Source organism: Thermococcus fumicolans (genome assembly GCF_055386755.1).
Genome location: NZ_AP042424.1, coordinates 984,405 through 1,038,028, shown reverse-complemented (window position 1 = coordinate 1,038,028; position 53,624 = coordinate 984,405). Strand labels below are relative to the sequence as shown.

The 53,624-nt window shown below is 56.6% G+C and carries 63 protein-coding genes and 1 tRNA gene (2 of these 64 cut by a window edge); 38 read left to right on the top strand and 26 right to left on the bottom strand.

Going from position 1 to position 53,624, the window contains the following annotated elements; all coding sequences use genetic code 11:
• From ACZ5AM_RS05740 to ACZ5AM_RS05730, 3 genes are all read right to left on the bottom strand, one after another.
• Positions 1-742: the 5' portion of a CGP-CTERM sorting domain-containing protein gene (locus tag ACZ5AM_RS05740; RefSeq protein WP_464914108.1), read on the bottom strand. It extends 701 nt beyond the left edge of the window; only the first 742 of its 1,443 coding nucleotides appear in the window; its start codon is at positions 740-742; its stop codon lies beyond the left edge, outside the window.
• 71 nt (positions 743-813) lie between these two features.
• A complete protein-coding gene (locus tag ACZ5AM_RS05735; RefSeq protein WP_464915999.1) occupies positions 814-1,512 on the bottom strand; it encodes a biotin--[acetyl-CoA-carboxylase] ligase in 699 nt (232 codons plus the stop codon).
• A gap of 69 nt (positions 1,513-1,581) precedes the next feature.
• Entirely contained in the window at positions 1,582-2,868 is a 1,287-nt protein-coding gene (locus ACZ5AM_RS05730; protein WP_464914107.1) for a dicarboxylate/amino acid:cation symporter, read from the bottom strand.
• Between the two features lie 157 nt (positions 2,869-3,025).
• Between ACZ5AM_RS05730 and fba the strand changes: the two genes are divergently transcribed.
• Positions 3,026-3,871 carry a class I fructose-bisphosphate aldolase gene (gene fba / locus ACZ5AM_RS05725; RefSeq protein WP_464915998.1) on the top strand — a complete coding sequence of 282 codons (846 nt, stop codon included), beginning with the start codon at positions 3,026-3,028 and terminating at the stop codon, positions 3,869-3,871.
• A gap of 11 nt (positions 3,872-3,882) precedes the next feature.
• Here fba and ACZ5AM_RS05720 read toward each other — a convergent pair whose 3' ends face one another.
• Complete coding sequence (locus ACZ5AM_RS05720; RefSeq protein WP_464914106.1) at positions 3,883-4,536, bottom strand: metallophosphoesterase; 654 nt, start codon at positions 4,534-4,536, stop codon at positions 3,883-3,885.
• A gap of 108 nt (positions 4,537-4,644) precedes the next feature.
• On the opposite strand from ACZ5AM_RS05720, the gene ACZ5AM_RS05715 reads away from it, so the two are divergent.
• The 3 genes from ACZ5AM_RS05715 to ACZ5AM_RS05705 all read left to right on the top strand — a co-directional run bounded on the left by ACZ5AM_RS05715 (position 4,645) and on the right by ACZ5AM_RS05705 (position 8,146).
• Entirely contained in the window at positions 4,645-6,213 is a 1,569-nt protein-coding gene (locus ACZ5AM_RS05715) for a sodium-dependent transporter (protein ID WP_464914105.1), read from the top strand.
• A 69-nt stretch (positions 6,214-6,282) separates the two neighbouring features.
• On the top strand, positions 6,283-6,693 hold the full coding sequence (locus ACZ5AM_RS05710) for a translation initiation factor IF-5A (protein WP_464914104.1): 411 nt from the start codon (positions 6,283-6,285) through the stop codon (positions 6,691-6,693).
• Between the two features lie 91 nt (positions 6,694-6,784).
• Positions 6,785-8,146 carry an MATE family efflux transporter gene (locus ACZ5AM_RS05705; protein ID WP_464914103.1) on the top strand — a complete coding sequence of 454 codons (1,362 nt, stop codon included), beginning with the start codon at positions 6,785-6,787 and terminating at the stop codon, positions 8,144-8,146.
• On the opposite strand, the gene ACZ5AM_RS05700 is transcribed toward ACZ5AM_RS05705, so the two are convergent.
• Together ACZ5AM_RS05700 and ACZ5AM_RS05695 are read right to left on the bottom strand one after the other, a co-directional pair.
• The gene (locus tag ACZ5AM_RS05700; RefSeq protein ID WP_464914102.1) at positions 8,143-9,402 is read right to left on the bottom strand and encodes a methyl-accepting chemotaxis protein; all 1,260 of its coding nucleotides are present in this window, start codon (positions 9,400-9,402) and stop codon (positions 8,143-8,145) included. The two genes, ACZ5AM_RS05705 and ACZ5AM_RS05700, sit on opposite strands and share 4 nt — an antisense overlap.
• A 117-nt stretch (positions 9,403-9,519) precedes the next feature.
• Entirely contained in the window at positions 9,520-11,247 is a 1,728-nt protein-coding gene (locus ACZ5AM_RS05695) for an endonuclease MutS2 (RefSeq protein ID WP_464914101.1), read from the bottom strand.
• 136 nt (positions 11,248-11,383) lie between these two features.
• On the opposite strand from ACZ5AM_RS05695, the gene ACZ5AM_RS05690 reads away from it, so the two are divergent.
• Positions 11,384-11,854, top strand: coding sequence for a hypothetical protein (locus tag ACZ5AM_RS05690; protein WP_464914100.1), 471 nt, complete (start codon positions 11,384-11,386; stop codon positions 11,852-11,854).
• On the opposite strand, the gene moaC is transcribed toward ACZ5AM_RS05690, so the two are convergent.
• Complete coding sequence (moaC, locus tag ACZ5AM_RS05685) at positions 11,838-12,305, bottom strand: cyclic pyranopterin monophosphate synthase MoaC (RefSeq protein ID WP_464914099.1); 468 nt, start codon at positions 12,303-12,305, stop codon at positions 11,838-11,840. The genes ACZ5AM_RS05690 and moaC overlap by 17 nt on opposite strands.
• A gap of 83 nt (positions 12,306-12,388) precedes the next feature.
• On the opposite strand from moaC, the gene ACZ5AM_RS05680 reads away from it, so the two are divergent.
• The 5 genes from ACZ5AM_RS05680 (at position 12,389) to ACZ5AM_RS05660 (ending at position 16,287) form a co-directional block, all read left to right on the top strand.
• On the top strand, positions 12,389-13,717 hold the full coding sequence (locus ACZ5AM_RS05680; protein ID WP_464914098.1) for an alpha/beta hydrolase-fold protein: 1,329 nt from the start codon (positions 12,389-12,391) through the stop codon (positions 13,715-13,717).
• A gap of 31 nt (positions 13,718-13,748) precedes the next feature.
• The gene (tiaS, locus tag ACZ5AM_RS05675; protein WP_464914097.1) at positions 13,749-15,023 is read left to right on the top strand and encodes a tRNA(Ile2) 2-agmatinylcytidine synthetase TiaS; all 1,275 of its coding nucleotides are present in this window, start codon (positions 13,749-13,751) and stop codon (positions 15,021-15,023) included.
• Between the two features lie 64 nt (positions 15,024-15,087).
• Positions 15,088-15,501, top strand: coding sequence for a nucleotidyltransferase domain-containing protein (locus ACZ5AM_RS05670; RefSeq protein ID WP_464914096.1), 414 nt, complete (start codon positions 15,088-15,090; stop codon positions 15,499-15,501).
• On the top strand, positions 15,470-15,868 hold the full coding sequence (locus ACZ5AM_RS05665) for a DUF86 domain-containing protein (protein ID WP_464914095.1): 399 nt from the start codon (positions 15,470-15,472) through the stop codon (positions 15,866-15,868). Before ACZ5AM_RS05670 ends, ACZ5AM_RS05665 begins: the two co-directional genes overlap by 32 nt.
• Positions 15,869-15,981: 113 nt before the next feature.
• Positions 15,982-16,287 (top strand): hypothetical protein, encoded by a 306-nt coding sequence (locus tag ACZ5AM_RS05660; protein ID WP_464914094.1) that lies wholly within the window; start codon positions 15,982-15,984, stop codon positions 16,285-16,287.
• 191 nt (positions 16,288-16,478) lie between these two features.
• Here ACZ5AM_RS05660 and ACZ5AM_RS05655 read toward each other — a convergent pair whose 3' ends face one another.
• From ACZ5AM_RS05655 to ACZ5AM_RS05645, 3 genes are read right to left on the bottom strand one after another with little or no spacing between them, the layout of a single operon-like run.
• On the bottom strand, positions 16,479-16,970 hold the full coding sequence (locus ACZ5AM_RS05655; RefSeq protein ID WP_464914093.1) for a PIN domain-containing protein: 492 nt from the start codon (positions 16,968-16,970) through the stop codon (positions 16,479-16,481).
• Entirely contained in the window at positions 16,915-17,148 is a 234-nt protein-coding gene (locus tag ACZ5AM_RS05650; RefSeq protein ID WP_464914092.1) for a hypothetical protein, read from the bottom strand. Before ACZ5AM_RS05650 ends, ACZ5AM_RS05655 begins: the two co-directional genes overlap by 56 nt.
• Before the next feature lie 41 nt (positions 17,149-17,189).
• Positions 17,190-18,200 carry a deoxyhypusine synthase gene (locus ACZ5AM_RS05645; protein WP_464914091.1) on the bottom strand — a complete coding sequence of 337 codons (1,011 nt, stop codon included), beginning with the start codon at positions 18,198-18,200 and terminating at the stop codon, positions 17,190-17,192.
• 74 nt (positions 18,201-18,274) lie between these two features.
• Here ACZ5AM_RS05645 and ACZ5AM_RS05640 point away from each other — a divergent pair, with 74 nt between their 5' ends.
• A complete protein-coding gene (locus ACZ5AM_RS05640) occupies positions 18,275-19,081 on the top strand; it encodes an SDR family oxidoreductase (protein ID WP_464914090.1) in 807 nt (268 codons plus the stop codon).
• Positions 19,082-19,098: 17 nt separating this feature from the next.
• On the opposite strand, the gene ACZ5AM_RS05635 is transcribed toward ACZ5AM_RS05640, so the two are convergent.
• The 4 genes from ACZ5AM_RS05635 to thsB form a co-directional block, all read right to left on the bottom strand.
• A complete protein-coding gene (locus ACZ5AM_RS05635; protein ID WP_464914089.1) occupies positions 19,099-19,995 on the bottom strand; it encodes a M48 family metalloprotease in 897 nt (298 codons plus the stop codon).
• A gap of 94 nt (positions 19,996-20,089) precedes the next feature.
• The gene (gene htpX, locus ACZ5AM_RS05630) at positions 20,090-20,959 is read right to left on the bottom strand and encodes a zinc metalloprotease HtpX (RefSeq protein WP_464914088.1); all 870 of its coding nucleotides are present in this window, start codon (positions 20,957-20,959) and stop codon (positions 20,090-20,092) included.
• A 56-nt stretch (positions 20,960-21,015) separates the two neighbouring features.
• Entirely contained in the window at positions 21,016-21,558 is a 543-nt protein-coding gene (locus ACZ5AM_RS05625) for a hypothetical protein (protein WP_464914087.1), read from the bottom strand.
• Between the two features lie 54 nt (positions 21,559-21,612).
• A complete protein-coding gene (gene thsB, locus ACZ5AM_RS05620) occupies positions 21,613-23,268 on the bottom strand; it encodes a thermosome subunit beta (RefSeq protein ID WP_464914086.1) in 1,656 nt (551 codons plus the stop codon).
• A gap of 177 nt (positions 23,269-23,445) precedes the next feature.
• On the opposite strand from thsB, the gene ACZ5AM_RS05615 reads away from it, so the two are divergent.
• The 4 genes from ACZ5AM_RS05615 to ACZ5AM_RS05600 all read left to right on the top strand — a co-directional run bounded on the left by ACZ5AM_RS05615 (position 23,446) and on the right by ACZ5AM_RS05600 (position 26,059).
• Positions 23,446-23,754: a hypothetical protein gene (locus ACZ5AM_RS05615; protein WP_464914085.1), complete on the top strand. Its 309-nt coding sequence runs from the start codon at positions 23,446-23,448 to the stop codon at positions 23,752-23,754.
• A gap of 4 nt (positions 23,755-23,758) precedes the next feature.
• Complete coding sequence (locus tag ACZ5AM_RS05610; RefSeq protein ID WP_464914084.1) at positions 23,759-24,430, top strand: Kae1-associated kinase Bud32; 672 nt, start codon at positions 23,759-23,761, stop codon at positions 24,428-24,430.
• 160 nt (positions 24,431-24,590) lie between these two features.
• Positions 24,591-25,202, top strand: coding sequence for a hypothetical protein (locus ACZ5AM_RS05605; RefSeq protein WP_464915997.1), 612 nt, complete (start codon positions 24,591-24,593; stop codon positions 25,200-25,202).
• 89 nt (positions 25,203-25,291) lie between these two features.
• Positions 25,292-26,059 carry a hypothetical protein gene (locus ACZ5AM_RS05600; RefSeq protein WP_464914083.1) on the top strand — a complete coding sequence of 256 codons (768 nt, stop codon included), beginning with the start codon at positions 25,292-25,294 and terminating at the stop codon, positions 26,057-26,059.
• Here ACZ5AM_RS05600 and ACZ5AM_RS05595 read toward each other — a convergent pair.
• The 3 genes from ACZ5AM_RS05595 to ACZ5AM_RS05585 form a co-directional block, all read right to left on the bottom strand.
• Positions 26,049-27,929, bottom strand: a complete 1,881-nt coding sequence (locus ACZ5AM_RS05595) for a threonine--tRNA ligase (protein ID WP_464914082.1) — start codon at positions 27,927-27,929, stop codon at positions 26,049-26,051. The two genes, ACZ5AM_RS05600 and ACZ5AM_RS05595, sit on opposite strands and share 11 nt — an antisense overlap.
• Positions 27,930-28,018: 89 nt before the next feature.
• Positions 28,019-29,110: a mechanosensitive ion channel family protein gene (locus ACZ5AM_RS05590; RefSeq protein ID WP_464915996.1), complete on the bottom strand. Its 1,092-nt coding sequence runs from the start codon at positions 29,108-29,110 to the stop codon at positions 28,019-28,021.
• A gap of 2 nt (positions 29,111-29,112) precedes the next feature.
• On the bottom strand, positions 29,113-29,757 hold the full coding sequence (locus ACZ5AM_RS05585) for a DUF432 domain-containing protein (RefSeq protein ID WP_464914081.1): 645 nt from the start codon (positions 29,755-29,757) through the stop codon (positions 29,113-29,115).
• A 90-nt stretch (positions 29,758-29,847) separates the two neighbouring features.
• Between ACZ5AM_RS05585 and ACZ5AM_RS05580 the strand changes: the two genes are divergently transcribed.
• From ACZ5AM_RS05580 to ACZ5AM_RS05560, 5 genes are all read left to right on the top strand, one after another.
• On the top strand, positions 29,848-30,435 hold the full coding sequence (locus tag ACZ5AM_RS05580) for an exosome complex RNA-binding protein Csl4 (RefSeq protein WP_464914080.1): 588 nt from the start codon (positions 29,848-29,850) through the stop codon (positions 30,433-30,435).
• Complete coding sequence (locus ACZ5AM_RS05575) at positions 30,436-31,074, top strand: DUF2067 family protein (protein ID WP_464914079.1); 639 nt, start codon at positions 30,436-30,438, stop codon at positions 31,072-31,074.
• Entirely contained in the window at positions 31,064-31,351 is a 288-nt protein-coding gene (locus ACZ5AM_RS05570; protein WP_464914078.1) for a DNA-directed RNA polymerase subunit L, read from the top strand. The genes ACZ5AM_RS05575 and ACZ5AM_RS05570 overlap by 11 nt, the downstream gene beginning before the upstream one ends.
• 109 nt (positions 31,352-31,460) lie before the next feature.
• Positions 31,461-32,813, top strand: a complete 1,353-nt coding sequence (locus ACZ5AM_RS05565; protein WP_464914077.1) for a glycosyltransferase 87 family protein — start codon at positions 31,461-31,463, stop codon at positions 32,811-32,813.
• Positions 32,791-33,195 (top strand): ribonuclease III family protein, encoded by a 405-nt coding sequence (locus ACZ5AM_RS05560; protein WP_464914076.1) that lies wholly within the window; start codon positions 32,791-32,793, stop codon positions 33,193-33,195. The genes ACZ5AM_RS05565 and ACZ5AM_RS05560 overlap by 23 nt, the downstream gene beginning before the upstream one ends.
• Here ACZ5AM_RS05560 and ACZ5AM_RS05555 read toward each other — a convergent pair whose 3' ends face one another.
• Both ACZ5AM_RS05555 and ACZ5AM_RS05550 read right to left on the bottom strand, forming a co-directional pair.
• Entirely contained in the window at positions 33,196-33,765 is a 570-nt protein-coding gene (locus ACZ5AM_RS05555) for an ASCH domain-containing protein (RefSeq protein ID WP_464914075.1), read from the bottom strand.
• Positions 33,762-34,100, bottom strand: coding sequence for an ASCH domain-containing protein (locus tag ACZ5AM_RS05550; protein ID WP_464915995.1), 339 nt, complete (start codon positions 34,098-34,100; stop codon positions 33,762-33,764). The genes ACZ5AM_RS05555 and ACZ5AM_RS05550 overlap by 4 nt, the downstream gene beginning before the upstream one ends.
• 59 nt (positions 34,101-34,159) lie before the next feature.
• On the opposite strand from ACZ5AM_RS05550, the gene ACZ5AM_RS05545 reads away from it, so the two are divergent.
• A complete protein-coding gene (locus tag ACZ5AM_RS05545; protein ID WP_464914074.1) occupies positions 34,160-34,357 on the top strand; it encodes a class III signal peptide-containing protein in 198 nt (65 codons plus the stop codon).
• Between the two features lie 23 nt (positions 34,358-34,380).
• The gene (locus ACZ5AM_RS05540; protein ID WP_464914073.1) at positions 34,381-35,613 is read left to right on the top strand and encodes an A24 family peptidase C-terminal domain-containing protein; all 1,233 of its coding nucleotides are present in this window, start codon (positions 34,381-34,383) and stop codon (positions 35,611-35,613) included.
• A 43-nt stretch (positions 35,614-35,656) separates the two neighbouring features.
• Here the strand turns inward: ACZ5AM_RS05540 and ACZ5AM_RS05535 are convergent, their stop codons facing one another.
• Complete coding sequence (locus tag ACZ5AM_RS05535; RefSeq protein ID WP_464914072.1) at positions 35,657-36,355, bottom strand: acetate--CoA ligase family protein; 699 nt, start codon at positions 36,353-36,355, stop codon at positions 35,657-35,659.
• Between the two features lie 145 nt (positions 36,356-36,500).
• Between ACZ5AM_RS05535 and ACZ5AM_RS05530 the strand changes: the two genes are divergently transcribed.
• The 3 genes from ACZ5AM_RS05530 (at position 36,501) to ACZ5AM_RS05520 (ending at position 39,589) form a co-directional block, all read left to right on the top strand.
• Positions 36,501-37,823, top strand: a complete 1,323-nt coding sequence (locus tag ACZ5AM_RS05530) for a DUF4139 domain-containing protein (protein ID WP_464914071.1) — start codon at positions 36,501-36,503, stop codon at positions 37,821-37,823.
• Between the two features lie 85 nt (positions 37,824-37,908).
• Entirely contained in the window at positions 37,909-39,141 is a 1,233-nt protein-coding gene (gene eif2g, locus ACZ5AM_RS05525; protein WP_464914070.1) for a translation initiation factor IF-2 subunit gamma, read from the top strand.
• A gap of 34 nt (positions 39,142-39,175) precedes the next feature.
• Positions 39,176-39,589 carry a PIN domain-containing protein gene (locus ACZ5AM_RS05520; protein WP_464914069.1) on the top strand — a complete coding sequence of 138 codons (414 nt, stop codon included), beginning with the start codon at positions 39,176-39,178 and terminating at the stop codon, positions 39,587-39,589.
• Here ACZ5AM_RS05520 and ACZ5AM_RS05515 read toward each other — a convergent pair whose 3' ends face one another.
• Together ACZ5AM_RS05515 and ACZ5AM_RS05510 are read right to left on the bottom strand one after the other, a co-directional pair.
• Positions 39,590-40,009: a type II toxin-antitoxin system VapC family toxin gene (locus tag ACZ5AM_RS05515; RefSeq protein WP_464914068.1), complete on the bottom strand. Its 420-nt coding sequence runs from the start codon at positions 40,007-40,009 to the stop codon at positions 39,590-39,592. It abuts the gene before it with no gap.
• Positions 39,993-40,181 carry an antitoxin family protein gene (locus ACZ5AM_RS05510; RefSeq protein ID WP_464915994.1) on the bottom strand — a complete coding sequence of 63 codons (189 nt, stop codon included), beginning with the start codon at positions 40,179-40,181 and terminating at the stop codon, positions 39,993-39,995. The genes ACZ5AM_RS05515 and ACZ5AM_RS05510 overlap by 17 nt, the downstream gene beginning before the upstream one ends.
• Before the next feature lie 142 nt (positions 40,182-40,323).
• Between ACZ5AM_RS05510 and ACZ5AM_RS05505 the strand changes: the two genes are divergently transcribed.
• From ACZ5AM_RS05505 to ACZ5AM_RS05490, 4 genes are all read left to right on the top strand, one after another.
• A complete protein-coding gene (locus ACZ5AM_RS05505; protein WP_464914067.1) occupies positions 40,324-41,100 on the top strand; it encodes an HD domain-containing protein in 777 nt (258 codons plus the stop codon).
• Between the two features lie 21 nt (positions 41,101-41,121).
• A complete protein-coding gene (locus ACZ5AM_RS05500; protein ID WP_464914066.1) occupies positions 41,122-41,763 on the top strand; it encodes a DUF434 domain-containing protein in 642 nt (213 codons plus the stop codon).
• Between the two features lie 129 nt (positions 41,764-41,892).
• Positions 41,893-43,131, top strand: coding sequence for a hypothetical protein (locus tag ACZ5AM_RS05495; protein WP_464914065.1), 1,239 nt, complete (start codon positions 41,893-41,895; stop codon positions 43,129-43,131).
• 57 nt (positions 43,132-43,188) lie between these two features.
• Positions 43,189-45,012: a hypothetical protein gene (locus ACZ5AM_RS05490; RefSeq protein WP_464914064.1), complete on the top strand. Its 1,824-nt coding sequence runs from the start codon at positions 43,189-43,191 to the stop codon at positions 45,010-45,012.
• Between the two features lie 9 nt (positions 45,013-45,021).
• On the opposite strand, the gene ACZ5AM_RS05485 is transcribed toward ACZ5AM_RS05490, so the two are convergent.
• Positions 45,022-45,735 (bottom strand): endonuclease III domain-containing protein, encoded by a 714-nt coding sequence (locus ACZ5AM_RS05485; protein ID WP_464914063.1) that lies wholly within the window; start codon positions 45,733-45,735, stop codon positions 45,022-45,024.
• A complete protein-coding gene (locus ACZ5AM_RS05480; RefSeq protein WP_464914062.1) occupies positions 45,704-46,132 on the bottom strand; it encodes a DUF6849 domain-containing protein in 429 nt (142 codons plus the stop codon). Before ACZ5AM_RS05480 ends, ACZ5AM_RS05485 begins: the two co-directional genes overlap by 32 nt.
• 205 nt (positions 46,133-46,337) lie before the next feature.
• Here ACZ5AM_RS05480 and ACZ5AM_RS05475 point away from each other — a divergent pair, with 205 nt between their 5' ends.
• Together ACZ5AM_RS05475 and ACZ5AM_RS05470 are read left to right on the top strand one after the other, a co-directional pair.
• Complete coding sequence (locus ACZ5AM_RS05475; protein ID WP_464914061.1) at positions 46,338-46,751, top strand: 4Fe-4S dicluster domain-containing protein; 414 nt, start codon at positions 46,338-46,340, stop codon at positions 46,749-46,751.
• Between the two features lie 43 nt (positions 46,752-46,794).
• Entirely contained in the window at positions 46,795-47,259 is a 465-nt protein-coding gene (locus tag ACZ5AM_RS05470; RefSeq protein WP_464914060.1) for a PadR family transcriptional regulator, read from the top strand.
• 16 nt (positions 47,260-47,275) lie between these two features.
• Here the strand turns inward: ACZ5AM_RS05470 and ACZ5AM_RS05465 are convergent.
• Positions 47,276-47,353 (bottom strand) — tRNA-Arg (locus ACZ5AM_RS05465).
• A gap of 92 nt (positions 47,354-47,445) precedes the next feature.
• On the opposite strand from ACZ5AM_RS05465, the gene ACZ5AM_RS05460 reads away from it, so the two are divergent.
• Positions 47,446-48,348 carry a toprim domain-containing protein gene (locus ACZ5AM_RS05460; RefSeq protein ID WP_464914059.1) on the top strand — a complete coding sequence of 301 codons (903 nt, stop codon included), beginning with the start codon at positions 47,446-47,448 and terminating at the stop codon, positions 48,346-48,348.
• 8 nt (positions 48,349-48,356) lie between these two features.
• Positions 48,357-49,211 carry a site-specific tyrosine recombinase/integron integrase gene (gene xerA, locus ACZ5AM_RS05455; protein ID WP_464914058.1) on the top strand — a complete coding sequence of 285 codons (855 nt, stop codon included), beginning with the start codon at positions 48,357-48,359 and terminating at the stop codon, positions 49,209-49,211.
• 17 nt (positions 49,212-49,228) lie between these two features.
• Here the strand turns inward: xerA and ACZ5AM_RS05450 are convergent, their stop codons facing one another.
• A complete protein-coding gene (locus ACZ5AM_RS05450) occupies positions 49,229-50,197 on the bottom strand; it encodes a ribose 1,5-bisphosphate isomerase (protein ID WP_464914057.1) in 969 nt (322 codons plus the stop codon).
• 157 nt (positions 50,198-50,354) lie between these two features.
• Here ACZ5AM_RS05450 and ACZ5AM_RS05445 point away from each other — a divergent pair, with 157 nt between their 5' ends.
• The 5 genes from ACZ5AM_RS05445 to ACZ5AM_RS05425 all read left to right on the top strand — a co-directional run.
• Positions 50,355-50,732, top strand: coding sequence for a 30S ribosomal protein S6e (locus ACZ5AM_RS05445; protein ID WP_464914056.1), 378 nt, complete (start codon positions 50,355-50,357; stop codon positions 50,730-50,732).
• A gap of 95 nt (positions 50,733-50,827) precedes the next feature.
• The gene (locus ACZ5AM_RS05440; protein WP_464914055.1) at positions 50,828-52,495 is read left to right on the top strand and encodes a transglutaminase-like domain-containing protein; all 1,668 of its coding nucleotides are present in this window, start codon (positions 50,828-50,830) and stop codon (positions 52,493-52,495) included.
• A gap of 3 nt (positions 52,496-52,498) precedes the next feature.
• Positions 52,499-53,125 carry a hypothetical protein gene (locus ACZ5AM_RS05435; protein WP_464914054.1) on the top strand — a complete coding sequence of 209 codons (627 nt, stop codon included), beginning with the start codon at positions 52,499-52,501 and terminating at the stop codon, positions 53,123-53,125.
• The gene (locus ACZ5AM_RS05430) at positions 53,125-53,274 is read left to right on the top strand and encodes a hypothetical protein (RefSeq protein WP_464914053.1); all 150 of its coding nucleotides are present in this window, start codon (positions 53,125-53,127) and stop codon (positions 53,272-53,274) included. The genes ACZ5AM_RS05435 and ACZ5AM_RS05430 overlap by 1 nt, the downstream gene beginning before the upstream one ends.
• A 72-nt stretch (positions 53,275-53,346) precedes the next feature.
• Positions 53,347-53,624, top strand: the start of a protein-coding gene (locus ACZ5AM_RS05425; protein WP_464914052.1) for an NB-ARC domain-containing protein. 1,969 nt of this gene lie beyond the right edge of the window; only the first 278 of its 2,247 coding nucleotides appear in the window; the start codon lies at positions 53,347-53,349; its stop codon lies off the right edge, out of view.

The following is a 53,624-nucleotide window of genomic DNA, read 5'->3' as shown; positions in this document are numbered from 1 at the left end:
CTGCGTATAGGGTCTGGTAGGTTATGGAGAAGTCCTTGTACTCCCCAAAGAGCCACTGGTAGCCCTCGTTTGAGAGGTACGGCTCGACGTTTATCTTCGATTCGATGACGATCCTGTTCCCGTCGATGTGGGGGATGACCTCGAAGGAGCTCTGGTTGTACGTCCTCCTGTAGCCCGTCGGGTAGGATAGGAGGGTGGCGTTCCTTGGGAGGTCCACTATGAACCTGCTGTGCATGACTATCCTGAAGGGGTATCCGGTGTCAGGGAAGGCCGTTGAGAGCCCCCTGGTTGGGTCAACGAGAACCTCCCAGAAGTTCCCGTGGGAGTAGTACTTGGCCACGTTCTTGGCTATGCCGTTGAAAACGACGGTTATGTTGTTCCCCTCCTCGAGGCCGGTTACCCTGATGCTGTAGTTCTCGACCTGAACCCCCATATTGCCCAGACTTTGGACGTAAGCCTGAAGCTGCTGGTTCTCGTAGGTCTTTATGGCCTCGGACATGCTGCCGTTGGAGTAGTTGAGGAGCTTGTCTATCAGGTTGTGGATCTCGCTCTTGGGCCCGAGCCAGACGGTAGTTATGGTGACGTTGGCATCGCCGTTCTCGAAGAGCCTCACGTGAAAGGTGTAATCCTGAACGTAGGCGTTTTCATCGTTCCCAGCGGTCCCTCCCCCCAGAACCGTCCCCAGGGAGGGTGCCAGCACTATTAAACCAAGCAACACAGCAAAGAGCCTTTTCATTACCATTATCCTTTACCTCCATCCCGCTTTGCCGCTAACTAGCGCCACTTCACGGTATTTAACTTTATTCCCGTACATCACAGGGGCCGTATCGAGACGTCCCCGTAGAGGATCCTCCTGAGCTCTCCCCCCACCTCTAAGAGCAGGGAGCCGTCGTCGAGAACGTCCAAAGCGCGCCCAACGATCGTTTTATCGTCCTCCGCGACCCTGACGACCTTACCCAGTACGAAGGTCTTCTCGCGGACTTTCTCCATGAGGAGGTCCGGCCTTTCCCGGTAGACCCTGTACCACCCGTTTATGTGGGCCAGAAGCCTTTTGAGGACTTCATCCAGGGGAAGCTCCCGCCCAACGTGGTATATCATTGAGGTGGCCTCGCTTAAAAGCTCGTCCGGAACGGGGTTGTTCACGTTGAGGCCTATCCCAAGAACCGCGTATTCCCTACCCTTTCCCTCGGTCAAGATGCCCGCTATCTTCTTCTCCCCAACCCAGACGTCGTTGGGCCACTTTATACCCGATGGGATACCAAAATCCGTCAGGGTGTCGACCACAGCGAGGGCACCGACGAAGACCAGCCTCGGGTCAAGTCTTCCCGGCTTGAGGATGACGCTCATCCAGAGGCCGCCCTCCGGAGAAGCCCATCTCCTGCCCTTCCTCCCCTTTCCCGCGGTTTGTCGCTTCGCTATCACAACCGTCCCCTCGGGGGAGCTCTCGGCGAGTGACTTGGCGTACTCGTTGGTCGAGTCAACCTCCTCCAGCCTGATGATCCTCCACTCCAAGGTTCCCACCGAGAAGGATTAAAACGAGAACTTAAAACCCTATCCCGGAAGAAAAGGGAAAGGAAGGTTTCACCATTTGCTCTCGTCCAGCTCTCCCTCGGTCTTTGCAACTATCGTAGTTCCGGCCAGGTCTCCGGTAACGTTGACCATCGTCCTGCCCATGTCGAGTATGGCATCGATTCCAAGTATCATGGCGTAAGCCAAAGCCACCGGGCTTCCCGGCGTTAGGTCGAGGCCAACGCTCTGGAGAACCATCGCGAGCATTATGGCTCCAGCTCCCGGAACACCGGCGGTTCCTATCGAGGCCAAGACCGCTGTAAGGACAACCACCAGCTGCTGGCCTATCGTGAGCGGGTGGCCGATGGCGTTGGCGACGAACAGAACCGTCACTCCCTGGTAGAGTGCCGTTCCGTCCATGTTTATCGTCGCGCCGAGCGGTAGGGTGAAGGAGTAGATTCCCTTGTCCACGCCCATGTTCTCGTCGGCGACGCGCATCGTGACCGGTAGGGTTCCGCTCGAGCTCCTGGTGACGAAAGCGGTGAGCATGGCGTCTTTGGCCTTCTTGATGAACTTGACCGGGTCGATGCCGAAGACCTTGAGCAGGACGAAGTAGACCAGGAGTATCTGAACGGTAAGGCCGAGGTAGACGGCTAAAACCACCTTGGCCAAAGGTCCTACGACCTTGGTTCCCTGCTCGGCCATAACGTAGGCTATGAGGGCGAAGACACCGATGGGCGCGTACTGCATAACTCCCGCGACTATGAGGTACATGGCCTCGGCTAGGCCGTCGAAGACCTTGAGGAGGGTTTCCCCGCTCGTCCTGATTCTCTCATCTTCCCTGTTCATGAGGTAGGTGATGGCTATTCCCAAGACTATGGCGAAGAATATCACCGGCAGGACGTCTCCCTTAGCGAGGGAGCCGAAGGGGTTGGTCGGCACTATGTTGAGCAGCGTCTGCACAAGGGAAGGCGGGTTCGCCTCTATGGCCTTTCCCTGTCCGGTTCCCAAGCTTATACCGGTTCCAACGCTGAAGATCCTGCCCATTATGAGGCCGAAGAAGACTGCAAAAGCCGAGGTTATGAGGTAGTAGACCACTATCTTAACGCCCACCCTCCCTAGCCTTGCCGGGCTTATGCTTGCCGCACCGACGACGAGGGACGCTAGAACTATTGGCATCACTAACATCTTCAACAGGCGGACAAAGAGGTCACCGAAGGGCTTCACGTAGACTTTAACTGCATCGGCGTAACCGGCCTTTCCCAGGATCAGTCCGATAACGGCACCTAAAACCAAACCCCAGAGTATCTTCCAGAGAACCGGGTAGTCGAGGTACCTCCGGAGCAGGCCCTTCCCCACTGAAACCACCTCCAATTCAACCGCTGGCTCAACCCAGATGGGGCATCATGGCACTTGATAGTTCTGTCGTGATACGATATAAGCATTGCCCCCGAGTCACGGATCGGGAGCAAAAACCTTAAATCCCTCCACAAATATATCACTCTCGGTGATTAGTATGGATGCCTACCAGAGCGTTGGTGTTAGGAGAAGGCTTAGGCGCTTCTTCAGAAGGGACGGAAGGGCGTTGATCTTTGCGATGGATCACGGCTTCGAGCACGGGCCGACCGACTTTGAGCCCGTCTGGGAGCACGTGAACCCGAGGGTAATAGTCAGAAAGGTCGTCAGGGCTGGCATAGACGGCGTCATGATGCTTCCGGGTATAGCTAGGATGGCCGGGGACGAGGTCAAGCCGGACAGGGGGCTCATGATAAAGCTCACCAGCAAGACGAACCTCAGGCCAAAGGACGACCAGCTCCTCCAGAGCCAGCTGGGTTTTGTTGAGGACGCGGTAAAGCTAGGTGCCGATGCCATAGCGGCAACGGTTTACTGGGGCTCACCACAGGAAGACGTCATGATGCGCCAGTTCGCGGAGATAGCTAGTTACGCCCACGATCTCGGCTTCCCCGTTGTCCAGTTCGCCTATCCTCGCGGCCCGTATATCAACGAGCGCTATGGTAAGAAGGAGGACTACCGCGTCGTCATGTATGGCGCGAGAGCAGCGGTGGAGAGCGGGGCAGACATGATAAAGACCTACTGGACAGGCTCAAGGGAGACCTTCGCCAAGGTGGTCGATGCCGCCGCCGGCGTTCCGGTTCTGCTGAGCGGTGGGGCTAAAACGGATAATCCGGTGGACTTCCTGAAGGTAGTCCACGAGGTCATAGAGGCCGGTGGAGCTGGGGCGGTCGTCGGGAGGAACATCTTCCAGCGCGAGAATCCAGAGCCGATGATAAGGGCCCTGATACGCGTTATCCACAGGAACGAGGATCCTGAGGAAGCTGCTAAAGCAGAGGGGCTCCTGTGAGATTGACGCACTTAGAGCCTCCTCAGCTCGGCCGAGGCCTTTCCGTTTTCTATCCTTATCTCAGCGTAGTAGCCCCTGAAGAGGGGGCCCGGGTTGACTATCAAGGTCTCCCCAAGCAGGTCTATAGACCTAGCCTCGTGGATGTGGCCCGTCAGAACGAGAGGCGGCTCTTTCTCCTCTATAAACCTCCGAAGGGCCCTGCTGCCGACGTGGAGGCTGGAGTGGGTTCTGTCCGCTCTGGTGTTGTATGGCGGGACGTGGGAGAGGATAACGTCCCCCTCGCGGTAGTTGCGACGCAAAATCCCCTCTATCTCGTCCTCACTCAGTTCCCAGATCGTGTTGAAGGGGGTAACGTTTGAGCCCCCGACACCAACGACGCCGAGGCCATCTACCTCCCTGCGGGCATCGTGGACGCTCACACCGAGCCCCTCGAGAACCTCCGGGACGTCCCTCCCGTCGCAGTTGCCGAAAACGGCCAGAATGGGTACGCCAAGGCCCAAGAGCGGCTCGAGGATCCTCTTAGCTTCCTCCCCGGTTCCAAAGTTCGTGATGTCCCCGGCGATCATGACGAGGTCGGGAAGCTCATCTCCCCCAGCCAGCTCATCAGCGAGGGCTTTAACCCGTCCCGCCCTCCCGTGGACGTCGCTTACACCCACGATCCTCATGGGAACCACCCCGAACTTTATGTTCCCAAACGTAGAGAGCCCATAACGCTTTTATATTTTTAAGGGCAACCTATCCCACCGCCGAGCAATTCAATTGGAGGGGTCAAAATGAGGAAGATATCAATCCTGATGGCACTGCTGATAACCGGCTACATCCTCGGGATATGGAACTTCCTGCTGATGCCGAAGTACTACGTAACCTTCGGTCTCAAGGGCTTTCTGCTCTCGCTGATCGTCCTCGCGCTGGGGCTCTTCTTGATATTCAGCGAACTCGAGGCAACGCGCAGAACCAGGTACCTGATCCACGAGTTCTTCGTTAAGGTGGCCCGCTTTCCAGCGGTTACGCTCACGATTCTGATGTTCCTCATGATAATGGGCGGCCTGACCCTTTACTTCTCCTCCAGGGCCGTGGGGGTGATCTTCGAGTTCTCCGCGAAGGGTCTGCTCCCCATCATGGCCGCCGTCATCCTCCTGATATGGATCTTCCTGGTTCTCCTGAAGGGCCGCTCCGTCGAGTTCATTGGAGCAATGGCCGTCCTCTTCATCATCTTCGCCCTCGCAGCTACCCTGGTTATGAGGCAGGAGGTCCACAGCTTCGTCAGAACGGAAGGGGCTATCCAGCAGCTGGACGCGTACCGCAGCGCGATATTCTCCTTCAACCACCCGCTGACCGTGAAGGGCGTCGTTCTCATGCTAATCACCGTTCTCCTCAGCCTCGGTCTGGGAGCTGGAGTCTACTACGTCCTGGGGAGCTTTGCGCCGGCCGAGCTCGACCTCAAGAAGCTCCTCGGCGCGGTCATAGTGCTCCAGCTGCTCCTGAGCTTCGCCGCCGCGTTGACCACGGTGTACGCGATAGGTGCCGCCTATCAGAGCTACGAAGACGCCCACAGCAAGTACATGACGGAGTACAGGAACTACCAGAGCGCCAAGCTGCAGTACGAGAGGATCCACAAGGAGCTGAGCGAGATCTTCTCAAACCCCGAGACTGACCCGAACAAGGCCATAGAGATCCTGAAGAAGCAACAGCAGCTCAAGGAAACCCTGAAGAGCATGAACAGCACCCTAGCCAGGATGAACCAGACCCTCGCGCTGGCCAATAGGAAGCTCCAGACGGCGCGCAAGGCACAGCTCTACGTCAACAGCAGCACGCAGTCCCCGATGGCAGCCATAGAGAACTTCTACTTCCTCCCGAGGGTCATAAGGGAGAGCAAGCTTCCGGGGGCGTCGAACATAATATTCCTCCTCATGAGCTCCCTCTTCCTGGCGGGATTCACGACGCTCATCGTTCTGATCGAGATAGGGGCCCAGATATCGGCCGAAGTGTTCCAGATGAGGAGAACCGGAAGCGTCACGTTCCTGAGCCTTGGAATAGCCCTCCTCGGCGGCCTCTCGATAGTGGCCGGAATACGCGAAATGCTCCTCACGGTGCCCTTCGCGGTGGGTGCAGTAATGATAGCCGTCGAGGCCATGCCCCTGGCCAGGGGCCCCTCCCCGGTCGACAAGAGAGCAATAACGGCGAGCATCGTCCTGAGCCTCCTGATCGGGCTGGCAGGGGTTTACTACATGCTCAGGACTGGAGGCACCTACGTCACCCTCGGGGTCCTCCTGAGCCTGATGCTCTTCATGCCGCTCCTCTTCAACGGCTACCTTCTGGCCCAGGCCAGGGGGGCGCGCTAGTCCCGCTTTCAAAAATTTTTTAAATGGCCCCTCCGACTCGATGTAGAACGTTTTGGGGAGGTATGAACGATGGGAGACAAGACGAAGGTTCAGGTCAGCAAGCTCAAGCCCGGAAGGTACATCCTCATCGACGGCGAGCCCTGCAGGATAGCCAACATAACCGTTTCCTCGCCGGGTAAGCACGGCTCGGCCAAGGCCAGGATTGAGGCCGTTGGCATCTTCGACAAGAAGGTCAGGAGCATCGTCAAGCCGACCAGCGCCGAGGTTGAGGTCCCGATCATCGACAAGAAGGTCGGCCAGATAATAGCCTTGACCCCGGACACGGTTCAGCTCATGGACATGGAGACCTACGAGACCTTCGACGTCCCGATAGAGACCGGCGTCGAGGACGAGGTCAAGGACCAGCTCACCGAGGGCATAACCGTCGAGTACTGGGAGACCCTCGGCAGGATAAAGATCATGAAGATCAGGGGCGAGTGAGGCCCCCTCTTCTTAACACTTTTGGGGAAACCCTTAAATATAGATTGCCCTTTTACCGTTTAGACCAGTATCTAACAGAGTGTGGAGTGTCATGGAAGACCTCAGAAAGAGGCTCTGGTCGCTGGCGTGGCCGGCCATAATGGGCAACATCTCCCAGACGCTTCTCAACCTAGTGGACACGCTGATGGTTGGCCACGTCAGTTCTTTGGCAGTTGCCGCCGTCGGCCTCGGCGGCCAGGTCAGCTGGTTCATGTTCCCGATAATGATGGCGGTATCGGTTGGAACCCTCGCGCTGGTTGCGAGGTTCGTTGGAGCCAAGGACGTCAAGAGGGCCGAACTCGTCCTGGAGCAGAGCCTCTATTTGTCCTTTCTCCTGGGAGTTCCGGTCTTCCTCTTCGGCTGGTTCTTCGGCGATGACGTCCTGAGGATAATGGGGGCAAAGGGCGAGCTATTGGAGCTGGCCTACTCCTACCTCAAGGTCGTCTTTCTGTTCTACCCGATCCGCTTCGCCGGCTTTGCGATGTTCTCAGCTTTGAGGGGAGCCGGTGACACCAAAACGCCGATGAAGCTGGGCATAGCGATGAACGTCATCAACGCGGCCCTTGACTACCTGCTCATCTACGGAAAGCTCGGCTTCCCTAAGCTTGGCCCCGTCGGTGCCGCCTGGGCCTCCGGGATAGGGATAACCTTCTCCTTCCTAGCAGGAACCTACCTCCTCCTCAGCGGAAGGCTCGTCCTCCGCTTCGAGCCGAGCTGGAGGTTTGAGTTGGGAATGGTCAGGAGGATACTCAGGATAGGGGTTCCTGCCCTGGTCGAGCGCGGCCTCTTCAGCTTCTACAACTTCCTCTACATGAGCATCGTTACGCGCTTCGGCGACGTTGCCTTAAGTGCGCACCAGATCGGCCTGAGGATAGAGAGCATAGCCTACATGCCGGCATTTGGCTTCAACGTGGCTTCCTCGGCTCTGGTAGGCCAGAACCTCGGTGCAAACAGGCCAGACCTGGCCGAGAAGACCGTCAAAGAGGCTCTGAAGATGGTCACCGCCTTTATGGCTGTCATGGCCTTCGTTCTCGTCGCCTTCCCGCGCTATCTGGTGATGCCCTTCCTCACGCCGAGTGATCCACACTACAACGAGGTTCTCCGCCTGGCGAGCATCTACCTCATAATAGTCGGGATAAGCGAGATCCCCCTCGGGTGGGTCTTCGTGCTGAGCGGCTCGCTTAGAGGAGCTGGAGACACCAAGAGCCCGATGTACGTTACGGCAATCAGCAAGCTCCTCTTCAGGATCCTGCCTTCATACCTACTGGGCTTCGGCTTCAGCTTCCCCGGCTTCAGCTTTAAAGGCCTTGGCGTTGTAGCAGCCTGGCTTGCCATGAGCCTGGAAACCTTCACAAGCGCCGCCATGTACTGGTGGATCTTCAGAAAAGGGAAGTGGAAGACGGTAGAGGTTTAGATCTTGAACCTGTTGACGAGGGTCACGAGCTCGGCAACGACCTTTTCGAAGTCAGCTAGGGCAGCCCTGACCTCCTCAAGTGCAGAGGTCTGCTCCTCGGCAGCAGCGCTGACCTGCTCTGCCGCGGCCGTCGTCTCCTCGGCGCTGGCCGAGAGGTTCTCGAGGAAGTGCAGGCCCTCGTCGATCTTCTCGCCCTCCTCCAGAACCTTGGTCTTGAGCTCGTTCACCTTCGTCTCCATCTCGGCCATTAGGTCGGCTATGTGGGTCAGGTAGGAGACGCTCTCCTTGAGGACTTCCGTTGAGCGCTCGACTGTTTCAGCGCTCTTCCCGGTTACCTCGACGCTCTCCTGGATCTTCTCCATTATCTTGGCCACGATGTTCCTGATGTCGTCGGCTGCGCTCTTGCTCTCCTCTGCCAGCTTCCTGATCTCGTCCGCGACGACCGCGAAGCCCTTTCCTGCCTCTCCTGCCCTGGCCGCCTCTATGGCAGCGTTCAACGCGAGCAAGTTGGTCTGCTCGGCTATATTGGTTATGACGTTGGTGATGTTCGCTATGTTCTTACCCATCTCGGCAACGCCTTTAACGGTCTGGTCTATCATGAGCATCATGTTCCTGATCTCCTCGATCTGGTGAACTGCCTCCTGGCCCTTTTCGCCGCCTTCTCTGGCCAGAGATATCACCTCGGCCATCGAGCTCTCGAAGTCCTCCATCGTGCTGACGGTTTCCTTGCCTATGTCGTCTATGTAGCGCATTGTTTCAGTCATCTGGTTTATGTTCTCCTGCTCGCGCTGGGCCTCGATGCTCACCTGGTTTATGGCCTCGGCAACCTGCTGTATGGCCTCGCTTATCTGGTCAACGTTCTCCTTTATGAGCTCGCTGCGCTGTTTAACTATGTCTGTGGCTTCCTGAATCTCAACGATCATCTGGCGGAGACTCCGGCGCATCTTCTCTATGGCCTTCCTTATCCCCTCCAAGTGTCCTGACATTTCGGTGTCCTCAACCGAGAGGTCGCCCTCGGCTATCCTGTCGAGGATTTTTGATATTACGTTGATCTGCTCCTCGATCTCCTGCTTGTACTTCAGAACGTCGGCCGGGATCTCTTTCCTCTCGGTCAGGCCCCTGAGCAGGTAGATCCCAACGATGACGCCGACTATTCCCCCTGCAACTGCCCCTAGCACTCCTGCGAACGGCACTGGGGTCACTGTGAGGAGGAACACGATCACGGGAGACAGTATCACCGCTACCCTGCCCTCCATGGCAATCCCCCATTGAAGAATAGCGTTGGAAGTACTTAAGGCTTTCTAATTGTTCTAAGTAAGATACTCACTATCAACAGGTTTAGTAACCACCTACACAGGGACCTACACAGAACGTCAGCCTTTTCCGAACGAGTCGAGGATCCTTTCAAAGATCTCCCTCTCTTTTCCGCGCTTCTTCCTCGCGAGCCTCTCGACAATCAGCTCGGGTGTGCTCCTGCCGAGTTTGCCGAAGACCGGCTGTCTGTCGACTATTAGGTTCAGATCCTCGTCAAGGCCCTTTGCCTCTATACCATCCACCCTGGCGAAGGGTAGCTCGGCCTTTAAATCCTCCCCCAGATGCGAAACGATGACGACGTAAAAGCCCCTCTCGTGGGCCACCTTCAGGAGTTCGCCGATTATCTTGACCGCGGCACCGGGCTCGGTTATGGCCTCGAACTCGTCTATTAGGATCAGCTTTCTGCCCGAGCCCGAGAGAGCCCTAACGAAAGACCTGAGGGCGGTCTCAAAGGCGCCCGCCCCGTAGGCGCTCCTCTTCCTCCTGAAGAAGAAGACCTCGTCCAAAGGTTCCACCCAGGCCCTCTCAGCCGGGACAGGGAAGCCCATGTGGGCCAGAACGGCCACCTGGGTCATCAGCTCAAGGAGGCTCGTTTTTCCACCGCTGTTAGCGCCGGTCAGGATAACGATGTCCTCGCCGTTTACACGATCCGCCCCCGGCACATCGAATCCATCTGGCTTCCTGCCCACCACGTAGCTCACAGGCTGGGGGTTCTCTATGAAGAGGTGCCTCCCGTTTATGAACGCCAGTCCGCCCTCCCATAGTTCCGGGAAGGAGAAGCCCTTGGTAAAGTCCCTAACAGCCAGGAGAAAGTCGAGCTCATGAACCCTCGCTATCTCATCCTTGAGCCTTGGAAGGAGCGGCATTATTCTCTCCAGGACTTCCCTGCTCCTCAGGTAGAACTCCACCTTAAGATCCCTCTCAAGTTCATCCCTTAGAAGCTCGACCCTCTCGGGTGGTACGCTCACGGGGTAGAGCTCTTCTCGGGAAAAGAGCTCGATGGAGAGGCCAAGCTTCTCTCCCAGCTCCCTCTCGGCCTCGTTTATGGCCTCAAGTATCTCACCCTCTATCCCCCCGAAGTGCCTGAATATGGCCTCGTAGTTCCCGGCCTTGAGCTCGGTGAGGAAAGAAAGGAGTTCCCTGCCGCTGAGGGTCAGGCTGAACTTCTCCAGCTTCTCGGATATTCTCTCGTTCAGTTCACGCTCCTTGGCGCTTACGAGCTCCTCAAGGTCGTCAAGAAGACCCTTCCTAGCGACCACTCCCTCCAGCACCGCTAGTTCCTCTAGAATCTCCCCAGCCACGCTTCCCTCCCCTGTGAGCTCGCCGATCCGCGCAAGGGCCCTCAGGGTATCCACGTTCTCAAGCAGGGGGTTGATGTAGAGCTCAGGGGCTATCTGAGAAGGGCTGAGCTCGACGTCGATGCCGTAACCGATCGTGCTGAGAACCAAAGGATAACCCTCTGCGTCCTCAACGTTCGCTGTCACCTCGCACAGGCCCAAAGCCTCGGCCCTCTCCAGCTCACTTTCATCGACTATCAGGACCCTGTCGTGGAGGTAGTCCCTGCGGAACCTGATGGGGCGGATCTTCGATACGTACTCCCCGAGCCCGGGCTTCAGCTTTCCCATACCCCGCCTCAGGTACTCCTGTCTCTTTCTTATCTCCCCCGGATCGGAAGTGGGTTCAAACCTCTCAAGGAACTCCAGACTAGGCCCGAGTAGGAGGCGCCTCTTTATCTCCTCGCGGATGGAGCGGTACACCGCTTTAGCCTCGGGGTTCAGCCTGACCATCGTAGGAGAAAGGGGGCGGAGCCTAAAAAGGTTAGCCATGGAAAGGATTATAAATTCCAGGAGTAATCATCAAACCAGCGGGTGGATTAACTTGCTGGTCGAGAAGCTCTTTAAAAACGGAAAAACCGTTTTCAAAGTGAACTTCAAAAAGGACTCCACACCAGAGGAGAGGGTCCTGGAGGTCTTTAAGGCCAAGGGCTTTAAAGTGCGCCGCCTTTTCAAAGAGATCCCAATCGAAGGACAGGTTGAGGAGTTCCTGCAGACGACGCACGGGGATTACGTTTACCTGCTCTGCTTCCCCGAAAACCGGTACCTCACGAGGGGTGGCGTTGAGATAAAGCCCAGGAAGACGCCCTTCGAAAAGTTCCTGGCCAGAAACGATGCCGGCCTTAAGAGACTCCTGCTGTCCATCCTCTCAAGAAAGAAAATGCTGCTGTACGAGGCTCCTATAGCCGCAGGATGGCTCCTCATAGGCCTAGGCTTCATCAAGATGCTGGGGACGAACTTCCTGCCCAGCCTGATTTTCTATGCACTCGGCTTTGCTCTCAACGAGGCCGCCGATCTGATAAGGTACTACACCCTCGGCTACTTCAAGGTTGAGCCTTGACCTTTTCCACCACGTGGATCCCCTCTATCCTCGTCACCGGATACTGGCCATTCTCGTCCTTCTCAACCGCCTTCACCATGTCCCATATAGTGAGGAGCGCCACGCTCACCCCGGTCAAAGCCTCCATCTCGACGCCGGTTTTGTATGTAGCGCGGACCTCGCATGTTGCTTCTATGTAGTCCTCCCCGAACTCGAAGGTTATGTCCACCCCCGTGAGGGGTATCGGGTGGCAGAGGGGAATTAGTTCCGGCGTCTTCTTCACCGCCAAAATCCCCGCTATCTGGGCCGTCGCAATGACGTTGCCCTTCTTGGTCTTTCCGGCCTTTATCAGCTCTATCGTCTCCGGCCTCAGGTAGATCCTGCCCCTCGCGACGGCCCTCCTGAAGACCTCGCTCTTGTGGCCGACTTCAACCATCTTGACGCCCTTCTCATCAACGTGGGTCAGCTCCATCTTACCACCACACCCATATGGACCCAACACAATAAAACGGTTGCGCGGTAACGATATAAACCCCGTCCCAGATAGCAGGGATGGTGATTGAAGTGAAGGCCGCTCTAACCAGGATCATCGCCATCGCGCTCATGGCTTTTGTCATCACCTCCTCCGGCTGCCTCGGGGGGAGCTCCCACCCATCCACGACCTCCAGCGAGGGGGTAAACACAAGCACCTCAACCGCCTCAACCGCTCCAGCTATCCACACCTCCACAGGGGTGAAGGAAACAGCATCCTCGGAGACCAGTCCATTCACCAAAACATCCACAGAGGCCTTGGGAACGGTCAAGGTCACGTTCATCGTCTCAGTTCCGGATTACACGCCGAAGAACGACTCGGTCTACATAGCCGGCGACTTCAACGGCTGGAATCCGGGCAATGAGAGGTACAGGCTAAAGAGGCTCCCCGACGGCAGGTGGGCGATAAACCTGACCTTCCCCTACGGAAAGATTATAGAGTTCAAGTTCACGCGCGGCTCGTGGGAGACCGTTGAGAAGGGCAGGGACGGCGAGGAAATACCCAACAGGCGCTTCATCTTCAAGGAAAACGGGACCTACGAGTTCACGGTCTACAACTGGAGGGACTACGTCGAGGAAGGCAACGCCGGCGAGCACACGATAACCGGCAACGTGAGGACATTCAAAATGTTCATCCCGCAGCTCAACAGGACGAGGCGGATATGGGTCTACCTGCCCCCAGATTACGAAAAGAGCAAGAGGCGCTACCCGGTCCTCTACACCTTGGACGGCCAGAACCTCTTCGACAGGGCAACGTCCTTCGCAGGCGAGTGGGGCGTGGACGAGGCACTGGAGCGCCTGTATAAAGAGCGGAACTTCTCGCTCATCGTCGTCGGTATCGACAACGGCGGTAACAAGAGGATCGACGAGTACGCCCCCTGGGTGAACGAAGAGTACGGCAGGGGCGGCGAGGGCGACGCGATGGTCCGCTTCATCGTCGAGACGCTCAAGCCATACATAGACCTCCAGTACCGCACGCTGTCGAACGAGACCGGGATAATGGGTTCTTCGCTCGGTGGGCTGATGGCTATCTACGCCGGCTTCGCCTATCCGGACACGTTCAAATACGTTGGGGCCATGAGCTCTGCCTTCTGGTTCAATCCGGAGATATATGACTTCGTGAAGAACGCCACCAGGGGGCCGAAGAGGATCTACATCGACTGGGGAACCAGCGAAGGAAGCGATCCGAGCGAGATGATAAGAACGAACGAGCGGATGGTGGAGATACTGAAGGAGAAGGGCTACGTCGAGGGGCAGAACCTGATGGTGGTCGAGGACAAAGGGGCCGCGCACAACGAGTACTACTGGGGGAAGAGGTTTCCGAAAGCTGTGCTCTGGCTCTTCGGCGGTTAATTTTTAAACCCCCACTCCCTTTTCTCCAAACATGCTCATCCACATCGGCATCGATGACACGGATTCGCCAAACGGCATGTGCACGACTTACCTCGGCGCGCTCCTCTACCGCGAGCTTTCAAGGATAGCGGAGCCTCTGGATCTGCCGAGACTGATAAGGCTCAACCCGAACATCCCATACAAGACGCGCGGCAACGGCGCGGTAACGATGAGCTTTGAGGCCGATGAAGAGGTTATTCCACAGATCAAAGACACCGTCCTCTTCTACGTGAGCCAGCTTGCCGACTTCGAGCACGAGAACACCAATCCCGGCGTCGTCTTCTTCGAGGGGGAGATCCCGGATGAACTAAGGGAGTTCTCGCTCAAGGCTTTGAGAGAGCACGTTACAATTGAGGAAGCAGAGAAGGTAGCAAGGGAGGTAGGGGCGGAATACTTCAAGTTCAAGCTGGGAAGGGGAATAATAGGCGCGCTCGCTTCGATAGGCTACCCGCTGGAGAGGTTTACCTACGAGCTTCTCGCCTATCGCGAGCCTGAAAACTGGGGAACGCCGAGAAGAGTAAACGCGGAGAGCGTCTTTTCGGCAGATAGCTGGGCTTACCCCTTCAGCTACGACAACGTTGACCCGTACAAGAGAAGCGTTCTCATAACGCCGCATGGCAAGGATCCAGTTCTCGTTGGCATCAGGGGAATTGATAAGGCCAAAGTCCTTCAGGTCTTCGAGATGGTGGAGTTCGAGGAGCCTGTCGCGTTCTACCAGCTGTACAAGACCAACCAGAACACCGACGACCACCTAACGCCGAAGAAGATAGGCGATCTGAGGCTCTACGACAGCGCTGTCGTTCGCGGCAGGGTTGCCTCGCCATACTGGGAGCGCGGGAGGCACGTCTTCTTCGAGCTGGAGGACGAGACCGGGAGGATTAGGGTTGCGGCTTTCGAGCCGACCAAGAAGTTCCGCAACTACGTGAGGAAGCTCCTGCCGGGCGATGAGATTATCGCCGCCGGCGGCGTTAAAGAGCACGAAGGAATCTTAACGCTCAACTTGGAGAAGTTCTACCCGGTAAAGCTCGTTCCGAAGGTTGAATATCAGAAGCCAAAGTGCCCGAAGTGCGGCGGGACGATGAAGAGCAAAGGAGATTATCTAAAGTGCAAGCGCTGTGGGTTTAAGATGCCGAAGAAGCTGGTTCCGGTTGAGGTGCCGCGCGATTTAAAGAAGAGAATCTACGAAGTGCCACCAGACGCGAGAAAGCACCTGTCAAGGACGCTGGTGCTTCCGGGCGGGGAGGACAGGCTGATGAAGCTTTTGTGATTGTGGGACAAATTGACACCAAAAATCCTTTATGCAATCCCGCCAAAACTCCTTTGGTGGTAGCGTGTCTATCATAGAGCAACTCCGCAGGGACTTCATGCCCTTCAAAGATGACTGCATGGGGATAGTCCTCTACGGCTCCCATGCCTGGGGAGAAGCGACGGAGCGGAGCGACGTTGATATCTGTCTGGTGAAGCCAAGACCGGGGACTTACGAGAGGGTTCTTGAGAAACTCGGTGGAAAGTACGACGTGAAGGTCTTCGAGGAACTTCCGCTCTACATCCAGATAGAGGTCATCAGAAACCACAGGGTAGTCTACGGCGACGAGCTCGAGCTTTCCGAGTACTTCTACAGGTTCAGAAAGCTCTGGAAAGACATGGAGCACCGTGTTAAGGAGAATCAGTTCAAGAGCGTGAGGGAGAAAGTAAAGCTCAGGAGGCGTGCCCGTGAGAAGGCAAAGGTACTTGGAAAAGCTTGAGAAGTTCGAGGAGGAGTATGAGTTCATAAAGGGCCACGAGATAAAGGACGATGTCACGCTCAGGGCTCTCCTGTATTCGCTCCAGGTGTGCGTGGACGTTGCCATGGACATTGTGGCCATGCTGACAAAGGATCTGGGCATAACGGTCGAAGACGATTACACGAACATAGCGAGGCTTGAGGAGAAGGGGGTTCTCAGCGAGAGTGAGGCGTCTCTCCTGAGGGCTTACAACGGTCTGAGAAACGCCGTAGTCCATAAATACGACAGGCTCAACTTGCATTCTATCAAAGAAGGCCTGAAGAGGATAGATGAGCTGTATGAAGTGGTTTTGAAGCTCGTTGAAGAGTATGAGAAGCTTGAGGGCTGACTCAATACACCAGCCCAAATAGGAACAGCGGAACTCTTCCCTTTCCGGTGACAAGACCATCGAGCGCTATGTAGTCCTCACGCATATATTCCCTCCAGAGCGGATGGAGTTCAGTGTACATATCTGTCAGGTCAAACGCTTTGGAAAGGACTTCCTCCAGTGAATACCTCGGAACGTCGAAGCCCTTCTTTATGGTGAGCCACTCCCTGAAGGAAGCCGGTGGAAGTTCCTTGAGGACAACCCTTCTTGAGAGATCAGCCCCGGAATGGACTAAATCTATGGCCGATGAGATCGGAATGTTGGATTCTTTTTATAAACCTCGTCCTCACATAAGGACGATATTCACGCATTTTGTTCATGAGGAAGGACGGGATGTAAAGCAGAGCGAGGTTGATAAGATAAGGGAATTCTTTAGGTGATGCTGTAGAGGAACTCAGGAACCTCGGAGCCATTCAGACCCTAACGTTCCGCGGATAGCACCCCTTTTCTTTCCGGACTTGACCTTGACCCTCAGGTTTCCCGCTATTGCATCGACCCCTATGATGCTTGTAAAGATTTGCACTCGCACTGCAAAGGTGTTTAAAAAGAAGTTTGCAGTGGTGATGCAAAACTATTTGACGATTTCAACCACATCAACGCTCTCAAAGTCTGAATCAAAAGTCGCTATCCCTGGAATCCCGTGCTTGATGCAGGTGGCGAGGATAGTTGCATCGCTTGGTAAAAGGCCGTACATCCCGGCAACTTCCTTTATTATTTCAGGTCTGTCTTCGTCGGGAACGACATTAATCCCGGCATCTCCAATGAGGCCCAGGACCATAGAAAACGCCGTTTCAATCAGCTTTGAGCCATCTGAAGTCTTGAGGAACTGCTTTACATCGTATATATTGGAAATTCCATGTTTCTCTCTGGCGAGCTTTCTGAAGGAGACGTAAACCGCTTCGTTGATTGAAACTGGAGAGATTACCAGCTCGTCTTCCGAAGTCAGTATGTTCCTCGCCCTTGGAGTTAAGGGTGTCGTGAAAAGAAAGTTGTAGATAATGTTTGCATCAATGTATGTCCTCAAAGCCCTCAGCCTCCAGAGCGTAGGCGTTGAGCTCCTCAACGGAAGCCTTTCCGAGTATTCCCATGTACTTCTCAACCGAGAGTTTCTTGCGTTTCTTCTTTGACTTTAATTCAAGGTAAATCCGGAGAGCCTCAAGCTCAAGCTCCCTCTCAATGGCCCTCTTGGTCTCCTCGCTGACCTTCCCCGGCAACTTCACGCGAAGAATTACCTCATCCATACTCCCACCGCTCTTAGTTTGGAACTTATTCGGATATAACACTATCCCCGCATCACCTTCCACACCAGCAGCGGAAAGACCAGCGTGGCATCGGCCCAGATTTCGACGTAATCGGCTTTGGCCCTTATCTTGCCCCAGCTCACCCCCTCGCTCGGCGGTGCACCGCTCAGCGAGCCGTCCCATGGAATAGCTGTCGTTATGTAGATGGCATAGTCAGTCCCTCCACGGAAGAGGTTGGCGTTTATTATCGCGTGCTTCGGCAGAGAACCGCCGAGGATTATCGAGGCGGTCTCCTTTGCCATAACCGCAAGGTTGTTGAGCTTCACTATGTCGTTGGCGATGTCTATGATCAGCTCCCTGTCCCCGCGCTCCTCCTTGAAGAAGTAGAGCATGTCGCCGATGGAGCCGTCGGTTATTGCCGGGCAGAATATCGGCACGTCCCTCTTGTAGGCCCAGTAGATTATGCTCTTCTCCTTCTCCTTTCCGAGCTTCTCGTCCATGTAGCGACCCATCTCGTGGATGAACTCACTGGCCGTGAGCGGCTTGCCCTTCTCGCGCTCCATCTCGAGAACGCGCTCGAAGAAGGGGATCATGTACTTCTCGAACTCGATGTAGCGGTCGTTGGGCACGAAGATGTTGCCTATCCTGTTGATGCCCTTCTCGCGCATCAGAGCGTCGTTAACGTTCCAGTCGCCGAGGATGAAGGGCTTTAGCGCCTTAATGAAGTCCTCCTCGATTCCTCCGGCGGTGGTCACTATGACGTCCACTTTCCCCTCCTTCACGAGCCACGCGATGAGTTCTCTCAACCCGGAGGAGATTATGTTGGAGGTGTAGCCGAGGAATACCCTGACCTCTTTCCCTTCGGTGCGCTTTTTCTCAACTTTTCTCCAGATCTCTATCGCTTTTCCGAGGTGGGTCGCCTGGAAGCCTATGCGCTCGTAATAATCGAGAACCTCTTCAAGATTCGAAATCTCGTTCAGCCAGGGGCCCTCAATAGGAAGCCCCTCAACCTCTTCGCTCTCCTTAAGGACGATGTCTTTCGGCTCGGTCATGGTCTCCGCTTGGACTGGGGACGTATAAAGTTTTGGTCGGGAAGGTTTTTATCCTTCTGAGACAAGCCGCGTTTATGAGCGTGAAAATCGACCTTGATGGGCTTGGGGTCATCGTCACGGCATCGTCCAGGGGGATAGGCTTCAACGTCGCTAGGGAGCTTTTGAAGAGGAACGCCAGGGTCGTGATAAGCTCTCACAGCCCGGGGAACCTGAAGAAGGCTGAAGAAGAGCTGTCCGAATTCGGAGAGGTCCACGCGGTCACGGCAAACCTGTTCCGGCAGGAGGATCTTGAGAACCTCATCAAGGAGGCCTGGGAGCTTTTGAACGGAGTCGATGCCCTCGTCTGGAACGCCCCAAACGTGCCCTGCGAACCCTGCATGCTCCATGAGGCGAACTATCTGGACTGGTTAGAGGCCTCGGCACTCCACACGACTGCCCCAGGTTACCTGACGACGCTCTTCGTCCAGGCATGGCTTGAGAAGAAGATGGAAGGCCGGCTCGTCTACCTCAACTCCGTCTCGATAAAGGAGCCGATGCCACCGCTGGTTTTGGCAGACGTCACTCGGGCGGGGTTGGTCCAGCTCGCCAAGAGCGTTTCAAGAACCTACGGAAAGTACGGAATAAGGGCATACTCCGTTCTCCTCGGGAGCTTCGATACACCGGGCGCGAGGGAGAACCTTAAGACATTGGCGGAGGAGAGAGGAGAGCCTTTCGAGGAGACCTGGGAGAAGGAAGTGCTTTCCAGGACGCCGCTCCACAGGACGGGGAGGTGGGAAGAGCTGGGATCCCTCATAGCGTTCCTCCTCAGCGATGAAGCAGAGTACATGCTCGGTTCGACCGTTGTTATTGACGGAGCGATGACGAAAAGCGTCTTCATCTGAAAAAGAGGGAAAACAAGTCAGAGGGTGAACTCAACGCCCATCTCTTCCGCCATCTTCCTTAGGTTATTAATGCGCTCCTCAACTGGTGGATGAGTAGCAAAGAGCCTTGAAACCCTGTCTCCCTCGAAGTGGTTGACTATGAAGAGATGCGCCAGCCCGGGGTTCCCTAGGGGTTTTATTTTGGACTTCTGCTCCTCCTGAAGCTTCTTCACGGCTTCGTCAAGCTTTAATAGGGCACTAGCGAGCGCCCAGGGCTTGCCGCTAAGCCTCGCACCACCTTCGTCAGCGGCGAATTCCCGTCTCCTGCTTATAGCCGAGCGGATTATCACGGCCGCTATTGGAGCGGTAATGGCTATAAGGAGCGCGTAGAAGAAGCGATCAAGGCTGAGGTTCCCCAGTATCATCCTGAAAAAAGCCAGATACTTGGTTATGTAGGCTATGTATATCACAGCCCCCGCCAGGGCACCAGCGATTGTGCCGACGAGGATATCGCGGTTCTTAATGTGAGTGAGTTCGTGGCCGAGGACTCCCTCAAGCTCGTCTTTGTCGAGAAGTTCCAGCAGTCCTGTTGTAACCGTGACGAGCGAGTGCTCCGGGCTCCTGCCGGTGGCGAACGCGTTTGGAGTCGGGTCATCTATTACGGCAATCCTGGGCATGGGCAGGCCTGCCTTTTTGGCGAGTCCCTCTACGATTTCGTAGAGCTGGGGGGCTTCCTCCCTCCCCACTATCTTGGCCTTCATCATCTTAACGACGAGCTGGTCGCTGTACCAGTAGGTCACAAAGCTTAGCAAGACGGCGAACCAGAACATCAGGCGCATCCATCTGGCGCCGCCCAGCAGGTAGCCGACGGCCATGAGAAGCCCCATGAGAAGGCCTATCATAAGGGCCGTTCGAAGAAACAACCAAATTTTCACAGTCTGTCACCTCAATTAGCACTACTTCAGAACCAGCCTTTACAAACCTTTCGTTTCGGGGGCAATAAAAGATTGAAGGCGTAGGAGGTTGACCTCAGAAGTAAATCCCCATCTCCTCCGCTATCTTCCTGAGGCGCTCTATCCTGGCCTCGGTCGGCGGGTGGGTGGAGAACAGGTTCGCTATGCTCATTCCCCTGAAGGGATTGACTATGAACATGTGGGCCGTCGCAGGGTTGCCGTTCCTCATCGGCCTGTACCTGACGGCCTGCTCTATCTTCATCAGCGCGCTGGCGAGTGCATGGGGCTTTCCGCTTATCTTCGCTCCTCCCTCGTCCGCCAGAAATTCTCTGGAGCGGCTCACAGCGGCTTGTATGAGCATCGCCGCTATCGGGGCCAGCACAGCCACCAATATCGCCACGATGACGTTGTCCCCGTCCCTGTCATCCCCAAAGCCGCCGAATATCGCTATCCAGCGGGCCCAGTAGGCGAGCTGCATTATTGCGCCGGCCATAGCTGCCGCAAAGGTTCCGATGAGCATGTCCCGGTTCTTTATGTGCGTCAGCTCATGGCCTATGACACCTTCAAGCTCGTCCCTGTCGAGGATCCGGAGCAGGCCGGTGGTTACCGCGACGACCGCGTGCTTTGGATCCCTCCCTGTGGCGAAGGCGTTCGGAGTGTCGGTCGGGATTATGGCGACTTTAGGCATCGGAAGACCCGCCCTCTCGGCGAGGTCTCTAACAATGGCGTACAGTTCAGGCGCCTCGTGCTCGTCAACCAGCCTCGCGTTGTACCAGCTCAGCACGATCTTGTCGCTGTACCAGTAGGTCAGGAAGTTGAAGAGCATGGAGAACATGAACATCATGAAGGCCACGTTCGGCCCGCCGAAGATGTAGCCTATCCCCATCAGCAGGCCGGTTAGGAGGGCCATCAAGATGCCCGTTCTGAGCCACATCACCAGTCCCATTCTCTCACCCCCAGCCAATTAAAATAACAGTAAGGTACTAAAACCTTTTGGTCGCCTCACTCAGAGGGCCTCTCCCTGCACTCCTCGACCTTTTCGAGGAACTCCTCTCTCGGGAGACATTCTTGGCCACGCTTTAACCTCACCGCGGCTATCTTGTAGTTGCCCCTGCCGAAGAAGCGGCAGACTTTATTGGGTTCGTCAACGAGCTTCGCAACCGCTAAGACTTCCTCCCCACATTCGACATAGTCTATAACCGTGTCCCGGAAGCCCGTGAATATCACCACGCACTTGCGCGAGGGGTTGAGCGGTTTCAAGTCCTCGTCTATCGGCGGGAGTTCCTTGACTACGCAGGACTCGGGATAGCTGCCGGACTTGATGGCCTTTATGAGCTCCGGGAGCTCGCCAGTCTTCTCAAAGCGCTCTATCTCCTCCTTTGAAACCCCCACCGGCTTCATCGAGTAGCAGAGAGTTTTCTCGTCATGGTACATCAGGTAGGTGCCGTCCTCGAGGAACATAAACGCTATCCTCTCGCGCGGGAGGTCGAATATGTAGCCCGATTTGCTCTTCTTAACCGCGTACATGCCATCACCAACGTCCACTCAGGAAGAACCACTTATAAACATCACTGGACAGAAAAGGGAAGTAAAGGGGCATCACATGCCCATGTCCATGCCGCCCATTCCACCCATACCGCCTGGCATTCCTCCGCCCTGGCCGCCCTCGGGCTTGCTGGCTTTGGCAGCTATAACGTCGTCGATCCTGAGGATCATTATTGCCGCCTCGCTGGCGCTCTTGATGGCCTGCTTCTTGACGCGGAGCGGCTCGATGATGCCGTTGGCGAGCATGTCTGCCGGCTCTCCCTTGAAGACGTCGATGCCTATTCCAAGGCCCCTGTTCTTGTGCTCGCTGATGACCTTGACGAGCATCTCGACGGTGTCGAGGCCCGCGTTCTCGGCGAGAGTCTTCGGGATTATCTTGAGGGCCTCGGCGAAGGCGTCGATGGCGAGGGCCTCCTTTCCACCAACGGCCTTGGCGTACTCGTCGAGCTTGATGCTGAGCTCTATCTCGCTGGCGCCTCCGGCCGGAAGGACGTAGCCGTCCTCCATGACGTCCTTGACGACCTTGATGGCGTCCTCAAGGGCCCTCTCAACCTCGTCGATGACGTGCTCGGTGCCACCGCGGATGAGTATGGTGACCGCCTTCGGGTTCCTGCAGCCCTCGACGAAGATCATGCTCTCGCCGGCTATCTTGCGCTCCTCAACGAGGTCGGCGTGGCCGAGGTCTTCCGGAGTGAGGTCCTTCACGTTGGTGACGACCTTGGCACCGGTGGCCTTGGCGAGCTTCTCCATGTCGCTCTTCTTGACGCGCCTGACGGCGAGTATTCCCTTCTTGGCCAGGTAGTGCTGGGCGAGGTCGTCAATTCCCTTCTGGACGAAGAGGACGTTGGCACCGGTGGCGGCTATCTGGTCAACCATCTCCTTGAGCATCTTCTCCTCCTGCTCGAGGAAGCTCATGAGCTGGTCCGGGCTGGTGATGTTGATCTTCGCATCGGTCTCGGTCTTCTTGACCTCGAGGGCCTCGTTGATGAGTGCTATCTTAGCTCCCTCAACGCGCTTCGGCATCCTCGGGTGGACGCGCTCCTTGTCGATGACGACTCCCCTTATGAGCTCGCTCTCCTCAACGCTCTCGCCGGCCTTCTTCTCGACCTTGATGTTGTCGATGTCGACGGTGTACTTGCCGTCCTTCTTCTCCGCGACCTGCTTGACGGCCTCAACGGCGAGCCTCGCGAAGAGCTCCTTGTGACTCTCGGCGTTCTTGCCGGTTATCGAGGTCATGGCTATCTTCATGAGGGTCTCGTCGTCGTCCGGGGTGACCTCGATGGCGATGTCCTCGAGTATCTCCTGGGCCTTCTCGGCGGCCATGGTGTATCCCTTGACGATGATGCTCGGGTGGATGTTCTGGTCGAGGAGCTCCTCCGCCTTCCTGAGGAGCTCGCCAGCGATGACAACGGCGGTAGTAGTACCGTCACCGGCCTCCTTGTCCTGGGTCTTGGCAACCTCAACCATCATCTTAGCGGCCGGGTGCTGGAGGTCGATCCTGTCGAGTATGGTCGCTCCATCGTTGGTGACAACGACGTCTCCAAGGCTGTCCACCAGCATCTTGTCCATACCCTTCGGGCCGAGGGTGGTCCTCACCGTCTCGGCGATAATCCTAGCAGCCAGAATGTTGAGCCTCTGGGCGTCCCTTCCGACGTACCTCTGGGTTCCCTCGGGCAGAATAACAACCGGCTGTCCACTGAGCTGTGCCATTTGACATTCCTCCTATCAGATTCCTTTTTGCAGAAACGCTTCGTCAGCGCTCTATAAAAAGTTTTGGGCCAAAAATTTCAAAAAAATGGGTTGAATTTGAAGATACGACAAAAACTTAGTGGCAATCCGGAGGAAAGGGCTAAAACGGAAGAGGCCTATCAAAGAGGGGTGTGAACCGTGGAGCCGAGGGTATACGAGATAGCCCCCGAAAAGGCCAAGGAAATTTTCGAGAGGCTGAAGGACTACGGGATAGTCGAAATAGAGGTGGAGAACGTCGCGTCGCTCTTCGATGATATGCTCGACTCGAAGGAGGAGAGGCTGAGGTACGCCCGCGAGAAACTCGAGGATAGAAACGTTGATAAGGCGGTTCTGGTTGTGAAGGACGATACCGGGACGCTCGTCATCAAGATCGAGAACGTGGTCGAGATAAGGGCCGTGCTGAGGGATTACGAGAGGCTCATCGGAGAGCTGAAACTGGAGAGGTGAGAGCGTGGAGCTGATAAAACAGGGCGCGGAGGCGAAGATCTATCTGGCGGGCTTTGAGGAGTTCTTTGGAGCGGACCTGCTGCCCGGGGAGAAGGTCGTCGTGAAGCACAGGATTCCAAAGCGGTACAGGATAAGGGAGATAGACGAGAGGCTCAGGAAGGAGAGGACCGTTCGGGAGGCGAGGGTGCTCCACAGGGCGAAGGAGTTCGGCGTGAACTGCCCCCACGTCTATGAGGTTGATCTAAAGGACATGAAGATCGTCATGGAGTTCATAGAGGGCGACCGCCTCAAGGAGCTCCTGGAAAACGTCCCAATGGAGGAGAGGCTGGAGCTCTGCCGGGAGGTGGGCAGGCAGGTTGGAAAGCTCCACGATGCCGGCATAGTCCACGGCGACCTGACGACGAGCAACATGATACTCCGGGAGGGGAAGGTCTACCTGATAGACTTTGGACTGGCGGACTTCGACTCGACGCTCGAGGCCAGGGGCGTTGATCTACACCTGCTCAAGCGGGCAATGGAGAGCACCCACTACACCTGGTTCGAGGAGGGGTTTGAGGCCGTTCTGGAAGGCTACGCCGAGATACGCGGGGAGAAGGCCAGAGAGGAGATAGAGGAGAAGATCGAGGAGATAGAGAGCAGGGGGAGGTACAGGGAGAGAAGCTGGGCGAGCTCATAGGCCTCTTCCATATCTTTTCAATCGAAACTTATCCAGATTTTGCTGGAATCTTTTCGTAAATCTTTGAATTTTCGGGGCAAATTTGAAAAACATTCATGGCCCGGCGTGACCCATGGGAAGGTTTTTAAAGGGATCGCGGGAGGCCAGATTGGTGATGGGGTTGAAGTTTAAAGGCAGGGCCTTCGGTGAGACCGCCAGGATAGAGTTCGAGATCATGACCCTCAGCGAGCTGAGGGTAGAGGATCTGCGCGATTTTGACGTCGGCTCCTTAAAGCTGGAGTTCAGGCCCGCTTCTTCTGGCATAAGGATAGTTGGGATATGGGAAGGCCCCATAGAGAAGGCCGGAGAGGGTATTAAGAAGGCAATTGAGGAGAGCGGAAAGCTTCGCGAGAGGATAATGGGCAGGATAAAGGCAAAGGCGGATTCAATAAGGAGTACAATGCTCCAGATGGGGTTTAAGGAGGAGGTCGTTGGCTACGGGAGCGCCCTCAGGTTCACAAAAAGGGTTGGAGACTACGAGATAGTAGTCGTGGTCTCGACGACGGACGATCTGGTTAGGGTTGAGGTCTACGGAAACGAGGGCAAGATCCTTAGCCCCGAGATAGAGAGCATCTTCGGCGACGTCGAGGTTGAGGAGCTCGAGGTCTACGACCTCGAAGACCAGCGCGACGAGAGGCTCGTGATAAACCTTGAGATCTCAAAGGACGACGAGAGGCCAGACAGGAAGATCGCCGAGGCCATAAGGATCATCGAGAACATGCTCATGACCTGACCCCGATTTTGTTCCCCTTTGTTACAATCCTGCGCCTTTTTCTTGGGATTCCCACAAAGTTTTTATGTCAATGTGCTATAGTACCATAATTGGGGAAGGGGATGGGTGACCTACCCTTTGAGCTCCCCGTGGAGAGGTTCGTGGGGGAGATAACTCCCTACTCCACGCTGACCCTCATCTACGAGACGTACTCGGACGCATGGGAGATACCCCTGGTCATGGCCAAGGAGTTTATGGACAAGGGCTGGGCCGTTGTGATAACGAACTACCTCAGACCCCTGAACCATTTCCTGAGGGATCTAGAGATAGTCGGGATCGACGCCGAGAAGGCGCTCGATGAGGACACCCTGTTCATAATCGACGTCTTCGGTTCGAGATACCACCTGAGAACCGAGAGGAGGAACGTCTTCTACCTGGACCCAGTAGAGCCCGAGACACTCAACCCCAAGATCTTCAGGATTTACCAGGAGAACATCATCCCGAGAACTGAGGGAAAGAGAATCCTTCGGATCGTCTACCCCCTCCACGGGGTCGTTCAGATAGCGGGAGAAGAGCCAACGGTGAAGATGCTCAGCCAAGTTTTGAGCCTCTACTCTAGGCTCCCGGTCGAGAGCTTTCTGGTGATGTCCCTCAACCGGGACACTGTGTCCAAGAACTTCACGGCGTGGATAGTGGAGCTCAGCGACTACGTCCTCCTCTCCAAGGCCTTCGTTGGGAAGGGGAAGTTCGAGGAACACCTCTACTTCCTGAAGGCGCCGATACCGGGGTTCAAACCCGAGGAGTACCTCCTGATAAAGACGGGAAAAACGGGAAGGGAGAGGTTCGGGGTAAAGAGGCTGGGGGAACTCATCCCCTGAACTTCGGCCTCCTGCTGAGGAGCAACGGCAGGGGCCTTGGCTTGTACGGGAAGCCCTCGGTCTGGGCCTTTATCTCCCTGATGAGATCCTCGAGCTGCATCTCGACCTGCTTCCCGTCGCTCCTTCTCCTCACGGTGACGGTGTTCTGCTCCTTCTCGTTCCTTCCGACGACGACGATGTAGGGAATCCACTCCTTCTCGGCCTTCCTTATCTTCTTGTTGAGCCTGTCGTTGGTGTCGTCGACGTCCGCCCTTATCTTGGCACCCTCGAGCTTACCGGCGACGTAGAGGGCGTAGTCCATGACCTCCTCGCTGACTGGTATAACCCTAACCTGTATCGGGCTGAGCCAGAGCGGGAAGGCCGGCTTTACTCCCTTGGCCTGGAGCTTGGCCTGCTTCTCGAGGATTGCGTACATAACGCGCTCAATAGCTCCGCTCGGCGAGCAGTGGAGTATGAGCGGGTACTGCTCCTGTCCGTTCTCGTCGTAGTAGGTTATGCCGAAGCGCTCCGCGTTCTCGACGTCTATCTGGACGGTGCTGAGCGCTGCAGCCTTGTCGAGGTTGTCCACGAAGTTGAACTCGAACTTGAGGATGAAGTAGAAGAACCTCTGCTTCCACATCTCGATTAGGACGGGCTTGCCGATTATCCTCGCCAGCTCGACGATGAAGTCCCTGTTCTCGTTCCAGAAGTCTTCGGTAAAGCGTATGGCGACCTCGTAGTCGTCCGGGGTGAGACCAACGCCCCTGAGGACCTCCATGCTGAGCTTGTACTGCTTCTTGAACTCGTCCATCGCCTGCTTGAGGTCGCGAGCGACGGTGTGCATATCCGGCATCGTGAAGGCCCTGAGCCTTCTCAGACCGCTGAGCTCGCCGCTCTTCTCGCGCCTGAAGGAGTAGCGCGTAAGCTCGTACATCCTGAGCGGAAGGTTGCGGTAGCTTATGGTGGCGTCCTTCTTTATGAGGAACTGGCCGAAGCACGCGGCAAAGCGAAGGAAGAACTTCTTGTCGCCGCTCTTGACCACGTACTGCCTCGCCGGGAACCTGTTCAGGTACTTCTCCAGAGCGGGGTGCTCGAAGTCGTACATGATCGGGGTCTCGACCTCCATCGCCCCGTACTCGATGACCTTCTCGGTGACGTACTGCTCGAGGAGGCCCTTTATCAGGCGTCCCTTCGGATAATAGCGGAGGTTTCCGCCGTCGCTTCCGGGCTCATAATCAACGAGCTCGTGCTCGAGCATGAGCCTGACGTGGGGCGGCTCCCTGTCGGCTATCCTGTTCTTGCTTATCTCGTAGTTGGCGAACTTCCTGAGGTTCTCGTGGCCGGTGAAGTCGAACTTGTCGACCTCGATGAGCTCGCCCTCCGGCGTGAGGACGTACCAGTAGCTCTTGAGTTCCTCCTCCTTTTCAAGGGCTATGTTGCGCTCCTCCTTTGAGACGGCCTCGCCGCTTGGAACCACTGTCCTGCTGAGTTCGGCCAATGGGTGTCCCTTGCAGCTCAGCTTGAAGGCCTTGTAGTAGCCGAACGGGGCGCGCTTGACCTCGAAGCCTTCCTCCTTAAGCTTTTCCTCAACCTTCTGGAGAACCTTGAGGGCTACATCAGGCTTCGCCAGCTCGCTGCTCAGGTGGGCGAAGGGGTAAACGAATATCCTCTCGGCTTTAACCTGCGCCGTAACGTCCTTGATCTCCTTCACGGCTTTCTCAACGACCTCATCCGGGTTGCTCTCGTCGACCTTCTCAACGCTCATGAAGACGGCCAGAACCTCGTCGAGCCTGCCCTTCCTCTGCTCGTCGCTTATCGGCTCGGGGTTCTTAAGGGCCTTGTCCTTGACCTCGTATTCGAGGTAGTCGGAGTGTATCAGAAGCATTCTCATTCTCAACCACCACCCATAGCTGGAGTCGAATTACTAAAAGTTTTCCCTTGGGCTTATAAACCTGTTCGAAGGGGAGAAAACAAAGAGACTCAGCCTTCCCTCTCCCCCTCGACCCTTATCCTGATGGGCTCCGGGAACCAGTTCACCCTCTGCGGGAACGGTATCTCGATTCCCTCCCTGTCGAGGGCCTCCTTGATCTTCTGGAGGAGGCGGTACTTGGAGCGCAGGAGGTTCTGGCCTATCCAGAGAGAACTCGGAACCCACGCCCAGAGGGTTATGTTGACCGAGCTGTCGGCCAGTTCGCTGACGTAGACCCTCGGCTCGGGTATTGCAAGGACGTATGGTTCTTCATCGAGAACCCTGAGGATAGTGTCGATCGCTCTTTGGGCGTCCTCCTTGTAGGCTATCCCCACGGTTATCTCCGCCCTCCTAGCGGGGTACTTCTGCAGGTTGACGATGTTGCTGTTGAAGAGCTTCTCGTTTGGGATCCTCACCAGGGTTCCGTCCCAGGCGCGTATCCGCGTCGAGAGGATCCTTATGTCGTGGACCACACCCTCGACGTCCCCTATCCTGACGGCGTCGCCTATCTTGAGCGGCTTGTCGAAGTACATGAAAACGCCGGAGATGAAGTTGGCTATGACCGTCTGGGCCGAGAAACCGAGGACGATACCCGTTATACCCGCGGCGGCTATAATGGTCGACAGCCTGCCGCTGAGGCCGGCTATATTGAGGGACACGAAGAAGGCGAAGGTTATTATGCCGTAGTAGAGGAGCTTGGCCTTTATCTGGGTTTCGGGCAGCTTTTCCTGAGTCGTGCGCATGAGCATGTAGTCCTTCGACCTCTTCGCCAGGAGGTAGGAGAAGTAGAAGACGGCCAAAGCGGTTAGGACATCGCTGAGGGGAGTACCGCCTACCTTATACGAGAGTATGCCCAGGATGTGGAGGGAGTAGAAGGCCGCTATCAGAACCACCATGTTGTAGATGGCCCTGGCGGTGTCCTCGTTGAAGAGCCAGACGTAGGTTGTGCTGTTCGAGAGCTCCAGTACGTACTTCTCGATGGCCTTCGCTATTAAGAAACCGAGGATGAAGACGATGAGGGAGAGCACGGCGTCCCCGACGTTCAGCGTAACCTTGGTCGGACCGAAGCCCAGGGTCCAGTTGGCCGAGAGGTTTAGGCTCATCCTCACCACCTCATCAGGAAGTTGGGGAGGGCCTTTTTCCTCCCGGAGACCATCAGACCTTCCTTCGGAGGTTTCCCAGTGTTGTTGACCTCTGGAATGGCATCGCCGAGCGAGACCTTAACGAGGGGGTAGTAGGCTTTTTCAGGGGAGTAATACATTGTCGATCCCCTGATCGGGACGACCACTTTGTCTATCCCCTCCCAGTTCCTGGTGGGGTTGGTGATCGAGACCACCATAACCCCGAGGGAGTCGGGCTCCTTCAAGGTGAAGCTCGAAACGTGGTACCTCGCTATTGCCCCGGCCTCAACGCTCCCGTACAGGGCGTACTTCTCGCGGCCAACGACGAAGCGGTCTATCGTCAGCTCCCCCGTCCTGACCTCCACGTCAACGGGGGCCTCGAGGAAGCCCACCACCTCCTCGCCGGGGGGAATGGCCAGGGGTTCCCGGAGAACGACCATCAAAAGCCTGATGCCGTAGCCCTCCGCCGGGGCCGGGAGAACCTCCAGCTTTTCGCCGTCCCTCCTCTTGATGAGCCTCTCAACGTCATCGCGGCGGTACCTCACGAAATCGCCCTCCAATTCGAGGAGGTGCAACTTTTTATCCCCGATTTTTATGAACTGGGTTCTGAGTTCATGCCCCCCAAACATGCTCCCAAATCCGGTGAGGTGGATTTAAGGTTATCGAAGCTGTAGCAAAGACTTAAAAAATCCTCGCTGGAATCCCTACGAGGTGGGAGGATGGAGGTTAAAAAACCGGCCAAAGATGGTGACATGGTCCTTCCCGGGGATTACCTCGGTGTCATAGAGGAGTACTTGCCGGGGGAAGGCGTGAAGGAGGAGAACGGAGAACTGATAGCCACAAGGCCAGGAAGGGTGAGGGTGGATCAGGAAAGGATGGAGATACACGTTGAGCCCGTCACCGACACCCCGCCGCTCCCAAAGGTGGGCGACGTTGTGATAGCTCAGGTTATTGAGGTCAAGTCCCAGGCGGTTATACTACAGCTCCTCAGGATAGAGGGGAAGAGGGACAGGGAGATAGCCACATCAAAGCTGGCCGGACTTCACGTCTCCCAGGTAAAAAACGGGTTCGTTGAAGACCTGAGCAAGGAGTTCAAGGTCGGCGATATAATAAGGGCCCGCGTAATATCGAACGAAAAGAGCCCGATCCAGCTCACGACCAGGGCCCCGGATCTCGGGGTTGTGTACGCGTTCTGCTCGAGGTGCAGGACGCCCCTCGTGAGGAGGGGGAACCAGCTAGTCTGCCCCAAGTGCGGAAACGTCGAAACCAGAAAGCTCTCGTCCCTCTACAGGAAGATGGTGATCTGAATGGCGAGGGCCAAGAAGGTCATAACAATCCACGTGAGGGACGACAGGGAAAAGGAGGAGTTCATGAAGGAGCTCGAAAGGCTCAGCCTCCCGGCGTTCATCTACGTACACGGAAAGCTCGATTCCCTCAAGATCAACGTCCAGGGGACTAAGGAGGAGATACGGGAGGCCATAGGGAAGATAAGGGCGATCCACAACAGGGTCAGGGCAAAGCTGTACCCCGACAGGAGGGGCCTCTACCACTACTCACCCGACGACCTGTTCAGGGAGGCCGGGGCGAGTGTTTCACTTCCAATCCTGATGAAGACCCTCGAGTTGCTTGGGGAGAGGGCCGAGCTGGACGAGTCCAAGGGGGAGCTGGTAACTTCCATGCCCTGGGAGGAGGCCGTCTCACTGGTGAGGGAGCTCGGTGAGAACCTCGCCGAGGTATCACTCCAGACCACGAGGCAGATACGGGAGGTCATCCTTCCGGTCTCGGTGGCCTTCGGGATGGAGCCGGGAGAGGTCATCGACCTCCTAGTTGAGCTGGGAGTGGCCGAGTGGAAGGAGGATAAGTTTAAATACGAACTGGTCAAGAACAAGGAGCAGGCTTTGAAGATCGTCCTGGATCATCTGAGGGGTGATAGCGGTGAAGATTGAGGTCATCAAGCGGGAAGGGAACACGCTCGAGTTCTACCTTGAGGGAGAGGACCACACGTTCGCCAACCTATTGGTCGAGACCCTCCACGAGGACGAACACGTCAAGTTCGCGGCATACTCAATAGACCACCCGATACTCATGGCGCGGAAGCCGAGGTTCAAGGTCACAACCGACGGTGAAGAGAGCCCTGAGGAGGCCCTCGAGAGGGCCGCCCAGAAGATATTCGACGGTGCCAGGGCTGTTCTAGAAGCTTGGAACGCCGCCGTTAAAGGCTGATCCCCATTCCATTTCCTACTCAGCCCGCTCCGAAATTCTTTTAAGGGCTCCGGGGTATCCATGCAGGGTAAGGCGAATGAAGCGGAGTTTTAAAATCACCCGGAAGAGTGTGCAGGTTCTTAGGAGGGAGCTCTCAAAGAGGCCCGTTCAGGCCCTTATAGGGGTAATCCTCATCGGACTCGCGATCAGGCTCTACCTGGCCCCCTATTCGAGCGGGAGCGACATACCACAGTTCTACGGCTTCGGGGGCACGATGCTGAGGCACCCCCTGGACTTCTACGCCTACGCCTCCGGAAAGCGGTGGAGGCTCGAGGGGTGGCCATACGGGTGGCCCTACGTTTACGGGCCCGTTCTGGCGTACCTCCTAGCCCTCCTCCGGCTCATCGTGGGCAATGGAAAGGTGAGGTTCTTCTGGGACAAAAACGGCTACCACGTCTTCGTTTCAAGGTCGTGGGTGGTCGCGGTTAAGTCCCTCTTCATCCTCGCCGACGTCGGGATAGCGGTTCTCATCTACACCATGGTGAGGAAGAAGTCCGAGTGGGGGGCATTCCTGGCCGCTACCCTGTACTTCCTCAACCCCATGGTCATCTACGTCTCCTCGATATACGGCATGTTCGACGGCTTGGCCGTTCTTCCCTTCCTCCTCGGCCTGTACTACATCGAAAAGGGGAGCGAGAAGCTCGGGTACGGCCTCGTGGGCTTCAGTCTGGTGGTGAAGCACACCCTCCTGTTCCCGGCCGCGGTTGTCCTCTGGGACGCCCTTCTGAAACGCAAAAAAGACCCCAGAGGGCTCGGAATAAACGTCGGCAGCTTCCTTGCCGGGCTGTTCATTCCCTTCGCTCCATTCCTCCTCAAACCGGGCTCCCTATCCAGCATCCACGATCTCCTGCAGGGGATGAAGCCCGACTACACCTACCCGATATCCTACAACCTCAACGGCCTCGTGGCACTTCTGACATTCATACACGACAAGACCGGCCTCAACACGCTCTTCTACATGAAGCACTGGCTCTGGTTCGCCCTGCCCGCCCTGGCGGCGGTTCTATTCGTTCACCACCGCTCCAGGAACCTCAGGGTCTCGGTGGCCCTGGCTTACGCGGCCTTCCTCCTGAGCTACTGGCGCGTCAACACCCAGTACATGCTCCCGCTCATAGCGTTCGTTGCCCTTGCCCTGCCAGAGCTCAGCTGGCCATCCCGGGCCGTCGCGTTCATAACGACCGTGCCCCCCACTCTGTGGCCCATAACCTTCCCCACAAGCTTCTGGTTCCACGTCCACTTCGAGAACCCGGACTGGGAGATGGTTAAGCTTATAGACCGCCTCACCCTCATGATCTTCGACACCGGGCCCTTCATGGTCCTCTCGGGGGTCTTCACCCTGCTCCTCTTCGCCTGGCTGGTCTGGGCCCTCTCTGCCTCGCTGGAGTGCGGAGGTGTGACGAGTGGAGAAAAAGCCAAGGATTGAGTACCCCAGGGACTTCAGGGACAAGGGGCTCGCAACCCTCGGCGATTCCCTGGCCAACTTCCTCTACTCCCTGGCCCTCAGCGAGTTCACGGGAAGGCCGAGTGGTGGAAGGGTTCCCAATGCATCCCTCGCCATCGCCATGGAGAGGGCCCGTTTGAAGCACCTGATACCCCCGAGAACGGACAAGCACGGAAAAGGCGACGTGGCGGAGGCCGTTATAGCATTCGCCTGGTTAGAGGGGGCATTTACGATAGAGGAGGCAGTCGAGGTTCTCGTCAGGAACTTCGACGACGATGTACTCCACCCGTACCGGAGCAAGGAGGCATTGGGAAAAGCCTTTGGGGAGCTTTTGAAGCTCATAAAAGAGAGGCTCGACCTCTGATCAGACCCTCGGCCCCATGAGGCCCCTCTCCTTGAGCCGCTCGTAGGCCCTCCTCAGGGCGTCCCTTATCAGGTAGCGCTTGTTGAGGCCCCCGAGGCGGTAGGCGGCTTTTCTCAGGCTCCCCGCCTTCAGGAAGAGCTCTATGAGTTCCCTGTCCTCCTCGGGAAGATCAAGGTGTTTCAGGGCCATCTCGGCTATCTCGACGGGCAGGTTTCCCTCGTAGGCGTAGTCAGCGCTCAAAACCGGCTTTTTGAACTTCTCGATCAGGCGGAAGACTATTACATGGGCTGGAGAATCGTCGTCCACGTACCTGTAGTGCTCCCTGAGGGCCCTTAAAAGCTCCTCCCTGCTCGAAAAGCCGTCCAGGAAAGCATCTTCATCGGTCAGCTCCCCGACGGTCTTGCTCTCGACCCTCTCTATCACGGCCCTACCTATGGCGTACCCCCCCGCGTGGATGAGAACCTCGTCTCCCTCGCTTAGGTTCGGCCTCCTTCCGAGCCTCACCGTCGCTCTTTTCTTTCCTTTGAGGATTGCTTCGGCGTACCTGCCGTCGAACTCGAGGTGCTTCATCTCCCCTCACCGAGGAGCCTGAACTTTATCGCTATGACACCGTAGCGGTTCTCCTTCCACTTGGGGTACATGCCGTGGAAACGCTTAAGGGCCCTTTCAAAGCTCGGCTCATCTGGGAAGATCCTCTTTATGGGCTCCTCCCTGAGCACCTGCCTGAACGTCTCGTAGCGCTTAACCTGGGTAACGACGGCAGGAACCTCGTCATTGAAGATGATCTTATCGCCGGGTTTTATGTTCCTTAGCTGGGGGTAGGCAACCCGGACCTCCGTCCTCTTCTCCCCGGACCTTATGTAGTCTAGGTACTCCTCGCGAACTCTAAGCCTGTAGACCTTCATCTGCACTCCCTCCCAATTCTCTCGGGGAAACTTTTAAATCTAATTGAAACCAACTCGTTATGGAGCTGATGGGTATGACAATGGTGAGGAAAGCTAGGAGGGCCCAGAGTGCGGTGGAGTACCTCTTCATGCTAGCGGCGGCGATGATACTGGTGGCGATAGCCATCAAGGTCGTCTTCGATGCCACGAGGGAACTCCAGCAGAGCGTCGAGGACTACACGAAAACCGTTAGGGAGAGGATAATGGAGAACCTCTGACGGCTTCTGGGGGAGTGAGAGGGGTGGAAGCCTACGCGTGGATTATTCTACTCGTTGGATCAATCGCCGGCTTTCTGACCTCCTACACGGACGTTAAGACCGGGTTCATATTTGACAACCACGTCTTTCCCATCCTTGCCCTCTTGGAGAAGGTCAGGGGGATGGAAGAGGAGGACGAAGAAGTTAACCTCCCGGAATGGCTGGTGAAGATCCCAGTCCCGGCCGTCGAGGTCGGAATAATCCTCTACCTGTACCTCGGGCTCAGGAGTGGGGACACGATCCTAGCCCTCTCTGGAATCATAGGGTTCGTCGTTGGACTCTTACTCGGCCTCTTCCTCTACTACGCGGGGGCGTGGGCTTCCGGGGACGTGCTCCTCCTGGCGGCTTTCTCGGCCCTCCTGCCCTACCCCCTGAGCGTAGCCAGGGTCACGGCCCCCTACGAGGTAAGCTACCCCCTCTACCCCCTCGCGATACTCTTCAACAGCATACTGGCCATCTTCCCCTTCCTGATATTCTACGCCCTGGCCATCCTTATCGTCAGGAGAAAAACCGGGGCTTTGAAGAGCGTGTTCCTTGAGAGGGCCTCGCTCTCCGTCGAGGCCTCCCTCTGGATAATGGCAGGTGTGGCCCTGGTGGTTCTCCTCCAGAGAAACGCCGGCCTGACCCTCCACCCCCTCCTCAAGTACCTGCTCACCATCGCCTTGATAGCAGTCTTTGGAAAGTGGAGGGCCGTCGGGGATGCAATAGGTGTTGCCTCCACGGCCTACCTAACGTATCTGGCAGGCCTGAGCGCCCTTTACAGCTTCGCAAAGCTCCTCGTCGTCCTCTACCTCTTCAAGGTCTTCTTCTCAGTGGTCAAGGTTCTGAGGGAAGAAGCCTTCATCGAGGAGGTTACCGTTGAGCAGCTCAGGGAGTGGGACATACTCGGGGAGACGATCTATCTGGAGGGGGAGGAGGTGAAGAGGGACCGCACCGGCTTCTTCGACGCCCTCAAGAAGGCCCTCCTGTCGGGGGACTTCAAAGCCCTCTCCGGAAGAACCGAGAACGCGAAGGTGATAGCCTCTCCAACCGCGGAGGGCCTCTCGAAGGAGCAGATAGAGAGGCTAAAGTCGCTCGTCGAGGAGGGGAAGCTGGAAAACCGCTTCCTGAGGAAGAAGGCCATGCCCTTCGCACCGAGCATCTACCTGGGCTTCCTCATAGCGCTGCTCTGGGGGGACATGTTCTGGTGGCTGGTTCTGAAGACGGCGGGGCTCTGAAGCCGAATTTTCCACTTTTTGCGGAAAGGAAGAGAAAAAGAGCTCAGAGGAGCATCCTCGCGTCGACGGCTATTGCTGAGTCCTCGTAGGCGAAGATCGGGTTGATGTCGAGCTCCTTGATCTCCGGAAGCTCGAGAGCAAGCTCGCCAACCTTGACGATGATGTCCGCCAGAGCGTCTATGTTGACGGGCTTCTCACCGCGCGCTCCGGCGAGGATCGGGTAGGCCTTGATCTCCTTGATCATGTCGAGGGCTTCGTCCTTGCTTATCGGGGCGACGCGGAAGGAAACGTCCTTGAGTATCTCGACGAAGATTCCACCGAGACCGAACATGATGGCCGGGCCGAACTGTGGGTCGCGGATCATACCGACTATAACTTCTTTGCCGAGCGGAAGCATGCGGTAGATGATAACGCCCCAGAGGTCGGCGTCCGGCTTGTAGTTCTTGGCGTTCTCCATAATGGTCCTGAAGGCCTCTCTCGCTTCTTCGTCGCTCTTGATGTTGACCTTAACTCCACCGGCGTCGCTCTTGTGGATGATCTGCGGGGAAACGATCTTCATGACGACCGGGTAGCCGATCTCCTTGGCGAACTCTACAGCTTCTTCCTCATTGGTGGCGACCTTAAAGTCCGGAACCGGGACGCCGTAGAGCTTGAGTATCTCCTTAGCCTCCGGCTCGACGAGTGGCCTGTTCTCGGCCTTGGCCTTCTCGATTATCTCCCTGGCCTTAGCAATCCTGTCCATACCAATCACCCCATCAGCTTGACAGTGCTCAATCCTCCCGGGCAGTTAAAAGGGTTTCCATTTGCCAACTCACCGCTTCAACCACGTTTGAAGCCATGGTGGGGTTATAAGTAGGGGGACACCGTAGTAGTAACGGTGATTCCCCATGAGAAAACTGTGGAAGGCCGTTATTGGGACGGTCGTGATAGTAATCCTGATGGTTGCCTTTTCGGGGACGGAGAGGACCAGGGCGGCTCAGGCGGACACAACGGTTGCCCTCTACGACTCGGCCAACTTAGGCGTCGTGAGCAGGGTTCTGAACCTGAGCCTTGAGAAGGGCATAAACAGGATTCCGCTGGAAGAACTTGCCGGGCTCAGCGTGGAGGAGATAACCGTCAGGCCCCTGAACTCAAGCGTCCAGTTCCTGGGGCTTTACAGCGCCCAGTCGAGCGAGAACATATACGATTCCAACGTTGGCGGTGACGTGGAAGTCAAGACGACGAACGGAGACCTCATCAAAGGGAAGTTCCTGGGTCTGAAGGACGGAAAGCTCGTGATCCAGAACGGGGACGGTCTCTACGCCGTAAACCCAAGTGAGCTCGTCTACTTCAAGGCCTCAAGGATAGAGAAGAAGGGAGGCGTTTACGCCAGCTTCCTGGCGGAGAAGGACGGCAAATACCCAGTTGAGATAACCTACCGCGTTTCAGGCATGAGCTGGGGTAGCAGGTACAAGCTCTACCTAGGGAACGAGAGGGCAAAGCTCCTGGGATACATAATCATGAAGAACCCCACCTCACGGGAATACGACAACGCCAAGGTCGTTCTGGTCTCGGGCGACGTCCAGCTGTACCAGGGGGTCTCCCCGAGGTACGTCTACGCGGTTGCGGAGGCGAAGGCCGGTGGGGACGAGGTCAGCCCCCAGGAGCCGGTCAAGCTCGAGGCGTTCTACATGTACCCCCTCGGGGCCGTCGACATAGAGCCGGCGAGCACTATGATGATACCCTACATCTCAACGGAACTCGGGGTAAAGAGGGAGTACCTCTACGAGAGCTGGGCCTACAACAGGGAGGGCGACGTTTACGAGTCGATTTCCTTCAAGACGGACAAGGTACTGCCCGCTGGAGTCGTCGAGATCTACCGCGAGGGCAACGGAGGAACGGTTCTGATAGGCGAGGGGCACATTGACCACACCCCCAAGGGCGACGTGGTAAGGATAGGCATCGGGAAGGACTACGACCTCAAGGGAACTACCAAAGTGCTCAGCTACGAGCACGGCGACCGCTGGGCAAAGTACAAGGTGCAGATAAAGATCGAGAACTTTGGGGACGAGGCCAAGAGCGTTGTAGTGCGCCACTACAAGTACCGCGGGAAGATTCTGAGCTCGAGCGTCAGCCCAAGCGATGAAACGGCCAGCTACGTGGAGTTCGTCCTGAACGTTCCTGCTGGGGGCTCAAAGAGCGTGACGTTCGAGTACGAAGTGACCTGGTGAGTTTCAGTTTTCCTTTTCTCTTCTTCCGGCCCCTCACGATAACCTTAATAAACGACCCCGCTTTCTATGGTTAGGGGTGAGAGAGATGGCAAAGAAGAAGGAGTTTAGGCAGGCTGAGGTTAACATAGGAATGGTCGGTCACGTTGATCACGGTAAAACCACCCTGACCAAGGCCCTAACCGGGATCTGGACCGATACCCACAGCGAGGAGCTGAGGAGGGGCATCACGATCAAGATAGGCTTCGCCGATGCCGAGATAAGGAAGTGCCCGAACTGCGGCAGGTACTCTAGCTCGCCGGTGTGCCCCTACTGCGGCCACGAGACGGAATTTGAGAGGCGCGTTTCCTTCATAGACGCCCCGGGCCACGAGGCGCTCATGACCACCATGCTGGCTGGAGCCTCCCTCATGGACGGCGCGGTTCTCGTCATAGCGGCCAATGAGGGCATAATGCCCCAGACCAGGGAGCACCTCATGGCGCTTCAGATAGTCGGGAACAGGAACATCGTCATAGCCCTCAACAAGATCGAGCTCGTCGACAAGGAGAAGGTCATCCAGCGCTATAACGAGATAAAGGAGTTCATAGCCGGGACCGTGGCCGAGAACGCCCCGATAATCCCGATTTCAGCTTTACACGGGGCCAACGTTGACGTTCTCCTAGCGGCTATAGAGGAGTTCATACCCACGCCGGAGCGCGACCCGAACAAGCCGCCCAAGATGCTCGTCCTGAGGAGCTTCGACGTCAACAAGCCGGGAACCAAGCCCGAGAAGCTCGTGGGCGGAGTTATCGGCGGTTCGATAATCCAGGGCAAGCTCAAAGTGGGGGACGAGATCGAGATAAGGCCCGGCGTCCCCTACGAGGACCACGGCAGGATACGCTACGAGCCGATAACGACGGAGATAGTCTCCCTCCAGGCCGGAGGAAAGTTCGTGGACGAAGCCTACCCAGGCGGTCTAGTTGGAGTTGGAACAAAGCTCGACCCGTTCCTCACCAAGGGCGACCTCATGGCTGGAAACGTCGTCGGAAAGCCCGGCCAGCTCCCGCCGGTCTGGGAGGATCTCACGCTGGAGGTTCACCTCCTCGACCGCGTCGTCGGAACCGAGGAAGAACTGAAAGTCGAGCCTATAAAGAGGCGCGAGGTTCTCCTCCTCAACGTCGGGACGGCAAGGACTATGGGCCTAGTTACGGGCCTCGGGAAGGACACGATAGAGCTCAAGCTCCAGATACCCATCTGCGCCGAGCCGGGAGACCGCGTTGCCATAAGCAGGCAGGTCGGCAGCAGGTGGAGGCTTATAGGCTACGGCTTCATCAGGGAGTAATCTCTTTCCTTTTTCTCCAGTTTGGGTGGTTCTCATGGAGAAGAACGAGTGGGTGGTTATTCCGGACACGAACTTTCTCCTCGTGCCAGGGCAGTTCGGCGTCGACATAATCTCGGAACTCAACAGGATCCTCGACGTGAGGTTCAGAATCCTCGTCCCTAACGTCGTTCTCCAGGAGCTGGAGGTCATAGAGCGGAAAGCCAGGGGAAAGGATCTGGTGGCAATAAGGATGGCGAAGAAGCTGGCGGAGCGCTTCGAGACGGTTGAAATAGGCCACTTTGGAGAGAGGCCGATAGACGACCAGATCTTCGACTTCGCCACCAGGAACGAGCGGGTTATAGTGTGCACCAACGACAAGGGGCTGAAGAAGAGGCTTCGCGAGAGAGGCGTTCCGGTCGTTTACCTCCGCTCGAAGAAGATCCTCGAGCTTGAAGGAATGCTGGGATGATCACACACCCAGCACTTCTAGGAAGTCAACCCTCTGAAAATCAGAATCAAAGGTGGCTATCCGTTTAATCCCTTCAATTCTGCACGTCAGCGCGATGGATGCATCGTTTGGCAGGAGCCCGTAGCTGGAAACCATCCCAAGGAGATCCCCAACGGAATAAGCGGGATTCAGCATTGTAAACTCAGAGAGAAGCTCCTCCACAGGGGAAAGGTCCACGTCAAGTTTTGGCAGCTTTCTCTTCAGATCGTAGGGGCGGAGGTTCGTTGAGAGCCTTATATAACCGTAAGTCACCTCGGAGAGCACAACGGGGTTTATAGCGCCTTCAACTTCCCCTTCCCACACGAGGCTTAGCAAAGCCTTAGCTTTTTCCTCGCCTCCAAAGAACTTCAGAAAGACGTTGCTATCAAAGAACACCCTCATTCTCTATCTCCTCGATGACCTTCTCAACCTTTCCCCTCTCAAAGATGCCGAAGTATTTATCAACGTTCTTGGACCTCTTGAGAAGGATCACTACCTCCTCCCCCTCCTTGAGGGGCAGTTCCCTCTCGGGTACCAGAACTCCATGCCTATAAACGGCCCTAATACCCTCCATATCCACCACGGAGGAAGTTTGTTCCGAGGCTATTTATCTTTTTTTCTCTTGAAAACATCGCCGTTCACGGCGGGGAGGAGGTCAGCCATTTCGCAATAATAATCCTTAAAACCCCACCTCCTCTACCCCCTCGGGTGAGAGAATGTACACGGAGGAAGGACTGCTCGAAGAGATAAGGGAACTGATGGGCGACGAGGAGCTCTACAGGATGTACGAGAGGGCCTTCAGGGAATACCACTACTACTTCGACACCACCAACTACATAGTCCTCAACGTCTACGGCTTCAACGACCACGGCCCGGTGCACGTCCTCCTGACGACTAGGCGCGCACTGGAACTGCTCAGGATCATAAGGAAGTTCGGGATCAAAACGACGTCCGAGAGGCTGGGCAAGCCCTTCAGGTGGAGCAAGTTCATCGTCGCCTTCGGCGCGCTCTTCCACGACATCGGCAACATGATACACAGGATAAACCACTACGGCTTCAGCGTCCAGCTGGCGGAACCGGTGATAGAGAAGCTCGTGGGCGAGTTCGAGGACAGGGATCCGCTCCTTCTCAAGGCCCTCACGCTCAACGCCATATACACCCACGACGAGCACGTGCCGTGCACCACCATAGAGGGCTCACTCGTCACCATAGCGGACGGCTGCGACATGGAAGCGGGAAGGAGCAGGCTCGTCCACAAGAAGGACAAGGTCGACATCCACGCGGTCTCGGCTTTAGCCATAGAGAAGGTGGAGATAAAGGAAGGCGACGAGGAGCAGCCAATACTCATTGAGATATGGATGAAGCACCCGGCGGGGATCTTCCAGGTGGACGAGATTCTGACGAAGAAGGTTAAAAGTTCCCTCCTAAGCGGGAAGGTAAGGCTGAGGATACACACCGGCGCGGATGGGGAGATCGTGGAGAAGGTTATTTAACCTCCCACCGTTTCTTTATCCATGCTGGTTGATGCCTACCGGGACCTAAAGTACCTCCTCAACAGGGGCTACAGAAAGGCCCACGCTCTCGAGTTCGTCGCCAACCACTACCGCCTGACCCTAGAAGAGAGGCACCTGCTGGCGAGGTGCGTTTTTTCAGACCCCTGGATCGAGGAGGTTAGGCGAAAACTCCTGGCTCCGGGTGAGTTGGAGGACAGGACACTGACCATCGACGGCTTCAACGTCCTCATAACCCTGGAGTCCATCGTGGAAGGGAAGGCGATACTCTGCGAGGACAACCTCGTCAGAGACCTTAAGTACCAGGGGAAATACAGGCTCAGCGAGAGCACGGAGGGGCTTCTGAGGAGGATCGCGGGGGCACTCGGGGAGCTCAGGGTCGGCAAAGCCCTCTTCTTCTACGGGAGGAACGTGCCAAAGAGTGGGATCGTGAAGGCACTGACCGAGAAATCCCTTGAGGAATTTGGCGTTCAAGGCGAAGTTTACCTCGTGAAAAGCCCGGACTTCGAGCTGAAGGGCTTTAAGACGGTAGCGACCGCCGATGTTGGAGTTGTCTCGAAGGTCCCCCACGTCTTCGACCTTCCCCGGTACATCGGGGCCAAGGAAAGCGTGACAAAATTCGAGGAGCTCCTTGGATTAAGGTGAACGAGGCTCTTTTCGTTTATACCGCATTCGAAACGCAACGGCTTGAACTAAAGCTTAGGAAACCCTTAATAAGGAAAGGTTCGTAGTTGAAATAAGTACTGCCCGCCTCGCGGGTTTGGGGGGAAATGTATGAGGAAAGCCTTAGGCCTGCTGTTGGTTCTCCTTCTTTTTGGGTTAGTTATCGGAAGCGGATGCATGGGGGGAGGCTCATCAACGTCCACCTCCTCTGAAAGCCAGAGCTCACCGCCCCAATCGAGCCAGAGCACGAGCGGGAGCGTAACTAAAACCACGAGCACTCAGGGGTCGATGACAACGAGCGGGGTAAGCACGACCACCTCCAGGGAGACGAGAACGACCACAACCACCAGCCAGCCGAGCGGCACAACCACAACGACCACAATCGCGGAGGAAACCACGACCACCGAGACTGCGACCACTACAACGTCCCAACCAACGACGACCACAACGACTACGACTCAAGCGGAGGAAGCCTACTGGACGAACCCCTGGGAGTACACGCCAGTAAAGATAGACGGCCGGAACTACACGGTCACGTACTACCGGATCCATTACAAGGTCCAGCCCAACCAGAGCGCCCCCATGTACGAGTACATCGTTGAAAAGAGCGTCGGAAGAACCAAGGTTCACGTCTACGGAACCGACCTCATGGGCGGCACCGTCGACCTCGGCGAGCATGAGGTCTACGAGTACACCACGGTCATCACGCCGGTTAAGGCCGCAGCGCTGACCGACAAGCTGACGCTGAGGGTGTGGTACAAGAAACTGGTGGGGGAGGCGTTCATCTATCCCTGGGACATAGCGTGGGCAGCTTATATGAGCCCGATGGGGGCAACCGGGGAGAACGCCTTCGTGGGCTTTGAGATCGAGTACGCAGGGGAGAAGTTCACCGTGACGAATGGGGCCGCATTCCAGAACGGCCTGTTCCCGCATGTGGAAGGCAACAGCGACCTGCTCAGTGACGTGAATCAGGACCTCTACAACCTCTACTTGGGCTGGTTCGCTATCACAAACCTGGCCGTTTGGAATGGCTTCCGCTCTAACAATGTTTTTGTGCCCCACAGTGGCACGATTACAGATGGACAGGGACACACCCTCACATGGAGCTCAGAACCCGACGGGACCGTGACTTTCTCCGGGATAACCTTCAAGCTCGTCAAGTTCAAGTGGGAGTACACTGGCTCCGCAGAGGGCACCGAGATTAAGGGAAGCGGCAAGTTCTCGCCCTACCTCTTCATCCCCATTGAAACCGAGGGTTACCTGACCTACGTCCCAAGCAACACCGGAAAGAGCACGACGATATACGGCTACCTAAAGGTGGAAGACCTCAAGCTTGAGGAGAAGGGGTGAGTTGGCCCTTTATCTTTTCTTGGCTTTTTACTCCACCGGAGGCACGTGGGTGATAGCATGAGGGACTCAAAACCTGCCGTCCTTCTGATTTTGATCGTACTGTTTGGTGCGATGGCGAGCGGCTGTCTGGGCGGGGGTGGGGGAGGTTCGTCAACCCCAACCTCCACACATACAACGAGCACGTCCGAATCGTCCGCGGCTCATTCAACGACTAACCCTTCCGGGGAACACCAGCCGGAGTACTGGAGCCCCTGGAACTCGTCCGTGAAGGTCAAGATCGACGGCGAGGACTACTGGATAACCTACGTCAAGTACAGGATAACCTCGACGATATCGGGCGAAAGGAGATCCTACTACGTTGAGAAGGCCAGAGGGTACAGGACGATACACGTCTACGCGTCCGACACCAGCGGGAACAAAAAGGATCTGGGCGAGTACAGGGCGTTTGAGTACTGGGGCAGGATAACCCCGGTGAACGACCCCGAGATGAGGGGCCCCGTTGAGTACAGGTTCTGGGTCAAGGACTTCTCGCCCTCAACCGACTCGTGGTTCCTGGCCCCGATGCCGAACCTCATGGCCTTTGCCCAGGGAACCGCCCTGGGAGTGGAGATAGAGTACGGAGGAGAGCACTACCTCATGACAAACCCCGGTGCCGTTGGAAAGTACTCAGAGCTACCGTACAGCGAAGGCAACCCCGGGCTTTTCAACGAGCTGGGGGCAGAACCCCTGATCACCTTCTGGGTGGCCCTGGTAGGCTCGCCCATGTGGTCTAGCATCAGGAACGTGGATTTCTCCCGCGGCGGGGAGTACAGCGAAGGGGGAATGGGCATCAGCTACAGCTACAAGATAACCCCGGACGGAACCGTCTCGCTCGGTGGGCACACCTTCAAAGTGGCGGACGTGATGTGGAGCTGGACCTTCGGATCGGCAAAGGGGAACGGGACAGCAAGGGTGTCGCCAGAGCTCCCCATTCCGATTAGGGTAGAGGGCTCGGTAGCGTCCCTGGGATACGGATCCAACGGCGGAATCTCGGTGGAGATCGAGCTCGAAGATATCGAGTTCTCGAAGGAGTTCAGGGGGATAAACGCTCCCGAATCGAGCTGGACTTCCACCACGCAGACGAGCACCCAGGGGAGCGAGACCACAACAACGCCCGCTCCGTCCTCGGAAAACTGGAAGCTCTACTGGGACGCGTCAGAACCCCTGACCATAAACGGAGAGCGCTACGTTGTCAGGGAGGTAACCTACAACGTGACGTACAAGCTGCCGGGCTACGAACTCCGCTACACCCTGACAAAGGGCTACAAGAACTCCGGCAACGGCTACGAGCTCTACGCCATTGCCAACCTCAGCGGCGGTTCAACCTACATCTTCAAGGTCTACACCGACGACCTCACCGAGTACACAGGATGGGTTCTCTGGGTCCCCTCTGCCTTCCAGCTCTTTGAGAGCGGGGAGAACTACGAGAGGAAGACCATCGAGGGGCCGGGCTGCAGCTACGAGATCGACGCGGAGGGCAACTTCAACGGCGATATGAACTGCGGCGCCCAGATACGCAACCATCCGCTCGACGGCATATGGGACATATTCAACGGCTTCGGCGGGGGGATCTACGGGGACGTGGTCGAGGTGACGTCCCTCACGGGTTCCGGAAGAGGCTACTCAATTTCGAGGGACGGCACCGCGGTTCTAGGGCCCCTAACCCTCCAGCTCTACAACGTCACGTGGCACGGGACGTGGATGGGGAGCCAGGCCAACGGCTACACACTCGTTGCGAGAGAGCTGCCGTTCCCAGTCGAGGTAACGGCATCGTTTTCGGAGTTCGCGGGGGGAGCGTACCTCAACGTTAGGCTGGTAGACGTAAAGCTGGAAAGCCGATGAGCTTTTCCTTTATTTTATGTCTCCATCGCCCACGAGTCCCCGGGCGTACGGGCAGAGCTCTTTGAGGGGGCACTCGCCGCACTTCGGCCTTATCGGTTTGCAGACGCTCCTCCCGTGATCTACCATCGCGTGGTTGACGTAGATCCACTTCTCCTTTGGGATAAGCTCAGTAAGGTACTCCTCGACCTTCTCGGGGGCAACCCTGGGAGGTGCCAAACCAAGCCTCTTGCTTATCCTGTTGACGTGCGTGTCAACCGGGATCGCCTGCTTTCCAAAGCCGTACGCTAAAACTATGTTGGCGCACTTCCTCCCGATACCCGGGAGGGACATCAGTTCCCTTACGTCATCGGGCACTTTTCCTCCGTACTTCTCGAGGATTATCCGGGAGGCCTTGACGATCCACTCGCCCTTAGTCTTCCAGAGGCCGACTCCCCGCTCTCGCAGAAACTCCCTCATCTCCTCGACCGGCGTTGCGGCTATCGTCTCGATGTCCTTGTAGCGATTGAAGAGCTCCTCCCAGACGCGGTAGGTGACCTCATCGCGCATCCGCTGGGAGATTATGCAGTGGACGAGCGTCCTGTAGGGATCCCCAATGAGGAGCTCTTCCCTCGGATAGGCCTTCATGAGGGTCTCAACGATTTTCTCAGCCCTTTTTTTCTTTTCCTCCCAGCTCTCTTCAAAGGTGAAGCCCTCAAGGCTCAATGATCGTGACTTTGCTACCATGGACTACCACCACCTTCCCTTCGACAACCCTAACCTTCTTCAGGTTCTCGAACTCCTTGCTATAAATCTTTTGCCCGCTTGGGTTCAATATTCGGACCTCATCCTCGAAAACCAAAACGAGCCCCCCTTGGAAGGGAACAGCATCTTCAACCTCTTTCCCGAACTCCAGCGTCACCTCCGACACGTCACCCCGGGAAAATTCGATCCGGGTGTTCTTCCCGACCTTCAAAGGTGATGGCTCAGCCAGGAGAACCTTAAAGGCCAAGGGCTTTCCGAGGAGGTCCACCTCAACGGTCTCGCCCGTTTCCACCACTTTTCCACTCAGCTTCGAGCGGAGTATCTCCTCGAAGCCTCCCGGCAGTTCGGCCTCGAATAGCGGCTTTAGAACGAGCCTCATACCATCACCACGGAAAGATGAAAACCCCAACGTAAAAAAGGTTTACCCAGAACAGCTTCCTCGATATGGGAAAGCAGAGACACACGTTCTTGGAGCCATGATCCGCGCACAACCCTCAGAGAATAACCAAAAAGCTTTTAACTAACATATCTTCCGATATGTTGATATAAAACATATCGAAAAATGAACAAGTGGGGGTAGCCACATGGGGGGCATTAAACCGGAGACCGTACCCGACTGGAGGCAGTACTATGACAAGATGAAGGGAACCGCGCCCCTCGTCATACACTACCCGATATGCGGTGGAGGGGAAGAATGTATCCTGGTATGTCCTTTCGGGGACAAAATCTGGGAAGTGGTTCCCATGAAGGTGAGCCTCTTCGGATTCAGATACAAAGTCAGGCTCAGGCCATTTATGATCAGCCCCGAGAACTGCAGAAAGTGCTACATCTGCGTTCATGCCTGTCCTACGGGAGCGCTGAGACCTGTTGAAAGACCTGTTAAGCACCCGACTTTCGTTCTGCTTTACAATACCCTCCGGCTCCCCTTTAAGAAAAAATACGGGATCAAGTTCGTTTTCAGGAAAGAACACAGAGAGAGGTTCAAAAAGAACAACTGAAAAGTTTATAACCTCACATATCGAACGACATATCGGTGATATCATGGAGAGGCCCAGCTTCAAGGGGCACCTCAAGCTCCTGATACTCAAGATGCTCACCGAAAAGCCGATGCACGGGTACGGAGTAATGGCCGAGCTCGAGAAGACCTACGGGATCCCTCATCCCAGCCCCGGGACGGTCTACCCAATACTGGCGTCCCTGAAAAGGGCAGGGCTTATAGAGACCGTCGGAAAGGGCAAAAGGGAGAAGAGGCTCTACAGGGCCACGGAAAAGGGAGCCCAATACCTGCGGGAGCACGAGGATGAGCTGAGGGAGATAGAGGAACTCGCGGAGAGGTTCAGGGAGTTCGCGAGGCTGGGGGGCAGGGAGCTGGGAATAGTTCTGAAGGAGGTCTTCAACTCCCTAGACGACCTCACTAACGAGCAAAAGAGAGCCCTAGCCAAGGAGTTTTCGGAGTTCATAAAACGGGTCAGGCTGATACTCTTGGGTGAAGTCGAGGGGCCGTGAGGCACGACAGAAATTCTGGCGGGCCGGGCGGGATTTGAACCCGCGACCTTCGGCTCCGGAGGCCGACGCTCTATCCAGGCTAAGCCACCGGCCCAAGCCCCTGGATAGTAACGGCCGGGCGTTTAAAAATCTAACCCGCGGCTAAGTTTTTAAGACAGGCGTGTAAATTCGATGGAGGTGAACTCGATGGCGATAGTAGATGTCAGGATCCTAGTGGAGGGGGCGAGCGACGTTGAAGTGGTGAGCAAGGCCCTCCAGGGCCTGGCCCTCGGGAGCGAGTACAACATAACGGTCTCCTCGATAATCCCTACGACCAACGTTGAGATAGCCAAGAGCGCGGCCGCAGGGGCCGATCTCCTCATCATAGCGACGGACGCGGACAGGGTCGGCAGGGATCTAGCCGAGAGGCTCTTCAACGAGCTCGGCCAGATGGTTGGACACATAGAGAGGATGAAGCTCCCCCTCGGGCACGATCTGGAGCACGTGGACGTTGAGCTGGTCAGGAAGGAGCTCAAGAACACCCTCGTGAGGGCAGGCCTCAAGAGCCTCCAGGTTCTCCCGGAGTACATGGAGCTCAGGAAAGAGCTCCTGGACGTCAAGGGGAGCTACGACAACCTAGCCAGCCAGTACGAGGCCCTCGAGAGGGACTACGAGGAGCTCAGGAAGAAGTACGAGGAGCTGAGGAACGAGTACCTCAGGATAAAGCAGGAGAACGAGAGCCTCCAGGCGCTCCTTGAGAAGAAAACTAAGCCGGTAAAGATAGAAGAAGCCTGGAAGGCCCTCTTCCCGGCCGAACCGGTTCCGCCGGAGGAGTACATTGCCATGGCCGTTGAAAAGCTCGGCCTCAACGGGAAGATAGTGGTGGGCCAGGGCTTCATCTACGCCGAGGAGGAAGAGGCCGTCAACGAGCTCCTCAAGACGGTTTACCTGGGCATCGCGATATCAGAGAAGCTCGCCAGGGGAAGGGAAGAGGAGAAAGGTGAGGAAGAGGAAGCGATGCCAGAAGTCCGTGAGGAGCCACCCAAAGAGGAGATTGAGGAGGAAGACGAGATAAGGAGGCTCCTCTCGAGCGTCGGCGGAGAGGGCTGAGCTAGCCTATGCCTGACGAAGAGATCGAAGGAATAGTCGAGGAGTTCGCCACCTACCTCGACCTCGAGGGAAAGAGCGGGCACACGGTTAGGATGTACTCCTACTACGTGAGGCGCTATTTGGAGTGGGGCGGGGACTTAAAAGCTCGCTCCGCCCTCCGTTTTCTGGCGAGGCTCAGGCGAGAGGGCTACTCGAACAGAAGCTTAAACCTGGTTGTGCAGGCCCTGCGCTCCTACTTCCGCTTTGAGGGGGCAGAGGAAGAGGCAGAGAGGCTGAAGCCCCCCAAAGTCCCAAGGAGCCTGCCCAAGGCCCTCAGCAGGGAGGAAGTCAGGAGAATCCTCTCGGCTATCCCCCCAACGAGGAAGAGGGACCGGGTGATCTTTCTCCTCCTCTACGGGGCAGGTTTGAGGGTAAGCGAGGTCTGCAACCTCAGGAAGAAGGACGTTGACTTCGAGAGGGGCTTTATAGTCGTCAGGGGCGGAAAGGGGGCTAAGGACAGGGTTGTTCCGGTTTCCCAGCCCCTTCTTGACGAGATAAAAGCCTATCTTTCCACCAGGACGGACGAGAGCGAGTACCTGATAGTCGAGGCCAGGAGGGGAAAGAAGAACAGGCTCTCGCCGAAGACCGTCTGGTACCTCCTGAGGCGCTACGGTGAGAAGGCGGGGGTCAAGGTCACGCCCCACATGCTCCGCCACAGCTTCGCCACCCACATGCTCGAGAGCGGCGTGGACATAAGGGCCATTCAGGAGCTCCTCGGCCACTCGAACCTCTCGACGACCCAGATCTACACCAAGGTTACCGTGGAGCATCTCAGGAAAGCCCAGGAGAAGGCGAGGCTCCTCGAATCCCTCCAGGAAGAATAGCAAAAGCAGAAAGAAACTCAGTCCTCCCAGGGCTCCCTGTACTTGAGGGCCCAACCGAACTCCTCCCTGAGGATGTCTATGGCCGCGTAGGGAGGGATTATGCCGCGCTCGGTTATTATGACGTCGACGTACTCCGGTGGGGTAACGTCGAACGCCGGGTTCCAGACCGTTATGTTCTCCGGCCACTCCCTAAGCTCCTCCTCCGGGATGACCTCCGTTGGATCGCGCATCTCTATCTCGACGAGCTGGCCGAGCATCGTCTCGGGATGGAACTTGTAGGTTTCCGCCGCAATCATCGTCCAAACCCTGTGCTCCTTGGCGGTCAGAGCTATCAAAGCAGTTCCTATCTTGTTTATGACCGCGCCGTTGGCCGTGATGCTGTCGGCCCCCATGACAACCTTGTCGGTCATCTTCATGTAGTGTCTGGCCGCTGAGTCAACGACGTAGATGACCGGGATGCCGTAGTCAGCTAGCTCCCTCGCGGTTATCTTGCCCTGCCACTTGGGCCTGGTTTCAGTGACTATGACCTTTATGTCCTTGCCCTGGTCCCAGGCCTTCTTCATGACGCTCAACGCTGCCTTGCTGTGGCAGTGGGTCATTATGACGTCGCCGTCCTCTATCCTCTTGGCCCCTATCTCGCCTATCCTCTCGACCGCCTTCTCGGAGTTGTGGATGAACTCCTTGGCGGCCGTTATTATAACGTAGCGGAGCTGTTCCAGATCGGCACCGCTTGAATAGGCTATCTTCCCGCGGTGCATAACGTAACGGAGCGCGTTTGGGAGCGAGACTGCCGTAGGCCTGGTCTCGTAGAGTATCTTCGAGGCCTGTTTCATCTCGCCCCAGAACTCGTCAACCTCCTTCGCCTTGCTCTTCTCGGCCTGGATCCGGAGGGCCTCGGCGGCGGAGCGCGCTATCTTTCCGGCGCCGCGGATCTCCATGTCCCTAATCTTCTCGGCTATCTCAAGCACTTCCCTGACCACCGTCATGCCAACACCTCCCGGTCGTGAGGTCAATGGTAATTAGAGGGTTAGGGGCTGGGGTTTATATCGTTTGTGGGAGGAAGTTTTTTAAACCGAGCCCTCAACATCACCCGGGAAAGGGCTGGGCCCAATGAATCCCGCTGATGAATGGAGGTGGGAGGAAATGGCTACTTTCAAGGTTGTGATCTCAAACCCGAAGAACGGCATAGCCAAGCAGATCGAGGTCAGCGGAGAAGCCGCTGAAAAGCTCATAGGAAAGCGCATAGGCGACGAGATACCCGTAAGCGAGCTCGGGATAAACCTCACGGAGATCTTCGGCGAGGAGATACCCGAGAACGCCAGGCTCAAGATCAAGGGCGGAACCGATAAGGACGGCTTCCCGATGAGGCCGGACGTCCACGGCCCGAGAAGGGTCAAGATCCTCCTCTCACGCGGGCCTGGCTTCAGGCCCAAGGAGAAGGGCGAGAGGAGGAAGAAGACCGTCAGGGGCAACACCATAAGCTCCGACATCGTCCAGATCAACGCGGTCCTCGTCTTCTGAGGACTTTCCCTATTCTTCACCCTCTGGGTTTGAACCTTTTCTTCAAACCCACCCCGTAAGTATTGGGAGGCCCTATTCTAGATCGAGGTGAGTCTATGAACCCCAAGGTTGTAGGTTCGGGGGTTTTGATCCTGCTACTGGCCCTCTCCCTGCTGGGCTACGCCGGGGCCTTAGGAGGCGGGGGAGGAAAGGGCAAGCTGGAGTACACCGTCTACGCAAAGGAGGAGATAATGTCCGGCATCTACAAGGTCTACGGGAACCCAGAGCTGGGCTTCTGGGTGGCGAAGGTGGTCATCCACAACTCCGGGAACGGACCACTGGAGCGCGTGAGGGTAAGCTATTCGATAGACAACTACGCCTCGGAGACATCAAAGGAGTACCCGATGATCCCTCCCAACGGCACGGTCGTCGATCTGTACTACCCCATAATATCGAGCGAGGTCACAAAGCTGAGCTCGGCGACTCCTTCAAACCTGAGGATAAAGATAAGCTACGAGTCCGGCGGAAAGACCTACGAGGAGACGACTACAAAGCCGATAAAGATACTGGGCGTCAACGACTTCGTGTTCTCATCGCTCAGCCCTGAGGAGAGCACGGGGAGCTTCTACGACACCTTCAGCAACATCCCGTTTCTGGCTGCCTGGGTTACCCCAAGCGACCCGGTGGTTAGGGAGTTCGCGGACATGGGCAACAAGCTCGCGGGTGGAGCCGGGGCCCGTCTAAGCGACGAGGAGGCCATGAAGAGCCTCAGCGGGATATGGGAGTTGGCTGTGAGGAACGGCTTCTCCTACAAGACTGAGGCATCGGACTACTGGACCGGGAAGTTCACCGAGCACATTATGTACCCACGCGACGTCATCAGGGACAAGAGCGGGACGTGCATAGACTTAGCTGCCTGGTTTGCCGCCCTGGCAATGTCCCAGGGGCTGAAGGCATACATAGTCCTCATGCCTGGGCACGCCTTCCCGCTCATCGAGCTCCCGAGCGGAACGATAATCCCAGTTGAGGCAACGAGGATAAACGACGGCGTTTCGTTCAGAGAGGCTGTTCAGGCAGGGGCCAACACGTGGCAGAAGGCCATGAGCGGCCCCCACATAATAATAAACATCGCAGAGCTCCACAGCAAGGGCATAGTCCCACCGGAGCTCCCGGAGCTCCCAGCCGACGTACTGAGCAGGTGGGGGATAAGCCTGCAGGGAGCGGGAGGAAACGCTGGCGGGAATAACGGAGGAAACGCGGGTGGCAACAACGGTGGTGGTAACGCCAACAACGGAGGGAACAACGGAGGAGGCAACGGTGGAAACGGTAACGGGGGCAACAACGGCGGAAACGGTGGAAACCAAGGGCAGTGGAACACCTACAACGGAAACTACTTCTCGTTCCAGTATCCCGCTGGGTGGGACGCCCCCGAGGACTACGGGGGCTACGTTTACATGGTCAGCCCCGACGGGCAGTTCGAGTTCATGGTCCTCTACCAGCAGGGGGCCAGCGTGGAGGACATGGTCAACGCCTTCGAGGGCAGTCTGGCCAACGGCGAGGTACAGGTGAACGCCAGACAGGAGACCCAGGGCAGCATAGCGGGAATGACCGTCTACGTTATCCTCTACTCCCTCTCCGTCGAGGGAATGGACTACGCCGCCGTTGCCAGGTACTTTACGGCCGGCGGAATGGGCTACGCGGTCATCTACGACTTCCCCAAGAACAACGCGGACTACAACCGGATAGGCGAAACAATAGTGAGCACCTTCAGACTGGGGGGATGAACGATGAGGAGGATCCTACTTGTCCTGCTGCTGTTTGGACTCCTCGTCTCGCCCCTAGCCTTAGCCCAGGAGATAAAGATCGAGGAGTACAAGATAGACGGCACCATGAAGGTCACGGTCGATGACGTCGGCAACGCGCGCGTTACAGAGCTCTGGAAGTTCACGCCCAACCTCTACCTCCAGATGAAGCAGGCCTACCCGACGACCTACATGCTGAAGAGGGAGTTCGAGAACAAGAGGAGTGACGTGCAGTACAACGGGATGAAGATAGAGTGGGACGACTCCAACAACGTGATAAAGGCGACCTACACCATGCTTGGAGCGGCCGTCTACAGGGGCTCCTACTGGGAGCTCGACCTCGGGGAAAAGGACGTGACCCTGTCGAGCACCAACGGGAACACGCTGGTCTTAACTGCAGTACAGCCCATCTTCAGCGGCCAGGGGCGGCTTATAGAGACCGTCACCGTCGTCCTCCCCAAGAAAGCCCGGAACATCAGGGTCGAGAACGGGGTGATAAAGTACGAGCTCCCGAGCGGAGGGGGCAACGGGGGCATCATATACCTCCTCCTCGCCGGGGCTTCGGTTATAGGCCTGATCCTGCTGAACGTCCCCCTGAAGAGGGGAGGGTGATGATACGGGAGCTCAGGCAGGAACTCATCGACTACATTGCCAGAAACACAGGGATAGACAGGGAAACCGTGATCAAGGTGCTGAGGGCTGAGGAGACCTACCTGATGAGCCAGATACGTGGGGCGCTTGAGAAAGGAAGGGGACGGTGAGTTTCATTCTTCTTCCCTTTTTGCAGTCCCTGGTCGGACAGGTATAAATAGTTCCACGACGAAAAACCAACCATGAAAGTCCACCCCCTGCTGAAGGCCCTCTCGAATGAGACCAACCTTCAGATACTGGCCCTGCTTAGATCGGGATCTTTTCACCCAAGGGAGCTGGCCAGGGTGCTCCAGAAGGACGAGACCGACGTTTCTCGGAGGCTAAGGAACCTCGAAAGGCTCGGGATCGTGGAGGGCCGCTGGGTTCGAGTCGGGGACAAGAACGTTAAGGTCTACTCCCTCAGGGCCGACGAGATAAAGCTGAAGCTAAAGCCCGGCGAGATCAGGGTCCAGGTGGGAGC

Bases quoted from the DNA above. Each gene is read 5' to 3' on its own strand.
- ACZ5AM_RS05535 (WP_464914072.1), bottom strand. From the start codon at position 36,355: ATGGACAGGATTGCTAAGGCCAGGGAGATAATCGAGAAGGCCAAGGCC.
- ACZ5AM_RS05515 (WP_464914068.1), bottom strand. From the start codon at position 40,009: ATGAGGGTGTTCTTTGATAGCAACGTCTTTCTGAAGTTCTTTGGAGGC.
- ACZ5AM_RS05430 (WP_464914053.1), top strand. From the start codon at position 53,125: ATGATACGGGAGCTCAGGCAGGAACTCATCGACTACATTGCCAGAAAC.
- ACZ5AM_RS05545 (WP_464914074.1), top strand. From the start codon at position 34,160: ATGGAGCTGATGGGTATGACAATGGTGAGGAAAGCTAGGAGGGCCCAG.
- ACZ5AM_RS05595 (WP_464914082.1), bottom strand. From the start codon at position 27,929: ATGAGAATGCTTCTGATACACTCCGACTACCTCGAATACGAGGTCAAG.
- ACZ5AM_RS05580 (WP_464914080.1), top strand. From the start codon at position 29,848: ATGGAGGTTAAAAAACCGGCCAAAGATGGTGACATGGTCCTTCCCGGG.
- fba (WP_464915998.1), top strand. From the start codon at position 3,026: ATGGATGCCTACCAGAGCGTTGGTGTTAGGAGAAGGCTTAGGCGCTTC.
- htpX (WP_464914088.1), bottom strand. From the start codon at position 20,959: ATGGGACTGGTGATGTGGCTCAGAACGGGCATCTTGATGGCCCTCCTA.
- ACZ5AM_RS05440 (WP_464914055.1), top strand. From the start codon at position 50,828: ATGAACCCCAAGGTTGTAGGTTCGGGGGTTTTGATCCTGCTACTGGCC.
- ACZ5AM_RS05475 (WP_464914061.1), top strand. From the start codon at position 46,338: ATGGGGGGCATTAAACCGGAGACCGTACCCGACTGGAGGCAGTACTAT.
- eif2g (WP_464914070.1), top strand. From the start codon at position 37,909: ATGGCAAAGAAGAAGGAGTTTAGGCAGGCTGAGGTTAACATAGGAATG.
- ACZ5AM_RS05500 (WP_464914066.1), top strand. From the start codon at position 41,122: ATGCTGGTTGATGCCTACCGGGACCTAAAGTACCTCCTCAACAGGGGC.
- ACZ5AM_RS05435 (WP_464914054.1), top strand. From the start codon at position 52,499: ATGAGGAGGATCCTACTTGTCCTGCTGCTGTTTGGACTCCTCGTCTCG.
- ACZ5AM_RS05575 (WP_464914079.1), top strand. From the start codon at position 30,436: ATGGCGAGGGCCAAGAAGGTCATAACAATCCACGTGAGGGACGACAGG.
- ACZ5AM_RS05530 (WP_464914071.1), top strand. From the start codon at position 36,501: ATGAGAAAACTGTGGAAGGCCGTTATTGGGACGGTCGTGATAGTAATC.
- ACZ5AM_RS05495 (WP_464914065.1), top strand. From the start codon at position 41,893: ATGAGGAAAGCCTTAGGCCTGCTGTTGGTTCTCCTTCTTTTTGGGTTA.
- ACZ5AM_RS05520 (WP_464914069.1), top strand. From the start codon at position 39,176: ATGGAGAAGAACGAGTGGGTGGTTATTCCGGACACGAACTTTCTCCTC.
- ACZ5AM_RS05450 (WP_464914057.1), bottom strand. From the start codon at position 50,197: ATGACGGTGGTCAGGGAAGTGCTTGAGATAGCCGAGAAGATTAGGGAC.
- ACZ5AM_RS05640 (WP_464914090.1), top strand. From the start codon at position 18,275: ATGAGCGTGAAAATCGACCTTGATGGGCTTGGGGTCATCGTCACGGCA.
- ACZ5AM_RS05555 (WP_464914075.1), bottom strand. From the start codon at position 33,765: ATGAAGCACCTCGAGTTCGACGGCAGGTACGCCGAAGCAATCCTCAAA.
- ACZ5AM_RS05700 (WP_464914102.1), bottom strand. From the start codon at position 9,402: ATGGAGGGCAGGGTAGCGGTGATACTGTCTCCCGTGATCGTGTTCCTC.
- ACZ5AM_RS05485 (WP_464914063.1), bottom strand. From the start codon at position 45,735: ATGGTAGCAAAGTCACGATCATTGAGCCTTGAGGGCTTCACCTTTGAA.
- xerA (WP_464914058.1), top strand. From the start codon at position 48,357: ATGCCTGACGAAGAGATCGAAGGAATAGTCGAGGAGTTCGCCACCTAC.
- ACZ5AM_RS05650 (WP_464914092.1), bottom strand. From the start codon at position 17,148: ATGGATGAGGTAATTCTTCGCGTGAAGTTGCCGGGGAAGGTCAGCGAG.
- ACZ5AM_RS05715 (WP_464914105.1), top strand. From the start codon at position 4,645: ATGAGGAAGATATCAATCCTGATGGCACTGCTGATAACCGGCTACATC.
- tiaS (WP_464914097.1), top strand. From the start codon at position 13,749: ATGCTCATCCACATCGGCATCGATGACACGGATTCGCCAAACGGCATG.
- ACZ5AM_RS05550 (WP_464915995.1), bottom strand. From the start codon at position 34,100: ATGAAGGTCTACAGGCTTAGAGTTCGCGAGGAGTACCTAGACTACATA.
- ACZ5AM_RS05505 (WP_464914067.1), top strand. From the start codon at position 40,324: ATGTACACGGAGGAAGGACTGCTCGAAGAGATAAGGGAACTGATGGGC.
- ACZ5AM_RS05695 (WP_464914101.1), bottom strand. From the start codon at position 11,247: ATGGTCAGGCTGAACCCCGAGGCTAAAGCGGTGTACCGCTCCATCCGC.
- ACZ5AM_RS05720 (WP_464914106.1), bottom strand. From the start codon at position 4,536: ATGAGGATCGTGGGTGTAAGCGACGTCCACGGGAGGGCGGGACGGGTT.
- ACZ5AM_RS05470 (WP_464914060.1), top strand. From the start codon at position 46,795: ATGGAGAGGCCCAGCTTCAAGGGGCACCTCAAGCTCCTGATACTCAAG.
- ACZ5AM_RS05585 (WP_464914081.1), bottom strand. From the start codon at position 29,757: ATGTTTGGGGGGCATGAACTCAGAACCCAGTTCATAAAAATCGGGGAT.
- ACZ5AM_RS05460 (WP_464914059.1), top strand. From the start codon at position 47,446: ATGGCGATAGTAGATGTCAGGATCCTAGTGGAGGGGGCGAGCGACGTT.
- ACZ5AM_RS05645 (WP_464914091.1), bottom strand. From the start codon at position 18,200: ATGACCGAGCCGAAAGACATCGTCCTTAAGGAGAGCGAAGAGGTTGAG.
- thsB (WP_464914086.1), bottom strand. From the start codon at position 23,268: ATGGCACAGCTCAGTGGACAGCCGGTTGTTATTCTGCCCGAGGGAACC.
- ACZ5AM_RS05590 (WP_464915996.1), bottom strand. From the start codon at position 29,110: ATGAGCCTAAACCTCTCGGCCAACTGGACCCTGGGCTTCGGTCCGACC.
- ACZ5AM_RS05705 (WP_464914103.1), top strand. From the start codon at position 6,785: ATGGAAGACCTCAGAAAGAGGCTCTGGTCGCTGGCGTGGCCGGCCATA.
- ACZ5AM_RS05710 (WP_464914104.1), top strand. From the start codon at position 6,283: ATGGGAGACAAGACGAAGGTTCAGGTCAGCAAGCTCAAGCCCGGAAGG.
- moaC (WP_464914099.1), bottom strand. From the start codon at position 12,305: ATGGAGCTGACCCACGTTGATGAGAAGGGCGTCAAGATGGTTGAAGTC.
- ACZ5AM_RS05445 (WP_464914056.1), top strand. From the start codon at position 50,355: ATGGCTACTTTCAAGGTTGTGATCTCAAACCCGAAGAACGGCATAGCC.
- ACZ5AM_RS05510 (WP_464915994.1), bottom strand. From the start codon at position 40,181: ATGGAGGGTATTAGGGCCGTTTATAGGCATGGAGTTCTGGTACCCGAG.
- ACZ5AM_RS05490 (WP_464914064.1), top strand. From the start codon at position 43,189: ATGAGGGACTCAAAACCTGCCGTCCTTCTGATTTTGATCGTACTGTTT.
- ACZ5AM_RS05480 (WP_464914062.1), bottom strand. From the start codon at position 46,132: ATGAGGCTCGTTCTAAAGCCGCTATTCGAGGCCGAACTGCCGGGAGGC.